This window comes from Legionella gratiana (assembly GCF_001467695.1).
Classification (GTDB): domain Bacteria; phylum Pseudomonadota; class Gammaproteobacteria; order Legionellales; family Legionellaceae; genus Legionella; species Legionella gratiana.
Map to the genome: position 1 here is coordinate 1 of NZ_LNYE01000002.1, position 57671 is coordinate 57671.

The following is a 57671-nucleotide window of genomic DNA, read 5'->3' on the forward strand; positions in this document are numbered from 1 at the left end:
GAGCCGGATGCGGTAGTTCCGCAAGTCCGGTTCTGAGGAGGGTTCGGTCGGAGTGATCTGGCCGTTCTACTCACCCACGACCCCTAATTGGATCAAGAAGAACATTTTTATCATGAAAATCGTGATAACCAATGGTTTCAGGAATCTTAAAGCTTGCTAATAATTTGCACTGTGCTGAAAATTTCGGGCTTAGGGCGTGTAGTGTTTGTAATTCTTTATCGGTGAGTCCCTCTGCTTTTAAAAAAGTAGTTTGCTTTAAGATGTGATCATAAAGAAAGGGTAATTGATTTAATCGCCAATCGGGTACACCAAGTTTGAGAAACGTAGCGATACACTCTTCAGATCTGCGTTGAATTGTGGCATATTGTTTTATTGCTTGGCATAATAGCTCTGGCTTGAAGTTGGTTTTAAGCGTTTGACGCAAAGAAATACCCGCATCCCTCATTAGAAAACAATGTAAATCCTCATTAATTTCAATTATATCGGGCACATTGGCATGGAATTGGGATGACAATACTCGAATGATTTTGGGCTCATTAGATAGAAAAAAAGATGGTGGTGTTTGTTTTAAATAAAAATTCTCTGTTGATGTTGCAAATCGGATCACATGAGACCACGGTGTTGACAATACAATTTCTGGCGAGCGCTCTATTGAGTAGCCATTAGAAACCAGGTAATCGGTTCCCCATTTGAAAAGTGGTAGTAGATTATTCATTTTTGGAAGTTAAAATGCATAAAAAATGACGAGAAAAATATAAGTCTTACTTAACATAAAAAACTTCCCTTTAAATAGTTACCCAGAGAATATTATACATAAAAAAGCGAGTCTCAATAGAATAGTAAAAGCAGGATAAAATAATGGAACAGCAAGATGATTTACCTATATCCGGGGTATAAACAAAAGGATAATGGATTAATTCTTAGTTTGCTTATTCAACCCGGCGCCAAATGCAATCAAGTAGTAGGTGCTGTTGGAGGGGAACTCAAGATAAAAATCGCGGCACCTTCTATTGAAGATAAAGCCAACATGGAATTAGTGCGATACCTGTCTGTCTTATTCAAAGTCCCTAAAAGTCAAATTTAAATAAAGAGAGGCCTTCAGTCTCGACACAAGATCATTGAAGTCATTGGTTGTGGTGTTGATGCTCTCCAGTGGTGTAAAATTTAAAGAATGATTTTAAATAATGAGCCTAAATGCTGGATACAACAATAATTGAGAGCAATTGGCGCTCTCGTGGCTTTAGTTTTGAGCTTTGGGAAGATCCCCCAGGTCAAATTTGGAAGGATTTTAACCATGGGCAATAAAACGTTAAAACCTGCTATTGGAGAAGAAGTATTGATTCCAGCAGGAGTAGATCATACGGTTCAAACCAGTTCCACCACAGGGAGCCGTTGGTATTATGGTTACAAAGTAAGAAGGTAAGGAAATGACACAAAAGAAAATATCATTAGAAAATGATGCTGTTCTGCAATTCATTGTTGATGAATTAATATCTTTACATCATTGCCATACAATTATTTTATATGGCTCGCGCGCACGAGGAGACTTCACAGTAACCAGTGATTATGATGTTGCAGGGATTAGGGAAAAAGGAGATAAGCAACGAATTGCACGCTTTGATGAAGCACATCAAGTTTATCATGATATTTTTGTTTATCCAGAGAATGCTTTTGATTCAATTTCTGATGAACATTTATGTATGTCAGATGGCATCGTTGTTGTTGAAAAAGCTTATTTTGGCACAGAGTTATTAAAAAAACTCTCTGCTTTTTTAATATTGCCTGAGTCCCTCCCTCCTGATGAAATTACAGCACGTAGAGTGTGGTATCAAAAAATGCTGGCAAGGGCGTATACTAGAGATTTAGAAGGGAAATATCGCCATATTTGGTCAATCTTCACAATTCTAGAGGATTATTTTGTATTCAAAGAATTGCGTTATCAAGGTCCAAAAAAAGCATTCAAGTATTTAGAAACACACGATCCAGAGACTTTATCATTATTTGATGAGGCCATAACGAATATCGATAATTTGAATGCCTTAAATAGGCTAATTACAAGAGTTATAAAGAGTGACAAAACGTAGGATAATTATGCCAGAATTAGATATTGAAATTATCAAAGATAATCCAGAGTATTTCTTGTGAAAAGGCATCTATTATTCTTATTTAGAGTGCATAGTAATGAAATTTAATATTTATATTAAAATTTTGACTGCGTTCTTCGTGATTTTTTTAATTCTTGTTTTGGCATTTTTTAAATATTTAAAGTCAGTTGAGACAAAGATAATTGTTAATGCAGGACAAACGATGTCACAAGGACTTTTAATTAGTTTAGAAAAAGAGTTAATTAATAATCCGAAATCAAACTGGGATGCAATAATAAAGAAAAAAACAGATAATCTTATTCATCTTATAGTAATCGACAGTCTAAAACTCACCCTGAAGCAGAATAATCAATTAAATAATGGTGAAATCATTTTTTTATCAGGTACAACCTATCAATTTCTAAACGAGGTAATTGTAGAACATACTGCGTATAAAAAAATTGGTAATACCCCGTATGCATTAGCTTACAATTTTTCAGATCCTGGCGAAATTATTTTTAATTATATGAATCCTGTTTTAATACAAATCGTTCAACATTTATTATCAAAATCAAAAAATACATGGAGTAATGAACTATTACAGTTAGAAAAAATATATGGTTTTCCTCTTCATGTTTATAAAACTAAAAGTAAACACTTACCAGGTAATATAATTAATTCTTTATCAACAAAGCGTTTAGTATTTGAAACCAATAAAAACTCGTCACAAATTGTTATTCTCTATTATAGTTTTAGTGGTGGAATACTCAAAATTGGCCCACTAAGCTATCTGCCCGTTATGGCAAGAATCAGTGATGTTATGTATTATTTTATAGGGACTTTCTTTTTTTTATCCCTTTGTCTTATTGCCTTTTTTTCATTGCTTTTTGTTAGAAATATGAAAAAGGTGTATCAGATAACTAAAAATTTCAGTCAAGGGAACTTTGATTTTCATCGGAAAATAGGTACCACCTCTATTTTGTATGGGCTGTATGTAAATATCATCCACATGGGTGAGCAATTAAAAGAACTGATTGAATCACATAAACAATTGTGCCGGTTTGTCGCGCATGAAATTAGGACCCCTTTGTCAACCATACAAATGGCGACGGATAGTATCAAAAGGAAAAATGCTGAAGATGTATTACTCAATAAACAGCTAAACAGCATACAAGAAGATATTGCAGATATGAATCGCCTCGTCAGCACTTTTTTGATTTACTCAAAAATGCATTCAAACGAATTGAAATTAAAACAGTCTGAGACCGATATAATAGTATGGTTAAGAAAGCTATTAGAGTCTTATTCTTCATCGACATTTGAAATTACATTTCATACTAATGAGTTAAATTCTTTGAAAGCATACATAGATGAAAATAATTTAAAACATGCTGTTACCAATTTGATTACAAATGCTATGAAATTTGCAGAGCACACTATTTCTTTAACCATTTCGCTGGATAATAGTCATATTTTAATTCACGTAGACGATGATGGCTCAGGCTTGCCGGATGATGGTGCGGATGACATTTTTTCTGAATATACAATTGCCGAAAACTCCGGAATTGGAGATAAACATATTGGGTTAGGATTAGCTATTGTTAAAAAAGTTGTTAATCTCCACGGAGGAAAGGTCATGGCTACACAATCACCGATATTAAAAGGTGCTCGATTCACCATAGTACTTCCAAGATATTCTTAGCGATTAAGATTTTAGTTTTGGAAGTTGGCCCCAACTTTAGCATCTTTTGAAGTATCGATCTCTTGTTTCATCTCAACCAGTGCGTCCATAACCGCTGTTAACTGGAGTTTTGCATTTTCAAAACGTTTAGGGATGAATTCATCTTCCTCGCCATCAACCACTTCTCCAGTTCCAATACCTTTTTCAAGAGCACTGATAACCATACTAAGCTCTGATTCAAACGCCGATAATAGTTCATTATTCCCCTTTGCAGATTGCAAGATTCCATGCAATTTTTCCACTACATCTCCAGGAATATAAAGAGTGCCTTCACTACATTTGCTATATTCACGTTTCGCAATAGGTAATGAAAGTAGTTCATCAGCCTTGTGTTGACTCATCTGAAATATTTGTCTAACAGATTGTTTTAGTTCTAAGGGAGTTGGTGGCGAATTGCTAGATTTCAAAGATGCGAGAAGCTTATCACTAGCAGTCACTCGTCCATCTTTGCTATGTTCTTGCGCTGTCTCGATAGGAGTCTGTCCTTTTTCATTTCGCACTTCAAGACTAGCACCACACTCTATTAACTTTTTAATGAGATGTAAGGGCTCTTTTCTATAATTATAAAAATTCTGTACCGCATAGTGCAAAGCCGTCATGCTTTTTTTATCAGTACTATTAATATCAGCGCCATGTTTTAATAATAAAGCAATGACGCCATCATTACTTGGGCCACCAATAAGGACTTTTCCACAACTTACCATTGCCAGGTTTAACAAAGCTTTATTAGCTAGAATTGACTCGAGCAAGTCTTCATGACCTTTAAATACAGAAGGTTCTTTTAAACCTAAGAGAAGTTCTAGTACATCTCTATGTGTCAGTTGTTCTATAGGATCCGCCCGACCTAAGATATCACGGACACGGTTTAAATAATTTTCTTGTTCTTTACCTAATATTTGGTTTTCCTGTTCAACAAACTTTGCAACATCTTCTCCTTCAAATCGCAATTCTGGAAAACTATCAATTTTCTTTAAATCTTGAATGCTTAGAATATCTCGATTTAAAGCGATTTTTGCTATCAGTTCATCGGCTTCGTCTTTACCTAGAATTGCACGGGCATATTCTAGGGTGTTAACTTTTAATTCTTTAGCTGTTTGTGTTGAGGCAAATAAAGATTTTCGAACGGCAACTTGATATTCACCATGATGAAAAATAACACTGTTTCCAGCCTTCCAAATATTTCCTGCCATCGATGTGATAGGGGATGCCGGCGAAAGGGATCGGAAGCCGGTCTGTACATCTTGCGCATCCCATGGTCCAGTTCCACCAAACGTGATTTCTGGATGTTTCACTGACACTCTTTCTAAAAATGTTTTTTCCTGTGAGTTTGCTGCAGCATTAAGTTGATTGTCTGTATTACAACCTTCTAAAGTCACAAAAACTTCACCATGATGTGCGGGCAATGCTCGTTTAAAACCATGTAATAAATTATCAAAATTATCATCATATAACTGCTCACTTGGGCCATGGCAATTACCCATACCATATTCGCCACCACCAGCATGGCCCATAATAAATAATTTTGGGTTTTTCTCAAATATATTGTCTAGTTCTTCCGGTAAGTCTCGTTTGAGTTCATCCAAACTACTATAGATTTTTGGGGATTTATCACACTGATCGAAAAAATAATACTTCAAATCAGGGCCTTCTAAATAGACGCCAATTGGAACAAATTGCTTGAACCGTTGTTTTAAGTGAGGATTTATCACCACACCCCTCTGATTTTCAGGCAGTGGATGATCTGGATCTGGTTTATATATTAAGATTTCTATTGCAGCGTCTTTCATGGCTCATCTCGACTATTACTTAAAATAATAGGTTGATTTTATCAAAAACACTCGGCTCATATGTATATATATTGTACAAGCGTTCTAAAATGATACTTTTGTCGAGGGTAAATGATTATAGATTTGCGATATATTGGGTGAAGCTTTCATAACTGGACGAAAAATCCCAAGGTCGAGGCAAAAGAATTTTTCACTATTTTTGATAAGTCTTACATAAGATTGGTGGCTGAGATCTATATTTATTCCCAAGCCGCTGATACAAATATATATCCTTTTTTATGAATTGTTTTTATACGATAGGGCTTTTTATTATTATCATTCAATGCCTTTCTTAAACGTGATATTTTTAAATCGATACCTCTATCAACCCCATCATATTCATGCCCAGAAAGAGCATACATAATGCTATCTCGACTCAGCAACCTATCATGGTTCTTAACCAACAAAGCAAGCATTTCAAAATCACTGGTACTTATTGAAATTTCTTCATCAAAGAGCTGAACACTCTTAGTACTAAAATTGATAGAAAAATTGCCAAAGTGAAATTGATTTTGATTATTAACTAAATTGGGTCGACGTAACAATGCCTCTATTCTTGCTTTCAAAACCTCGTCTGCAACAGGTTTAGTTAAGTAGTCATCTGCTCCTAAATTTAAAGAGGATACTTCACTTTCAATATCATTAATTGCTGTTAGCATGAGTATTTTCCCCAAATACTCATCTCTAATGGTATGGCATATTTGATCTCCATTCATGCCAGGAAGCATTATATCTAATATTACTAGGCAAGGTTGCTCACGAATGATGCGATAGACCGATCTATCACCACGTTTTTCAATAGAAACATCATAACCTGCTTCTTGTAAGCTTTCTTTGAGGTAATTTGCTAACTTAACGTTATCTTCTACAAGCAATATTGATTTATCTTTCATTCGTTCTGTCTAAGCCTCTTTAAATAAGAAAACTCTCTAAACAAATTTAGTCTGAATTGATTTTTAAGTTCAGTGTTACATAGATATCAGTAGGTAAGCAAACACACGGCGCATCCGTACATTTTATATACAATTGATCTGTTTTAACTCGATATAATGATAGCTAATGGGCGAATCTGTGGAGATAAATTATGAGCGCTTATGTTAAAAATTTTGATGAACATAAAGAAATCAAATCTTCACGTGACATTTGCAAATCATTAAAACCTGTTCCCACAGCGTATATGGACAATAAACATTGTGAGCATTGCTATCCCGAAAAACGTTCTCATTTTCGAAGAAAATTTTTTAATTTATTCCATTATTTTATATTCAATCCATTTATCTATCTTTTATCTAAACTCTTTCTCCTATCAGAGCAGGATTTTTTACGATTCAATAACCTATTAAATCAGTTGGTCATTAATATTTTCCAAAAAATAAAACTATATACCAAGACTCAGACCATTGATAGGAAACAATTCAATAACAGTGTCCTTGCATTTTGGGATGAAGCACAAAAAAGAGGGCTAGAGCTGTATAATTTTAAGGAATCTAACTTGCATACTCTGTATTTTAAGTTGGTCTACAATAGGAAAAAATATTATTTCATACAGACTCCAATCTCTCTTATTTCTCAAAAAAATACACGCTTTGATGAGGATACTAAATATGATAATAAATGGAGCCTCAAGAAAAAATTATTAGATAGCCAAATTCCCTGCCCCTTAGGGAGGGTTTTTATTTCCAGCAAAAACGCCTACAACTATGGTATCTCATTGGGATTTCCTCTTGTGGTTAAGCCACTATCTGAATCTCTAAGTATTCATACTTCATGTACTATTCAAACTCCAAATGAATTAAAAGAAGCGATAAAAATAGTAAAGCAGGTTGATTTTCGCGTGCTGGTTGAAAAACACATTCCTGGTGATGTTTATCGGTCATTAATTATTAATGATTCATTAATCGCTTGTGTGAGACGACAACCTGAGAGCATTGTTGGCGATGGTGTAACTACACTTCAAGAGTTAATTGATAAAAAAAATAAAGTTACGTGGAAAGAAGGACATGGTGAATATCCCTACAAAATTACTCGAAATAGCAACTTAATGAAAATTTTGGCAGCCCAAGGAGTTGCTCTTAATACGGTAATAAACAAAGGACAACAAATCTTTATTGCCAAAAAAGTTACTATGAGTAGTGGTGCAAAAATCAGTACTGTTATCGACCTGATACATCCTGAGAATAAACTGTTATTGGAAAAAGTACATAAAATACTCAATATACCGCTTACAGGTCTTGATTTTATTTGTCAGGACATTTCTCTTCCATGGCATAAGCAACAATTTGGAATTATTGAAAATAATAGCTTCCCTTACATTGAATTACATCTCAATCCATCTGATGGGAAAGGAATTAATGTAGCAGGTAAAATTTGGGATTATGTACTCGATGTTTTAAGTCGAAGAAACGAGCAACCCAATTAATGTACATTATATATACAATTGGGTTTTTTTAACTCGGTATAATAACAGATAAGTAAATCTTTATTCGGATGAAACCATTATGAACTTGCACTGGAGTATTCTCATGAAAAAAGACAAAGAACAACATCAGCCTGTCCTTGAATCCATAACGGCAGATGAACCCAAAACCTCCTCTATAGCATTAGCTTTACAACAATTTAGAAAGGAAGCAGAAAAAAAAGAGGCTGCTGAGGAAGGTGCAAAAGTACGCTGCGGGACTTGTTTTAAAGAAATCGCACCTAAGCGCCTTTGTTCCGGACATGGCGCAGGTGGTAGCGGAGGTGATAGTGCCACCTCTGATAAGAAGACATCTGAGGAAAAAGCGAGTCCTGGTGAAGTTAAATTCCTAACTAAACCTGGCAAAGCAGTTGGGTCTGAAGATGAATTGGTAGGCGTGTTTGGTTCAGAAGAACTTGATTTAGAGTCTGGTTTTGACCCAGAAATAATTGCGGAATTGATCGCCAAAGGATTATTGCTGGTTGATAGTGATCGCGTATCAATGACTCTTTCAATTAAATTACAATGTGAACCTAGTAAATTAACTGAAGAACAAAGAGAAGAATTAAAAAAATTCATGGAAGCGATTATAAAAGAATTCAATGAATTTAAAGAAGAAAATCATCTTTCTGATGATTGCATACAAATCCTTCAAGATGAGGAGGGAAGCATATGTTCTCTTCGCATTACCATGCCCACATTAGCTTTATACGATGCATTTATTCAACAGCTAGCAAATAATTTAGTGCCCGTACCCAGTCCGAAAGCACAAGAAAGAGATGAGGTAACGAAAGAGCAAGGCCTTACTGCAAGTCCACTTTCAAGAGAACCAAGACCGTCTAATAAAAATCAACTCTCCAAACAAGAAGCTAATGAGGAGATACATAATACATCTGAGGATGGGGAACAAGAAATTTTTAACCCATCTCCTTTTAATATGAAGCCATGGTAATAGAAGTAGGTGTTTATTGATTTTTGAAAAGAACTTTAATTTCAAGGCCCCATTTTATTTCCAATAAGACAATTACGTAATTGGGAAATACCATTTCATGCTTTCTCAAGACTGAGCCCTTAAGTTTCGATATCTACAAGATCATTGAGGTCATTGGTTGCGTGTTAAACTGATACAGTGGATAGTTGATTTATAACGGATATTTCTTTTTATGGTTTTCTTATTTATCTGATTGAATGGTGTAGCTTTTTAGGCTATGATTGAAGCTTAGTTGGCTTCAACATAAAAATCATGTTTGATACTTCAATATTGTTTTCTGAATATCGGCGGCGTGTGCTGGCACTTTTATTGCTGCATCCTGATGAGCGTTATCATGTCCGAGAGATTGCGCGGTTAACGAATACCACAGCGGGTACACTTCATCGAGAACTATCCAAACTTGCTAAATCCAAAGTACTTCTGCGCGAGCAGAGCGGTAATCAAGTTTATTACCAAGCAAATCGAAATTTTCCTATTTATACGGAGCTTTCAAGCATTTTAAAGAAAACGTCTGGTTTGGTGGATGTGTTGTTTGATTTTTTAACTCCATTAGCTGAAAAAATTGAAGTAGCTTTTGTTTTTGGCTCGGTGGCCAAAGGAACCGAAAACCTTGGAAGTGATATTGATGTGCTTATTATTGGTGAGGTTGATTTTACAGAAGCAGTTGCAGCTCTTTATGCTGCCCAAGCGAGTTTAGGGAGAGAAATTAACCCCAAAATATATTCCAGGGAACAATGGAAGTCATCTTTACAAAAACAAGATCTTTTCATTCAGGAGGTTTTAAATAATCCCAAGCTATTTATTATGGGAGCTGAACATGACCTTGGATAATTTAATTGGCATCAGCCTGGAAAAAATACCACCTCACCCAGATACCATAAATCGGCTTTTGCATGCTGCTGAACGTAATATTGTGGATTCAAAAATTGACTTGGTTAGCGCGGAGAATCGCTTTGATGCTGCCTATAAAGCAATTATGCAAATAGCAAATGCAGCACTTCAATCTCATGGATATCGAACCTTGACTTCTAAACCAGGACATCATCAAACGATGATTCAGTTATTGCCTCAGACTTTAGGTATTGATAAAAAAACAGTGATTATATTGGATGCTATGCGTAAACAACGCAATATTGCAGATTATTCTGGCGATATTATTCCTGAGAGTGCAGTAATAACTTGTATTGCTCAAGCAGAAGCATTGTTAAAGGATTTTAAAAAATGGCTGAGTGTTAATGATGGAAAACAACAGTGATGTAAAGCAACAACTCAATGAATGTCTTGAGGTACTAACAAAGATTTTAGGCGCAGAGCTTTTGGGAGTTATCTTTATGGTTCTTATCTTATAGGTGGTTTGCAAAAATACAGTGACATTGATTTATTTGTTGTAACAAATCGTACCACAACGTCAAAAGAAAAGATGGAGTTGACTAACCATCTACTCCAAATATCAGGCATTTACATGAAAAGTACGAAGCCACCTATAGAAATGACCCTTGTGGAAAGGGTCGCAATTAATCCTTGGATTTATCCACCCCTTTTTGATTTCCAATATGGCGAATGGCTTCGCTCATCATTTGAAATGGGAAATTTTGAACCATGGTCTGATCGTGCAATGCCGGATCTTGCGCTGATTATCACGCAGGTCTTATTGAAGAGTCATACATTGATGGGGGAAAGCCCTAAGCAACTATTAGACCCGGTCCCATATAGCGACTTTATAAACGCGATGCTTCATGATCTTGATAGACTTTCAGCGGAACTTGAACAGGACACTCGAAATGTATTACTAACCTATGCACGGATTTGGAGTACATTAGAAACTAATGAGATTCGATCGAAACCTATAGCAGCAGATTGGGTGATTGATCGTCTACCTAAAATGTATCAGCCCGTGATGAACAGAGCGAAACACATATGCATTGGTTTGGAAGATGAATATTGGGATGATATTAATGTGCTTGTAAAACCCTGTGCTGATTTTATATTAAGTAGAATTATCGATCAAAAGTTATCAATAAATCTAAAAGATCCTTGCGCCTTAATAAGGCTAACCTAGATAGCGGGGCAGGAGATTATATTTGCCATTAGTATTATTTCAGTAAGGTTCATTCAGTCATTTCCAGGTATTCTGCTACATTGCTACACGATCATCAAATCATTCAAACCATCCAGATGAAATTATCTATGAAATCATAGAGTAATGCATTTTTTCTGTTACAAATTCGATCAATTATTTGTAGCAAAAAATTGCTACTATATTGCTACGCCATGCTACATTTCAAATGCTGAAAAAACACATCCCGAAATATACAAAAGAGGATGTCATGAGGAGTGGTCTGAGTTATCTGGTGTTGCTTATTTTTGTACGCCGCCATTTTTTGTAAAGAGTTCCTAATTTAAAATATTCTTATATAAAAAAGGAAAATGATAAAAAATGAAATAGCACGTGCATTTTATTTTTGGTTGCAATATGTAGCAAATAGTAGTGTCTATGTAGCATGGTTATTGCTACATATTTGTGGGGTATCTTGATGCAGGGATAGTGATATAATCCTTTTACACAGGCAACTTACAAGGCAATATAGATCTTTCATCAATAAGATGTAGCAAATGTAGCGATATATGGAAACCTCTCAGAGGTGATGCGCGATCAGCTAAATATTGAGTATCCATCAAAAGGGACATTGATAAACTAAGAAAAATTATTGATATCAGGATTATGAGTGAGAAAAAACATAAATTATTTAGGTTACAATAAAAATATATTCATCTTAATAATTGTATTGAGAAAAGAAAATACTATTCATTAATAGAACATGAAAGTTATCTGATAACAGAATGTAACTTAAAATTTATATGGTCAATAGCATGTCAACTAAGATTGAAACAGCTCGAATGATTTTGCGTTTAATTAACGAAGATGATTTAAAAGAGGTTGCTGAACTTAATTCTGATCCAGAAGTAAGGAAATTTTTTCCTGATGGAGTCCAAGACACAGATCAAACTGCGAAAAGAATAAAAGAATTCGTTAGTTTTTATAAAGAAAAAGGACTTCCTTGTTTTGTTATTTTTGATAATTCTTTAAAAGAGTTCATAGGACGTTGTGGATTTGGTCCAATTGAAACCGGAGAAATAGAAGTAGGTTATCTGTTGCATAAAAAATTTTGGGGGAAAGGATATGCTTCAGAGGCCTTGGAAGCACTATTGAAATGGGCTAGTACAAATATCGACTCAGAATATATTATTGCTTTTGCACCAGAAGGTCATATTGCGTCACAACGTGTTATGGAAAAGTGTGGTATGGAATATTACAAAGATGGGTATGGCCATGGTGTTATGTGCAAATTCTATCGTATGAAAAATAAATAGCATTATGCAGTACAAGAAATTGAGATTTACCAATAAGAGTTGATAGTTTATAGAACCTTATGGAATGTAAAAATATTGGATTCCTTCCTGCTAAAAGGTGGGGAAATGAAGAATAAAAATCGCAATGTAATTAAGGTATAATTTAATGGAATTAACACAGCAAAAACGGCTTCTATCGCATGTAATTTCTCCAGAAAAAATGGAACATATAATTCAAAAAATTACTGAGAGAATCAAATGCGAAGGAGATAAACCCTCGTTTTTGTTACTGAATTAATGTTTCATAAAAGAAGTAACAAAATGTCATTACAATAATAAATATGTATTTTTAAAAAATGACAAAAATTGATGTAATTACTAGTAGTTATGGGGAGTTATTCAAAAATGGCGTTTAGAATTAGGAATTTTATTGTTGGAGATGAAGTAGAAATTTATAAACTATTTCATGATGCAGTTCATTCTATTAACTCTAAAGATTATGATGAAGTGCAGCTAAATACATGGGCTCCGAAGGAAGCTGATTTGGAAAAATGGAGAGAGTCTTTAGAAAGAAATTATACTCTTGTGGCTGTAGAAGAACAAACAAACGTGATTGTTGGCTTTGCTGATTTAGAGAAAAATGGACATATTGACCGTGGATATGTTAATAAAGATTATCAAGCAAGAGGTGTTGGTCTTGCTCTTCTCAAAGCATTAGAACAAAAAGCTATTGAGTTAGGGATGAAAGAGCTATATGCGGATGTGAGCATCACGGCAAAGAAATTCTTGGAATTCAAAGGATATGTCACTGAAAAAGAACAAACTGTCTCTATAAACGGCGTAAAGTTTATTAATTATTTAATGAGGAAAAAACTATAAGCAAGTGATGGAAAAATGCAGATTCTTACCACCGCCGATGAGAGAAAAAAATATTTTTATTAATATTAATACTGACATGGTTAATTAAACTGAGATTTGATAACTTTTTACCAGGATCGGGGCCGTACCCCAACTTTAACCGATCATGTACGTAGTAGGTGTGGCGAAGTCAGAACACTTGGTGTTTCACCTCATTATAGAGGACAGGGTATTGGAAAGATCTTACTTCCCTATAGCTTAAATTATTTTTCAGATAAAAACTACCAAAACTGTTATCGGACTGTTGCGACACAAAATAATAGCGCGCTTCGTATCTATCAAAACCTTGGTTTTTCAATTGCAAAGCATTTTCAAGTTTACTGTTGGAAATTTCTTAACAATAGTTAAACCTCAGGTTTGGGGCTAGTCTAGCGAATTGTAAAAAGACCTAAAGAGAAATAGAAGTTTTTTAGTAAGTAATCGTTCATCATTGTTTATATCATCTCAACCCGAAACGCTTGATAAGAGGGTGATTCATAGGGATGAGCTTTCTTTAAGGCTGCAACAGCAGCTTTGATTTGCTCTTCAGTACAGATAATTTCTACTTTATATTCAGGCACTCTCTCAAGTTGATTGATTGTTCCAATAAAAGCATGGCTGCCAGGTAATGGCATAAACTGCCCCTCGCCTAATGTTTGCCACGCACAATGCTGATAATGATCCACACTTCCTGCCCCTGTATCAAAAATAGCATTTTTAACAATTTCTAAATGTGTTTCTGGAACACAAAAACAAAGCATGTACATGATATCACCTATGGGGAAATTAATTCTGTTTTCCAAGAGTTGCTTATCTTCGTATAACGAATTACCTCAGAAAAAGAAATGGAGCCGACTGTGTAAAAAATCCATGTTTTTGGGATGAAGCGGAAGCCAAAATAATCCTCACTCATAGGGATAGAAAGGCTTGCAAATTGATCACTCAATTCTTTTTTCCTTGTTTCCAATTGGCCTAAATCTTTAATGACAAGACCTGAAGTAGGGGCATAAGCAGAAAATCTTAATTGGCGTTCACGAGGAAGAGTTCTCCAAAAAGCTTCATTTTCTTCTTGGGAAATGGGTATTGCTGTTCCTTCTAAAATAACTTGTCGGCTCTGCATTGCAAATAAAAAATTTAAACAGGATTTAGGGTTATTTAATAATTCAGCAACCTTGCGTGTTTTTTGTTGAGTAAAAAATAATAGACTCTCGGTTTCAATTTCGCGAATGGCCACCACTCGACTATGAGGATCACCTAAGCTGCTACAAGTGCTTAAAACAGCACAGAAAGGATCCTCAATCCCTCGTTCTTTTTCCTTGTTCAACCATTCTTTTAGCATGTCAAAGGGCACAAATTTCTCCTGTTAATTGGTGTACTATGGTTAATGTATCAAGTTGAACTTATACTTTGAATGCACGAGGGTTCACTTCCACCATCGTTTTTGAACCTGATTTTACAATGCGTATTTGATTGTGTTCCACTAATAATTCAACTGCATGGTCGCGTTTTATTTTATCTCGCAACGGACTTAATTGTTGAATGGTTCGTAACGTTGTTGAACTAATATTCTTTTCAATAAACCAGCCCATAAGTTTTAGGGCATCGGAAAACTGCAAAGAAACGGTTTCGGTAGGCATAATTCGCCGTGCTTCTTGCAAATGCCAATTAATTATTTCAATAGCATTTTCGGTATGCTCTACACTAATATCCCCATCGCGTCCTTCAAAGAGATGAAAAAGTGCTGCAAGCCGCGCTGTATTTTCAGCCGCTTTTGATGCGAAATCAACGATATCGACCCACTGGCCTTGAGGTTTTAACCCTGCTTCTACCGCATTAAAAAATAAAATCCATTGTTGTTTTGCGGCCATACTCATTTTCAACAATGGAAGTTGAATACAACCTTGATGGCTTAATTGTTCTGACTGATTTAAGCAGGCAGTGACGCGTTGGTCATAATAGGTTAGAGAATGCAAAGAAGCAGGCGGTTCTTGGTAAAATCGATTTCCCATACTATTGGCAGGATAAGCCATGAGACAACGAGCTAAAAAACCGCTTTGTCGACTGATACCCGAAGCTTGCTTGGTAAGTTGTTGTAAGATAAGCGGTTGCATCATCAAGTTAAGTGTTAAGCGCCGATTTTCAATGGTAAATCCTTGCGTTGTTTTACGATGCGCGGTGAATGTCTTACCGTCCCACAAACGATTAAGCAAAGCTACAAAACGAGTCGGATTACCTTGCATGCTATGGCTACCTAAGATGATGCCTGCCTCATCAGACCAAAGGGAAGCGGAAGGCCAACCTTGAGCCAAATGAATGGCCAGTGCCTCTTGGGTCGCATCTTCAAAATAAAGAGTGGGTTGCAAAGGAATTTCCGGCTCTTGATGAATTAATTCATCAAGCATTTCTTTGGCATAATCAGAATCTTCCCCCGTATAAGTTGCACGTTTGATTTGAGAGAATAAACTATCTTTTTCCATTTGCCATACTTGATGTTGCGTTAGTGCTGATAACACTTCAGGCTCGCGCCTTTTACGAATCAATGTCTCCCAGTGACGCGCTGCTTTCGAAAAAACATTATCTGCAGCAGTTTTTCGGGTGCCAGAGCCGCTGGCAATTAAAAAATAAAGTGATACTGGACTAATTAAATAGTTGTCTCGCGCCACATTAGCAAGTGATTGGCATGATAGTGACATATTAGCCAAGGCGCTGCATGCAATCAAAGGCAGGGGTTGCTGTCCATATTGTTGATAGTCGATTACGGCTTTTCTTACAATTGGGGGAAGTGCCTCAACTGGATAAGGACAGTCAGGGGCTAAGATTGGAGAAAGTGGAATAGGTTGTCCCCATCCGACATTTTGGTGGACATTATTTTTGATCTCTAATTCATTCTGTTCAATAGTCATTGTGTTAGAAGATGAAGTTTTGGTTTCTGATTTTACCAGTAGCGTCTGTATGATGTAAAATTAGTGGCCTGGAATACAATATAGATGTCCTTTTATTATTGAGCATGAGATTTGAAGACGCTTTGATAAGTTTCTTTCCATTTTATCCTGGACAAAGTCGATTTTTTTGAGCAACCCAAACCGTTGCTTCTCCACACTCTGGGCCCCTAACGTTATGTACAAGGATTTTAAAATGGCACTCTAGAAGGATTTGAGTATATTCTTCGGAAGAAAGGGAGGCATGATATAAATCATATCCTCCATTATCACCCCAAACTTCTCCATACTCCGGTCCGGAAGTAAATATTAATAAACCATTTTGCTCCACTAAAGAGGCAAGGGATTTTAATGTTTTTCGTTGATCGTCATGAGGTAAGTGAAAGAAACTATGCCAGGCAATGACTGCATCGAATTTCTCTTGCAAATCTAAAGCCCTCATATCAGCAAGTAGCCATTTTGCATTTGGGAATCTTTTTTTGCATTGCTCAATCATTTTTTTACTTGCATCAATGCCTGTTACTTTATACCCTTGTTTCATTAAAAATTGGGCTATGGGTTCGCCCGTGCCACAGCCAACATCTAAAATAGTTCCTTTGGATGGAATCTGATTTTGTAGTAGTTCCAAATAAAATTGCTCCATTTTGAGCTCTTTATTGCGGTGACTATCAAACCACTCAGAAATTTCATCATAAATAAGGTAGACGTTGTTTTTATTTCTTTTCTTGATTGAGGGATTAGTTCGATATTTCAATTGAACAAAGCCACCGCCAATACATTTAGTTTCAATATGCTCCAGTTCGATGTCTTGTGCCAAAGGTCCAAATAACGAACGCCCAGAGCCGAGCAACACTGGTGCAATGGTTATTGTTAATTCATGTATTAAATGCGCGGCTATAAAATTCTGGACAGTTATACCGCCATCAATATAAAGATGTTTAAACCCTTCATCAGTTAAGCGCTTCACGAGCTCAATAGGTGTTTCGGAGGAGGTTGAAACATGTTTTAAATGAACAGGAATTTTTATGGGTTTGCTGCTCATCACTACAACTGGAAGCTCACCATAAGGCCAAGGATTAAATGATAATACTTTCTCAAAAGAATGCCTACCCATAATGAGTCCATCGACCGTAGATATGAACTCTTTATAACCACCATCCTCACCAGATGGCACAAGCTCATTTGCTTTGGTTAGCCAATCAATAGAACCATCATCTCTTGCAATAAAACCATTAAGACTTGTAGCAATAAAAACAGAACACTTAGCAAGCATAATCGTTTATCCTTTGTATACAGACTTATTGATTGAGTTCAGAGTCGATTCTTTTTGAAGTCAGATGAAGACTCTAGAAGTCCTAAACTTAAAGCTCCTGGAAAAACAGTATCATGATCCATATTATTTAGAACATTAAAAGCAGTGCTTAAATTCCTGTGAGGCTTGCTCATGATGGTTTCATTCAATAACTTTAAATCATCTATCATTTGGTAATCGCCTTTATTTTCTTGGTCGCCGATAATAAAGCAAACACGAGTATTTTCTTCAAGATTAAAATTTTGCTTTTTTTGAGCTGCTTTTAGCACCAAATGATTATCATACCAGAGAGAGGGGCTAACGATAATGTAACGATTAAATATTCCAGGATGGTGGACTAATAAATATACCCCAAATAATCCACCGTAAGAATGACCGACAAAAGTAGCGGTTTTATTAACTCTATATGTCTGGTGAAGATATGGAATAAGTTCTGAATGAATAAATCGATAAAATGATTCGGCACCACCCGAGTATTTTTGATATTCAGCTCCATATCCTCCTGATCCAACATAACTTGGTGTGTAATCTCTGGTTCTATTTTTCTTATACTCATTAGGATTTGCATAAGCTATCCCAACAATAATGGAGTCGTTGATTCTATTTCGGTCAGATAAATGCTCACTAATTTGTTTGGCTAATGCAAAGCTGTAATCAGCATCTAATAAGTAAATAGTTGGATAGTCTTTTTTGTTAGAATCATATTCTTTGGGGAGACTAATATATAAGTTATATTTGATTCCATTGATCTTTGAAGGAAACTCTTTGGTTAACGTATGATGTAAGCTAAATGTATTCGTGTATTTTTCCTCTAGCGGATTACTTTGTATCTTCGTCGATATGCTGGCTGCTGCCATAAGGCTTAAGGAAGATATTAAAATGAACAAGGTGAACATTTTTTTCATAAACTAGCCTCGCAAAGACTTTAAAATAAGAGCATTCATTTGTTTCTGAATTACCTCAGGCCCACGGTCACATAAATCAATATGTTTGGCTTCAGGTAGTGGAATAATTGTTATGGCTAATTGTTTTAACGACTCTTGAGAAGGCAGTACGCCTTCATCTGCCTTAGTATCATTTCCACGCAGCGATAAAATAGGTGTTAGCCCGGTACGTGGAAAAGGCATGCGCAAGCTATCCAATGATATAATTTTTTTCACAAATTGAGGATGGTTTCTTGCAAACAACATGGCAATATCACCACCATTCGAATGACCAATTAATGTCACTTTAGACAAGTTTAAACTGGGGTTGATCCGGCTAAGCTCTTTGATTACGTAAAGTATATTGGTACTTCCTCGTTCCCATAAGGGTTTGCGTCGCTCAAATAAATTGCCAGTTTGAGCTAATGGGGGATCTGATTTTAGATCATGCTGGATGCTTACAACAAAATAACCGTTTGCAGCAAGTGCATTGGCTAAGAATGAATATTCAGTATCGCGTACAGTGTATCCATGATTAATGATGGCAACGGGTAGTTTAATAATACCAGCATTTGCTTTCCCCTGTGATTCATTACTCACATAAATTTTAACTGGAATAAGTCGTTTGCGATCTTTATCATAAAATTTAATGGTCTTAGTTGAGATAAATGGATTGTTATCAGGCTCTGGATCCTGAGACCAATCAACCACTTTCCCGCGGGTAAAATCCCATCTATAAAGCCAAGAAACCCCAAAATGGGCATAGTAAGAATCAGCGGATAGATAGGCTTTATCCTGTAGTGCATCATCTAGGCTGATAAAATGATAACCGTATTCTTGGGCTATAGTTAAGAGTGATTCAATGGCTAATGAATTAACAAGATTGGCATGAAGTAGCCAAATCTGATTAATATTTCTACCAAACATTTGTTTAGATGCGCTTTCATAAAAGGCAAATTTAGCACGTGTATGTTTCAAGTAACTTTGAATGATTTTGTCTTTATTTTGAGGAAACTCATGTAATTGTTGGTTAAATTTCCAATCGTCAGTGTCTATAGTAACTGGAGCAACTAGGTATCCTTCATGTTTTAAAAACGACTCAAATTGAGAGCGAATCTTGAATGTTTCACCTGTATCAAGGTAGGGGTGCCTAAAGTAACGGTACTCTCTACCTGCACTTTGCATTAATTGTTTGGATATTTTAGAGCCATTAGTCACTTCGGCTTTAAATTGCTTGGTTGTGATGCTACTTAAGGACAGATGCGAATAAGTATGATTTCCCAAATCAAATCCGTTATCCACCCATAATTTTAGGAGATTTATTTTTTCTTGAGTTTCATTAGTGCGGTAGAGTTTCCCTTCATTCACAAATCCAATTGCAGGTACTCTATATTTGATAAGCGCATTTACTATTTGCTGATTTATTTGAGCTTGTTCCTCTATAGATTCTTCGATTGAAGCAGGTAAATCATCAAAAGTAATTGCTATTTCACTGGCGTAACCAAAAGCTTGATAGCAAAATAGGAATAGAGCTTGTGCTATTAATAAAGAAATGTTGGATTTCATGTATTATTTTTCCAATTCATTAATTAAGTAAAATAATTGATTCAGGGTCTCATTTTTCGCTCTGAAACTGGCGAAGGTTACATGTTTTTTACTATCTGCAATGTGTTTCGTAAAGGTAATCACACGACCATCTTTCTCAATCCAGCCGATGAACCATCCGTGTTGTAGTGATAGTTTTTGGCTTTTGTCTTTTGTTAACTGTCGACCATTCCCTGTTTTTCCATACAGTTTCCAACCACCCGCTAATTCTTGAATATATAGAATGTCTTTAGTCATAGTGAAAGCTTTGGGATTCACGGATAGTTTTTTATTGACTATTTTTTGCAGAAACTGAATTTGCTCACTTGGTGAGATGGCAAGCGAGCTTGATAGCCAGGAATGGGTTAATCCATTATTCTGACCTTTGTCGCCGGAAATATCCTGATTGCCATAGTGAAATGCATCAACATAATTCTTAAATCGAGTCATACCTAATTGTTGTGTTAGAACTTGTGAATACCAAACACAGGAATCTCTTATCCAGGTACGTGGATTATGAGGATATTTCCAAACATTAAGATAAAGTTCATATTCTTTTTTGTACGGCCATTCCGGATTGAGTGTGTCTTTTAATATTCCTGAATCAAAACCCATAAGACTCAAAGCAATTTTAAAGGTTGATTCTGGCGCAAAACGCTTATTGCAATCTTTACCCTCGTGCTTTAGCACAGTTTGATTTTCCTGTACCAAAAAGCAAGTACTTTGGGCCCAAATAGTTCCGCAATAAAATAGTGTCAACCATAGAAGTACGCTTAGTTTCTTCATAACAACTCCAACATCATGTGAATTTATATCGATATGGGTACGAGCTACACTGCTGTACCCACAGGTGATTTATAGCGTGGTATTACTTAGGCTATTTAGAGCAACCTTACGAAATACTGGAGCAGCCAATTCTCCACCGGAGGTTAAAGTCTTACCATTTTTTCTTGAATGACCGTCTTCTATTACAACCACCATGGCATAACGTGGCGCATCAACCGGTACAAAACCTGCAAACAAGGCAATATGCTCGCCTTCTGCAACATTAATATTTTCTGTAACAGTTCCTGTTTTACCCGCGACATGAACACCAGGAATCGCAGCAAGTTTTCCTGTGCCATTTATAACAACGTTCTCGAGGATATGATTTATTGAATTGGTTGTTGCTGCTGAAATGATAGGAGCCTCTTCTCCTTTGAATGGACGTCCAAAGTTTGCAAGAATGGCGTAGGATTTTGTTAATGAATCAATTGTGACCGGTATATTCTCCCCAAGAGAAACCATTGCAAGTTGCAAGTCATCACTTTGATTTGCTTGCCACCAAGTATTAATATCAAAACCAAATTCAGTGAGTTTTTTACGAATTACAGGTAGTCCAGTTTCTTGGGCGACTTTAATCATGCATACATTACTTGATCTTGCAACCGCTTGGGTCAATGAAGTAGGGCCTTGACTTACATAGTAATCTGTAAATGTTTTACCTTCTACGGAGTAAGGTGAGCGACAATCATATTTTTTGGTTTCAGAACTATTCCCAGCATCAATTGCTGCCGCCGCAATAAACGGTTTTATCGTAGAGCCAGGTGAAAAAACACGTGATTTCCAGCTATTCTGATTTTCATCATTACCGGACTCAGCAAAGGCAATGAGATTACCAGTTTGTGCATTGACGATTGCAATAACCCCCGATTTTGCATGATAGTTTTTTACCGCCATTTTAATTTCTTGCGCGGCAATTTGTTGCATTTTAGGATCTAAATGAGAGGTATCGATTTCTTGTGCCTTAGAACCGGTCAATGAACCGACTGCTGAATAGGCGACACAGATTGGTGCCAAAATAGAAACCCCCATAAATCCAACTGCTAACCATAATGATTTAGATGGTTTAAGTGGATAAGCTGATAACATTGAAATTCTCCTGATGATAAAAGTACAGTCTTCATTGTCTTTGCCCAAGGCCATACCTACCGTGCATGCAATTTCTAGGTCTGATGACAGAGAACATTGAGACACTGTCTGCACTACATGAAACAGACAGCTGCCATAGTCATGTGCCGAAATTTTTGGCTGGCCAACCAATACTTCATCACATGAACATTCTTGTAATTCGCTTAAAATACGACCCCATCGAATAACACCTGGATTACCCCAGAAAAGAATGCGCAGGGCTTCAATAAAATAGGCCCATAGACAATCACCATTACGATGATGTTGGCCCTCATGAGCAATGGCAATCTTCACATTTTTGGAGGAAGAAAATAGGGATACGGGTAATACGATATAAGCTTTGTTAAATAAAACGACGGAGAAAGGAATATGACAACGTCGAGAAACTTTAATGACCAATTTACCGGAAGTTCGATATGGAATTGCTTCAGCTAATAGTGCTCTTAAACTGCCCAAACTCAACAATACTTTATAACTGCGAAATAAGACGAGCAAACAAAATACGATATAAAAAATATGAAAATAACTCGTATTGCTTATTGAAAAAGAGGTTGCTGATTCAGGAGTCTCTTGGGAGTGTTTAGACTTTAAAATAGGTTGATTCACATACTCTTGCAAAGCATCAATGGATGCATAGTGATGCCGCTCCAATTTTTGATTGGTTTTAATACAATGAACCATTAATGGAGAAATCACACAGCTAATTAATAAAAAGCGAGCCAATTTGAGTTTAAATGATGGCTGATTTGAGAGCCAACGACCGCCAATAAACCATGAACTGACTAAAAGCAAGCAATGAATGCTCAATAAAATTTCCAGGAATAACATAATCATGCCTCTATTTTTTGTTCAGAGGTTACTAATTGTTTTAGTGCTTCCTCAATTGCTTGAATGTCATCATGTTGTAGCTTTTTGGCCATCAAGAGTCTTTGCACCAGTGCTACAGGTTCACCATCAAAAACATTAGTGACCATATGCTCAATGCACGTGCTTTCGTACTCAGCCTTGGTAACAATTGGGAGAAAAACATGGGCATAAGTATTTTTTTGGCATCCCAAAAATCCTTTTTGTTCAAGTACTTTTACTACAGTTGCCACAGTGGTATAAGCTAAAGGTCTTTCTTTGGGCAAATGTGAAACAATATCTTTAATGGTTACTTTATTAAGGCTCCAAATAATATTCATTAATTCAAGCTCTACCTCTGTAAGGAGGCGATCATGAGCAAAAGTGTTTTCCCCTCTTTTTATTGACATTTTTTCTCCAGAAACTAAGTAAAACATAATCTACTATATTTTTAGTAGATACTACTATAAAAATAGTAGCCTTGAAATAGTTTTGAAAGAAAATAAATTTGTTGAAGTTTTATTTAGTTAAGACATCTTATAGGGGCTCTGGGTGCAAACCCCAGAGCTCCTACTTAATGATCGACAAATTAAACGTATGCTGAACTATTGAATTGTGGTGGTTTGTACAAAACGCTGCGGTGCTTAGAACAGCCCTAAGTCAAAATGCTTTTGCTCTACCTCTTGTTGCCCTTTAGTAGCAACGCCTGTCGTTTTAATTTGTGTCTGCTCTTGTAAACGTGGGTTCATTTCTTGGGTGGGATTTTCTTTTAAACGCATATCAAGAGGCAATTCTTCTCGTATTGATAACCATTGCCCAATAGCACTTAGATCACCAACGATAGGCTCTGCAATTTCTCGAAAAACAGCGGGTCCATTCTCGCTATTAGTGAGACAAACAACTGCTTCATCAGTAGTAAGGTTGATCGCTGCTAAATTGCGTCCAGTTCCATTATCACCCCAATGAAAAGCGATACGGGTTCCATCGGTATTTTTCTGAATCCCAATTCCTAGACCCCAAGAGATTTGATCTAAAGTATCAGTAGAGACTCCTTGCTTCATTGCTTTAGTATCTTTATCTTTCAACGATGAAACAACCGGTTTAAACATTTCCCATCTAATATAGGGATCGTTAATACAGGCTTTTAGAAATTTTGCATAGTCAGAAGTCGTTGTATACAAGGATCCTGCCGGGTGAACCATATAAAATTTTTGCTTACGATTTACTGAGCCATCTTGATCATGGCCAATTGCTATTGTTGCAGCATGTTCTGGAGGATGACCAATAATTGTAGTCACAAGGGGTAACTCCCTTGCTTCAACAGGTATTGGCTTTGACCAAAAAAATGGTGGTATTTGAGCAAAGCGAGCTTTGATTTCTTGTAGGCTTTTTTCTTCAAGTTGGTTGGAATTTTTTTCAGTCATTTGTACGCTGCCGTCTACTGCCCTTTCAGCAACAAATAATTTATCCTTTTGTAGGATAATACTTAATTGACCATGTACATCTAAAGTATCTTTTAATAATTTTTTAATGCGTTCAGGAGTTGGTTCTTCCTCTTCATCTGGCAGTTTAATAAGACTGCAACCCGTTGGTGGCATGAAACTACTATCAGTCATACCTATCTTAGCAAACTCTTCTTGAGCTAAAGCTTCCAGTGATTTTGCAGTAATGTGTTCCACAATTTCACCTAGAAATTGATAAGCTACTCCTGAATAATCAAATTGTTTTCCTACTTCAGAGACATACTTTAGAGATTCTGGTGATGAAAATTCGTTAGGTAAGCCTGCTTGATGGGATAGGATCATACGGGCAGTTAATTTTTTATAATTTTTATCAGTTCGCATCTGTGGAGGACCAAAATCGCCGTATTCATGGAGTGGTTTGTCTAAATCAATGAGATCTTTTTGCGCTAGTTTCAATACAATATAAGCAAATACAGGTTTACTCAATGAAGCGGCTTCAAAAACAGTCGAACTAGTAACTTCTTCAGGTTTGCTGACATTAGTCACACCTACCTCTTCTGTAGTAACAACTCCGCGGTCAGAAATAATTGCTGTGGCAATACTTGGGATACTAGTTCTTTTTTGCAATTCACTTAAAGAACTTGTCCGTTCTTTAGATGGATTGGGTCTTGGAAGTGGATTGATGCCCCAATTATTAGTTTTACCCCCTAGCTCATCAATAGTTCTAGCAAAACCCCATTTTGGAAAAAAATAGTTCGAAGCCAGTTCTATTTGAATTGTCGAAGGGACAATTTGTTCCGCAAGAATATGTCCATTATGTGAATTAGCGAAAAATACCATGGCACTCTTATCCTTTAAATTGATTGCAACCCACGCTCTGCAATCATTCATGTCACCCGAATGATAGGCGGTAACAACCTCTTCTTTTTCATTGGTTTGTAACCCCCAACCTAAACCCCATGCAACATGGCTTAAAATGGAATCGCGTATCTTGTCTCTAGCAATTCCAATTGCTCCCGCCAAACCTCTATCGTGCGTCATGAAGGCATGCGGAATAAAAGGATTTTCAATCGAGCTGTCATGGCTTAGATGTTTGACAAACTGTGCATAATCTGATGCCGTAGTTCTTAGTGTATTGGCGGCACATGGTTTGGGTTCTTTACATCCATATTGTGAGACTACAGCTCCAATCAGCTCCGGATTGTTTGAAAGTTTACCTTTATCAGGTAACTGTTCAAGAATGCTTGAAACTACTCTTTCCGGAAAGGAGCGATTGACTATTTTTCCATTATCTAACCAATATGCTGTTAGTTGCTCATCTTCTTTTAGTATGACAATCTGACCAGGTTTCATTTCATCAAACAAGGGTTCTTTTTCAGCATGCAAAAGCGAGTGATAGGCCTTTAATGGCTCATAAGTGCTATGAGTCATGTCACAACGATCAAATACATGGTTTTTGGCCAATGTTTCTAGATTTGCTTCAGTCAATTTTTCAATCACTTGTTGTAAGTACACGATACCAACATTTGAGTATCCATGCATTTTTTCTTTAGAATCTTTTTCTTTAGGGTTAGGAATGAACTGAAACTTCATTTCACCATGAGCAAGGCCTGTTGTATGTGATAACACCATCCTTGCAGTGAGTGCTTTAGCACAGACAACAGCAGATTTGTCAGACATATCAAATTTCATTCCATCTATCTCAAATTCTTCTAATGGTAGAATATGAAAAAGAGGAGTATCTAAATCAAATTGACTCAGGTTGAATTTATCCAAATTAAATTTACCTGTCCCGCGCTTTGCTTGATTCGCCGCATTGGACTGCATCAATTTTTGTACTAAATAGGCAAATACGGGTTTGCTTAGCGAGGCTGCTCCAAAAACGGTTTCTGGTTGCACTTTTGTAGGTGGTGCAAGGCCTGTTAGAGTAGTTATTAATTCAGATTCTTGAGAATTGGCCAATTTATAAGTATCAGTACAACTTTCTCGTAACTTTTGATATGAGGATTGATTACTTTCATTTAACTGTATTTGATGAACGCTTTGTGTTGTTTGATTCACATAATAAAGTGTGTCGTCAAATAGAACTACAGCATCTTTAGTTCCTAATCCCAACTTATGAAAGGGATATTTGAGTGGATCAACAGGTATTGCAAAAAGGCCGCAACCATCTGTAAGCCCTTTTTCTTGAGTAGATATGATTCCATCACTGCTTATAAAGGCAATAGAAATTCCTGGAATTTGTGCTTTAGACATGACATCCAGCAAAAGTAATTCCGCCATTTTTGCATAAGACATACAATTGATCATAATAAAAACAAGTAAGTTAATTATACCCTATGCCGTAAAATTTATTCTCAATCAGTATTTTTTTACAAATTTTTAACATTGTCGGATGTTTAGATTAGCCGTTTTCTAGACGGAAAGAAGAACCTAAAATGGATTCCGTTGAGATTGGATCGGTAAAAACAAGACCGATCCAAAATTTATAGCTATTTTTTTACATGTTGTAAGCATCTACGATACTTTTGAGCCAAGTCTTTGCTTCTGGACTGACCTTTTCATCCTTCAAAGCAATATCACAAACAGCATATTTTCGTGAAGTTTCTTCGCCATACATATCATCTAATGCCTTATTCCAAAGCGTTAATATGTTGGAGTCTGGCGTTTTGCCTACTTGTTCAAGAATACCATAAAGCCTATGCTTCCAATAAGCGTCTAAAGCCTTCTCTAACCATGTCATAATCTCTGGTGTTAAACCAATTTCATCAAGACCTTTTCCTTCTCCAAATCCTTTTTCCCATTTTTTGGTTCTCAGATGGGCATATTTTTTACCGTATACGCTATTAACCCATTCCATGTAGTTTTTCCCTGTTTGGATACCTATAGTGGAATCAGGATCGTGTTTCATACTTTGTTTCAATTCATCTAAAAGTTGATGCCATTGTTTTTCAAACTCAGCCTTGTTATTTGTTTTCATTTCCTTTTCAAATGCTACGTATTGTTTGAGCTCATCAGGAGTAAATATTTCCTTAACCCAATCATGTTCAAGATGCTCTGCCATTTTATATACCTCAATCAGTTGTATAATGGTTTCCCATGGAATGGATTGATTGACATCAACAGAGTCTATAATGCTTCTTAAGGTTTTAGCTCCGGAAGTACATGCCAATGCTTTTTGTTCTAACACTTGAGCTTGGGCTTCAAAATGGTTTAGCGCGTGACGTTCTTCAGAGAGCAAGGTTTTGATTTGTGATAGCTCAAAACCAAAAAACTTTAAAGCAATAATCTGTTGTAATTTCAATAAATCCTTCTCGGAGTAAATACGATACCCATTGGACTGTCGTAATGAAGGTTTAAGTAAACCAATGCGATCATAATGATGCAATGTTTGCACCGAAACACCAGTTAATTTGCTTAAGTCTTTTACGAACCATTGAGTCATAGTATTACCTCCTTAAGAACAAAGGTAAGATATATAGTAACAATAGGGTCAAGCGGTTTTTTCATAAAATTGATATTTATTTTTTTATGCCTAACGTTTCAAGAACAAATTCACAGCGCTCTGTAATCGTTTTTTTAGGCATGAGCATGATTTCAAAACCAAACTCTTTATATACATCTATGTGAATTTGCTCAAAAATAAGGGCGTCTTCATAACTGATTTTGCGAGCTGAAGTTGGTTCAATAAACCCCAAGTTCTCAAAAAAGAATACTTTGCGTTGATAAATACTAGCTTTTAGGCAGTGGTCAACTTCAGCTAATAAGATAGGTGAGGGTGTAAAATCATTTTTATGCCAATGAGCGGAATAACGCCCCAATGCATAAGCACAAAATGGCGATCGGTCATAAAATTGCAACGCACCTTGAGCATTCAATTGCCTTAATTTTTGTGTTAAAACAATCTTATCTACAAAATCAGTCTCTTCCCATGGACGCATAATTCCCTTTGCCTGTTCCTCTGCAATGACATCTGTTGCAGACTCAGGAATCACTACATACCCTAATCTTTTCAATGCCAAAATAACAGAAGTTTTTCCACTGCCTGGGGTGCCAGTAAAGATAAAACGATTTGCTTGTTCTAATTTATTCATGTAATTCAAATCTTTTTTGGAGCTCACCATTTATCTCAATGTTTTCAAGGAACATTTTGAGAGGTCGAACCCATAGTTCAAAATCGCCGTAAAGCGCTCTGTAAACCACCATATCTTCTAAGCTTTCCGAATGCCTGGCAATATCAATCACTTCATACAGATTGCCTTTATAATGACGGTATATTCCTTTTTTAATAAAACTCATAGCACCTTCTTCATATAATAACGCTGATGACCTTTTGGACAGTCATCCAGAACCCCAAACTCTTCATAACCATGTTTGAGATAAAAATCTTTTGCTTGAAAATCAAAGGTATCGAGGTGAATTAAACTGACTCCTAATTCTTTTGCTTTCTCCTCAACTTTATTGAGTAAAAGGGTACCCAAACCTTGGTTCCGATATTTTTCCTCAACAAAAAAGACACTGATGTACAGGATATTCCATGTATAAACCTCCGAACAAATACCCGCTATTACCTCATCACCGTTTTTAATCGTAACGTTTATATCAATTAATTCCGGTTGTTGTGTTGCAGAGACACACAATTTATTAAACTCAAACAACTTTTGATCGATAATTTTAAATGAATCTTTGGCATTGAACTCCAATTTATATTTTGTGTTTGGTACATATACATCGCAGCTATCAGTTGTTTTTTTAGTTACAGTATCTCTTTCTACATGCAAATGTTTGGTTACTTTTTTGGTAAACCACAAAATTAAATCATCATCCAAGGGATATGTTTCCCCAGGAATGGTTGGTTTATAATGATAAGTTACCCCTAAACCATCAGGAATATAACCTCGGTTAGCATAAAGTCGTTGAGCTTGTCCATATCCGCCATCAGGACCACCATATAATCCAACACCAATTCCTACAACATCACACTGACTGGCTGCATTTTCTTCAGCAATAGTGAGCAAAGCACTGCCTATTCCACGCTTGCGGAAAGCAGGCAATACATTTAAGTCCATAATTTCTGGGATTCCTTTATGAGAAAAAGGTTTATAGTGTGAGGTCCATTTTAGAGTAACATAGCCCGCGATTTGGTCTTGAACATAGGCCACCCAAACGACTCGCTCAGACTGTTCTTGTTCTTGATAGTACCCTTCAAACAAAACGTAAGGTTTTTGCCAATTTGCTTTTTGAAACGCATCGACCAAAACGGGGATATCGCATAATTCTAGTGGCTTAATGGCAATTGACGATTGGTTTTCTGCTAAAGCTTCAAGCTGTTTCATCATGTACACCATATTCCACTCATATCCTGCTGGTTTTAAATCCAAAAGAGGGTTAAAACCAACGGACTGATAGAATCGGTAGGTTTTAAGGTAATTCTCTTCCAATTCAGAGGGGCTTAGGGTTTCAACGGTTATAGTTTTAGCACCTTGTGTTGCAGCAAAATGGCAAGCCGTTTTGATTAATTGCTTTCCTACACCTTGACGATGATAATCACGTTTTACAGCCATCCAGTAAATATTAGCATTATCAGGATAGGGAAAATCAATTGAAACAAGGCCAAACGTATTATCCCCATCTTTTGCCGCAAAATTAGTGCGTGTGGTCACACCTATTGCGTAGTGCTCGTTCGCTTCTGGCAAACCAAAGTATTCTGGCAAATCCTTTGTAATGGTTCGACATAAGGATTGAGCTAAATCTCCCGTTATTTTTTCGATTTGAATCATAGTATTTTCCCTACTGCAGTATCTCTCGCATCACCTTCATAGCCATCTGGATCATCAAATGGCATGTCGATGTAATCATTATTTCTATAAAATCTTAGCGCATCCGGTGAAGACTCCACGTGCAAGCTTTGATAGCCTTGTGTTTTTAGCCACTTTTCACATAACGCCAAGAATTGGCCACCATATTGGTGGTTTCTTTTTTCCTCATCAATCACAATGATGCGCAAAGCTGCTCTTTTGTGAGGCCATAATTGCAGATGGGCATAACCAATGATGTCGCTTCCTTGAGATAAAACAAAATGAACATGAGCTTCATGCTCAAAAGTCCAAGTATATGGATCAGAAAGCCCTGCCTTATCAAAAAAATAGAATTGTCTAAAATGGCGTACTTTATCCCATTCACGAGGTGTTAATGCCTTAACCACTCTTAATCCATTAAATCCTGCTTTTCTATCAATAGCTGCGATAAAATCCTCTTTACCCACGCAATAGGCAGTAATGTCATAGGGATGTTGATGTGCTAACTCTTGTTTTAAACGAGCATAGGCTACTCTATCTTCTGGATTTGCTCTCATCCAGTCCCTAAATTTTAAATGGCGCTCGATTTCTGGGTTTCCAAACTCAAAAATATGAGCATGATGAGTTCTTTGGTTATCTCCCTTTTGAAAATAGCGGCGAAATGGAATTCCGTATTCTCCTTTTGCTTCATAGCCCAGGGCTTTCATGGCAGCATTGGCACTATCTACTTTGCTTAGTTCCAAAACAACTGGAATCATATCGATGATTGGTTTTGCAGCCAAACCAGGTACTGAAGTGGAACCGATATGATGAATTTCAATGCAATTACTACCTAATGCTTTTTTAATTCGCTCTGCTTCCTGTTCAAATTGCATAGGCCAATTAGCATCATAAGAAACTACTTCGATAAGCCGTTGTTGTTGGTTGACTTCCATCATCTATTCTCTCTCTTGAATATGCTGAACCATTTCATCCACAAATGCGGTGACTTCTTGATAGGTTTCTTCGGTCAAGATATCGCTTGCATGATCTAGTTCCGCTTTAGTTAATGCTCGTTGAATTAAAGCTCGCCATTTTGGGAATTGATTTTTAGCCCACACTCCAGCTTTTAACTTAGAGCCTTGTTCCTGATGGTGGAGCACGTACAAAGCCCTGCACAGTGTTAATACAGCATAATATTGGTACCCTAAAGAATTTCTGGTATGAATAACCCAATCTTGCCATTCAATGCTCTGCTTTTTGACATGCTCTATAAACTCACTGCTTGATACAGGAGCAACAATCGACTTTGCTGATGGACCATATAGAATGAGGCTATTTGTTTGCAATAAATAATAATTAATAAGCCAGTCAGTTCCCGCCTGTTTGAGGTGAAACGGTTCTCCTGGGCTAATGACAGCAATTTGACCTTGCTCTGTCTTAAAATGTTGTAACATTCTATACGATGCATAAGCTACTTCAATTCGGTCATACCAATCTGGAAAATGCTGAACCAGATTGGTATGCAAATAATCTAAAGCCGCGAATTCTTCTGATGTCATTTCTTGGTTTAATGCCACAAGAACATCAATGTCGCTGGTTGTTTCATCAAAATCACCCCAGACGAATGAACCATACACGTAAACGCCCAGCAAATGTTCCTTTAAAATTGATTGCAAGCCGGACAGTAAGTCATTAAGCAAATGATTCACTTCCGAAAATTCTGTATGTAATTTACTCATCTAATACCCCGTTATTAACTGACTCTTCAGATTCTTCTTTTCGCTCATCAGGCAAGAATCCACCTACTTGCGCGTCCCACAGGGTTTTATACAAACCACCAAGATTCAACAGTTCAGTATGTGTGCCATCTTCAACAATATGGCCTTTATCAAATACTAAAATTCGGTCCATATGCAGCAGAGTCGATAAGCGATGCGCAACGACCAGGGTTGTTTTTCCCTGCATCAACTCCCAAAGACTGTCTTGAATGTTGGATTCTGTAATGGAGTCCAGCTGGGACGTGGCTTCGTCCAACATTAAAATGGGTGCATTTTTTAAAATCGCACGAGCAATGGCAATACGCTGGCGTTGCCCGCCTGAAAGCTTCACACCACGCTCACCGACCAATGTCTCATAGCCTTCTGGCAAAAGACTGATAAACTCATGCGCATGAGCCTTCTTGGAGGCTAAAATGACTTCCTCATCCGAGGCTTTTGTCCTACCATAACGAATATTATCCATTAAGCTTCGATGAAAAAGTGTAGGGTCTTGAGGAATCATAGCAATGGCTTGTCTTAAACTCTCTTGAGTCACTTCAGATAGGTTTTGATCATCGATTAGAATTTGTCCATCCACTACCTCATAAAGTCGCAAAATCAAATTAACAAAAGTGGACTTGCCGCTGCCTGAATAGCCCACTAACCCCACTTTTTGACCTGCTTCAATGGTTACCGACTTATTCTGGAACAAGGAGTAACCACCTTGGTAATGAAATTTTACCTTTGAAAATTCAATTTGCCCTTGCGTAACAATTAATTGGGATGCATTTTTTTTATCCTGTATCTCATGGGGGATGACCAATGCATTTAAACTTTGTCTTGCCTTGCCTAAGGCTTGGTTAAATTGGTCCACTTGGTACATGGTGTACCACATCATATGCCCCAATTCCATGGAAAGCCCAAGAATCAAAGCAAAATCACCAATGCTCACCAGTCCCTTGCCATACAAGTGAATTAAGGTAATCGATGCCAAACCCATCATTACCGCAATCATTCCACCTTGGGCGCAGCATAACAAAACAATAAACAGCTCTTTTCTTTGGAAAGCCCGTTGTACCGAGCGAAAAAAAGTATTCATACGCTCTACTTCAAAGCCTTTACGTGAAAAAATACGAATATTGGATTGATTCGCCAGGCTATCTACTAATTGCCCAGAAAGCTGCGATTCAGAATTTGCATGGTCATCCGATAACTGAACCAATCGCGCCGACATCCAAATACTAAATGAGGCAAAGGCAATGAACCATAAGAATAAAATATAAAAGAACAGGACATTAACAAAATAGGCTGTAATAAAGGAAACCAGCAACAATGAAGCACCACGTAGAAAATCGACAGATACGCGATGCAAAATAATCTCAAGATTATCAGCAAGAGTCGTAATTTGTGTGGCAATTCGCCCTGATAGGTTATCCTGAAAAAATTGCGTACTACTTCCCAACACATACTCAAACATTTGGCTAATAATTTGGTTTTTAATCACCGCTTCGTATTTATAGTTCAAGTACCCGATTGTTCGCCAGGTGATATTGTCAAAGATAATAAAGTTCAATACCAATAATCCAGCGATCCAATACAAAGCGGAGAGGTCTGTATTTGTCTTTGCCACTAAGGTATTAATGAAGGACTTAATCAATAAACTATTAAACGGTCCCCAAAATCCAGCCATTAAAGCAAGCAGGATAAATAAAAAAACCATGCGACGATACGGTTTTAAAAAATGCCACATAAAAGAGCTTATGTGGTTAGGCAAACGACTAGTCATGATGAACACCCTCTGCTTGTTCCCCATTGAAATGATGTATCTTCCCTTGATGAATGTGATACCTGGTTTCAATGTGAATGGATTCTAAAAAATCATGATCGTGAGAAATAACCAGTATCGCACCTGGAAATTCACGTAATACTCCGATGATATGATCGCGTGTTTCCAGATCTACATTGTTGGTTACCTCATCTAAAACAAGTAGTTTAGGCGGATTGGCAGCAATCAAGGCTAAAGAAAGCCTTGCCTTTTCACCACCAGAAAGATCTTTGACCTTTATTTCTACCTCTTCATTTTTGCGAAATAAAAAGTCATTTAAATGGGCACGAAGTTCAGCATGAGAAGCATGGGGCATCTGACTTTTCATCAAATCCAGAACTGTTTCGTCACAATCCAGATGTTGATAATGCTGATCGAGATACCCAACTGTATTGTACTGAGGAAGAGTCCACTCACCTGTTCTCTTAATGTGACTATCCTCCAAAATCGCTTTGGCAAAGGTGGACTTCCCTGATGCGTTGTCCCCATACAATGCCACTCGTTCGCAGCCATTTAAGTGAAAATGAATGTCTTCCAGAATCACAGCTCCTGATTCATAGGCAATAGAAGTGTCTTGAATCCTGATTAAGGGCTTATGGTGGTCAAGACCGTTTAATTTAAATTTGGGCTTAATCGTTTGCGGAAGGTTTAGAGAAGAAAGCTCTTCAAGCAAGTGTTCTTTTTTATGATTAATCTGACTTAATCGTTTATTTCCTGTTGTCATTGCATTGGCGAGCTTTGTATGAGACCGAATCGTTGGCCATTTGCGTTGGGCTATCTTTTTTTCACCTGAAACACGAGAACGTTTATTACGTTCTTGTTCTCTCATTAGAGCAAGATGTGATTCTTTCTTCTCACGTGCAATCCGTGATAATTCCTGTTCAATCGATGCTTTCTTGTTTTCAAGCATCTGCTGATACTCAAAATAAGCCCCTCTAAATAGAGTGAGCCTACCCAAATCAATATGCCATAGAGTATCTGCGACGGTATTGATGAGCTCCGTATCATGAGAAGCAATGACCAACGTCCCCGGATAATGCTCGAGCATCCGCATTAAAGAACGACGATTGCGTCTGTCCAGATGATTTGTGGGTTCATCTAACAACAAAACATTCGGATCTTCAGACAATATTTTGGTTAACGCCTGGTTTAATCGTTGACCACCACTTAAATCAGGACATTCTTCAATCAATTGGGGTAAGTAACCAAAACGAACATCCTGTGGCATTTGAATTTCGCCAGCAGAGGCTGAACAAAAACCAGCAAGCATTTTAAGTAAGGTAGATTTTCCCGAGCCATTTCTGCCAATCAGTGCAATACGCTCACCAAAATGGATTTCACCACTGAAGTTTTGAAAACAGATTTTATGCGAATAGATAAGACCTAGGTCTTTAAATTGAATCGGTTTATGGTGCATGATTTACTCTTAAGCATGTCTTTTAGGACAATAAAAAATAGAAAATCAACAATGATTTCCTCTATTCGCCCTATTAGATGGGCGTACTTAAGATGTAATTTTCATGGCGTTATAAACCTACGTTTTACGGTTTTTCATATTATTTCAAATTTTAATGCAAAATAGTTGCTGATGTCAATCTTTGTTTCGCTCTTTGGCCGCAAACCGAGTATTTAGAGTCTTTAAATCTTAAGCTAGAGAAAAAAGTTCATGAGCGAACACGAGCGCTTCATCGGGTTAATGAAACTTTTGAAGAAAGCGAAAAACGATTTCGTGCGGCTTTTGATTATGCAGACATCGGTATGGCTTTAGTTTCATTGGAAGGACGCTGGCTTAAGGTGAATAAATCGCTGTGCCAAATAACAGGTTACACAGAAGAAGAACTATTACAAATCGATTTTCAGCGGATAACCTATCCTGATGATTTGCAAACCGATTTAAATTATGTGCGCCAATTATTGAACGGCACAATAAGCTCCTACCAAATGGAAAAACGTTATATTTGTAAAAATGGCGCCATCGTTTGGATTTTATTGAGTGGTTCGTTAATTAGGGATGCACATAGTGCCCCGCTGTATTTTATTGCTCAAATTCAAAATATTGATGCTCAAAAAAAGGCTGAACATGAGTTGGTTAGGATGGCCTACCATGATGCATTGACAGGATTGGCAAACCGCAAGCAATTGGAGCAATCGTTTCTATTATTTATGGCGTATGCAAAGCGCCATCAATGCAGTATCGCCGTGCTGTTTATGGACTTGGATTACTTTAAGAAGATTAACGGTACGTTTGGCCATGATGCCGGTGATTTGTTATTAATAGAGGTTGCATCACGTCTAACAGCATCGGTGCGCTCTTCAGATATTGTGGGACGACAAGGTGGGGACGAATTCTTAATTATTCTTTCAGATATTGTTCATGAGGAAGAGGTACATACCGTGATTAATCATTTGTTTCATGCTATCCAACAGCCTATTCTTATAAAAGAACAGACCATTTCGATTTCGTTGAGTATCGGTGTGAGCCTTTATCCTCAAGATGGTTCTGATTTGGATACGTTGATTCAACATGCGGATGCCGCTTTATATCAAGTGAAATCCACAGGAAGAAATAATTTTAAGTTTTATACGCCTTTCCATTGAGTTGGGCTGTGATGGGTGAAATACTCTTATTTCACCTGAGTATTAGTGACAAGGAAACAAGGGATAGGTCATGGCAGCATTTACTAGTGTTACTCAAAACGAACTGCAGCAAATTATTTCACAACTAGAGCAAGCAATTTATAATCATCAACAATGGCACAATTCATTGATTAGAACCTTGATTTGCCGACTGCCTGGAGATAACAACGATTTGCAGCCTGACGCTCATACGCGTTGCCGATTTGGGCAATGGTATTACAGTGGCATCCCAAAAGAAATTCAAGAACATCCTGGAATCATTAATATAGGCGTGTCACACCAACGCATGCATCAATTAACCGCGCAGTTATTACAAAAGGCAAGTATGCCAGAAGGGATAGCCCCTATTGACTACAATCATTTTGCCAATGCCTTGGAGCAGATGCGACTTGAGCTCTCCGCTCTTAAAATGAGTTGGAATATCTGATTCACAGCCGAGATGCGTTGACTGGGGCACTGTCTCGCGTGACGATGCTGTCGACTTTGCGAGAGCAACAAGAAATTATTAAGCGCCAAGGGCAAAGTTGTTGCTTGGTTATGGTGGATTTAGATTACTTTAAAGAGATTAATGATCGGCACGGCCATCAGATGGGAGATCGTGTTTTGGCAACAGCTGTTCGTCTGTTTATTGAGAATCTAAGGGCCTATGATAAAGTTTTTCGTTATGGTGGTGAAGAATTTTTACTGTGTTTGCCATTTACCGATTTGGATATGGGGTTCGCAATGAGTGAACGTCTTCGGAAAGTGCTTGAGGCCATTACCATCGATGATGGCAAGGAGCACTTGATTCAAGTAACTGCCTCTTTTGGTCTGGCGCTGCTTGAGCCTAATAAACCGATAGAGGAGTCTATTGAACATGCAGACAAGGCATTGTATTTGGCTAAGTCCGAAGGACGAAACCGGGTGCGCGTTTGGAAATAGGTAATCCACTGGTTTTATTGAATTACTTAATGGAGAGCGTTAGGTTTAAAAGTTCCTTCCGGGTCACTTAAATCAACTCCATTTGGCATGGTTGCGCGTGGATTTTCAAGATGCAGGGCTTCTTTAATGACCATCGGATACCGTGGGGACATTAATGTATCAATTTATCTTTGGGGTTTTCAATTTAGCTTAATGTGCTTTCCAGATAATGGATAATTATTATCGCTTTTTCTTCACTGAATGGTTTTCTAAAACTACACAAGTGAGGGCTTCCCATTTCATTTTTTATCGGTGGATGTTCGCAGATTAGTGCAATCACTGGAGCTGTAGTAAATGGGTGGTGTTTTTTTATCAATGCAGTCCAATCATAGTCACCTTGTGAATAGTACAAGTAGCTATCAATTAAAAGCATATCATAGCTTTTAGATGTAATTTGCATCAGAGTGTCTTCAATTGAGGGAACGATATCCACGTGTTGTCCAAGCTGCATTAATTGATTTCGGATAATAATGCGAGCAGGAAAAGATGCTTCTGCAACAAGAAAACGAAAAGAATAATTCATTAGTCCTCTGTTCTTTGTTCAAATCCTATTAAAAAGTATAGTGTGTCCAAGGGGATGTTGCGATAATACAAGAAAAACAAGCCGCGTAGCGTCTTTACAAAGCGATTCAATACTTTTTTAGTGGGTCTTCACGCTCAATCTGCTGATTGGTCGATGCAAGACTTGCTAATAAACCTTCAATAAGAAAAGGGAGACATGCCGGCGGATAGTGCAATGAACCCGCCTTCTCCATAACCTGGTTTGCTCTCTTCTGCTGTTATGATGGTATCAATAGGAGCAAATAGTGTTTGATTAATTGCCTCTTCTGTAAAATGAATTTCATGAAGCAATTCAAGAATCTCGGATACTGAATAAAAGTGAGCATATTGAGAAAATGGGTTGTCTTGTTTTGTGGCTTCGTACTGCTGTCCAAGCATCGAATGTTTATCAATCATGCCTATGATAATCTTCCCATTAGGTTTTAAGACTCGTTTTGCTTCGAGAAGTGCTACTAACGGCAAGTCAACATAACATAACGCCGTATTGAATAAGACAAAATCAAATTGCTGTTCCTGGAAAGGCAATGATTCAGCAACCCCTTCGAATACATCAATACCTCTTAATTTAGCGAAATGACTTAATTGAACAGAAGGATCGATGCCTGTTTTTATACCCAATGCGGCAGCAAATCGTCCAGAACCAACGCCCACCTCAAGTCCTTCTCCTGATTGAGGGGTGACTTTCTTTAAGGCTTCAAGTTCCGATTGAAAAACACCTGGATGACTATCAAACCAACCATCATAATCTTCAGCCAATTGGTTAAACATTTTAACTGATTCAATTCCCATATTGACCCAATATTTTATGTTCACTCACGGTGTTGTTGCCCATCAAAAAACGTAAATCGTATGATTTACCTTATGAGCATAGCATTGACAAATAAATACGCAACACCAATATAAAATTTTTTTATTTGGACAGGAGGCAATCGATTGGTTGCTATGAAAAACACAGAACTCTATTTATAAAAAATCATGAAAATTCCGGAGGATATGAATGACCATGCATCACCAGAATCCTGATTAAAGAAAATGTTCTGCAGAATTGTATCGAACGACAACACCAAGTACACTTGGTTTTTAGTCACTTATACAATCAATTGATGAATAAATCGGATTCCTTTTATAACCTGGAAACTCTTGGTGGTATCCTATTATTTATTGCTGCAGTGCTTGCGATAATCGTTGCCAATTCCCCTTATCGTATTGGTTATGAGCATTTTTTGCATATTAATGGCAGTGTTTCTGTTGGGAATCTTTCCATAAAAAAACCGCTAATTCTATGGATCAATGATGGATTAATGGCTGTATATTTCTTATTGATTGGCCTTGAAATTAAACGGGAAATCAATCGGGGAATTTTGAGTAATAAAACCAATCTACTGGCTCCAGCCCTTACGGCATTAAGTGGCTTGCTCTTTCCCGCTTTAATCTTTGCTTTCTTTAATGCTCATAATCCAGTCTATCTAAAAGGATGGGCAATCCCTACCGCTACCGATATTGCATTTACTCTAGGAATCGTCTCTCTTTTAGGCTCACGTGTACCTTTTTCACTCAAAATTTTACTCACTGCCATCGCCATTTTTGATGATATGGCAGCCATTGTTATTATTGCGCTGTTTTATACTGCAAAGTTATCGCTTTTTTCTTTTTCACTGGCATTATTGTTTACCCTGATTTTGATTGGCTTAAATTATTTTAAATGTCGCCGCATTTCAGTATTCATGCTTTTTGGGGTAGCTCTGTGGATCGCCGTATTAAAATCTGGCGTTCATGCAACCCTTGCCGGGATTGTGATTGCCATGACCATCCCTGATGTAGGCAAGGAATCGATGCTGACGCGCCTAGAAGACGGTTTGCATCATTGGGTTGTCTTTTTCATTCTTCCCTTGTTTGCCTTTGCTAATGCAGGGATCACTTTTATAGGGCTTGATTTCTCAATATTTACCCACCCAGTGGTTTTAGGCGTTGGGCTAGGATTGTTTCTTGGAAAACAATTGGGTATTTTCTTATCTTTGGGCTATTTTGTTAAGTTCAAAAAACTTCTTAAGACAGATAAGGTGAATCTTGCTCAAGTTTATGGCATTGCACTTATTTGCGGCGTTGGCTTTACCATGAGTTTGTTTATTGGTTCTTTGGCTTACCAAAACAATGATTCAAGCTTAATGCCCATGGTTAAAATGGGCGTAGTGCTTGGTTCGTTTATATCAGGACTCACTGGATTTTTAATGTTAAAAATGGCCTCAATCAAACGATAACAAAGTATTTTTCTATAGGGACAAACCAATTTAATTAAGGAGAATAATCATGGAGAAAAAGATAGCAATTGTTACTGGTGGTACAGGAGGTATTGGTAGCGCTATTTGTCAACGATTAGCAACAGACTATTCTGTGATTGCCTGCTACTTCAAAAACGGCAATCATGAAGAAGCAATTCAATGGCAAAAAGAGCAACAACAAGCAGGATTTGAAATTGATATACTGTATGCGGATATTGCGCGGTTTAATGATTGTGAACAGCTGGTATCACTGGTTATGGAACGCTACGGTCGTATTGACGTATTGGTTAACAATGCAGGTGTGACTCAGGATTCCAGTTTAAAAAAGATGTCGCCAGAGCAATGGAAAAGTGTAGTGAATGCGAACCTCACCAGTGTATTTAACATGACGCGAAATACACTACCTGCCATGCTTGAGAAAGGGTATGGACGTATTATCTCTATTTCCTCAATTAATGGACGTAAGGGTCAGTTTGGGCAATGCAATTACGCAGCAACCAAGGCCGCATTGTTTGGCTTTACCAAAAGCCTGGCGCTTGAAGTAGCCAGCAAAGGCATTACGGTGAATACTATTTCGCCAGGCTATATTGAAACGCCCATGATTCGCAAAATGCGAGAAGACGTTTTAAATACTATAATTTCAGTCATACCGGTAGGGCGCTTGGGACTTCCGCAAGATGTTGCAGAGGCCGTTGCTTTTTTGGCATCCCCTGCATCGAGTTTTATCACTGGAGCTAATCTGGATGTCAATGGCGGCCAATACATGTAAAAAGCAAGGAGCAATTGCGGTTCAAATACGATTTTGAAACATTGCTCCAGCCCTTTCAAGGAGGAATAAGTAATGCACCGATTTCATAACATTTTATTCGTTAGCCATGGAATTAAGAACGAAACAGAAGCCTTACAGCTGGCGTTAAAATTAGCTTCTAAAAACGAGGCACAGCTTCATATTTTAATTACCTGCCCTCCTTTTCCTGATACGCTTAGTGAGTACAAAACTTCTTATGAAGCATCATTGATTGACAAAATGAACAAAGCCATTCAATTGGCCAAATCAGGGCTTGGGGTATCTAAAAAGAAAATTCCCATCGATATTGAAGTGGATTGTGGCACAACGGGTTTGGGGAGCAATGGAACAGCCAACCGACTTAAGGACTATATTGGTCTTTTAATATCTATAATTCGGTATGTTTCATTTTATAGGATTGTAAACTGTGAAGTTGTTCAAGTATTTTCATTGAATACAGATAGATAACCAATTTTTTTCATCATTAGTAATTAAGTTTTCAAATTACCTATAATAGAACAAATAGTTTTATTGTTTTATTCAATATCTATGATGAATTCTTTAAAAACCTTTATTTTTAGGTAACAATGACGCTTTAACATTACGGCTCTGAAGAAAACTATGAATAAGGGGTATAAATAAATGGGCTGCTCCACTTGTCCTTCTCACAAAGAACCAATGCCCAAACTGTGGCATAATCCTAAAGTCATTACGGCAGCAATAGCCGGTATATTATTAACTATTGGTTTTGTAGGCTCATATTTGACACTACCAAGGATAATTGCTAACGGGTTTTACATAGGCGCGGTGTTAATTGGTGGATATTATTTCGCACGGGAAGCTATAGAAGAATTTTTCAAAGAACATGAAATCGGTATTGAGTTTTTGATGTCTACCGCTGCTATTGTTGCTGGTGTGATGGGACAATGGGCAGAATCGGCAACACTGGTTTTTTTATATTCTATTTCTGAAGCAGCAGAGGGTTATGCTGGTGAAAGGGCGCGACATGCTATCAGAGTATTGATGGAACTTGCCCCAAAATCCGCATTAGTCCGACGTAATAATAGCGAGTTCCTAATACCTTTAGAAGACATTCAAATTGGAGATGAGTTTATTGTTCGTCCTGGTGAAAGCATCGCTACAGATGGAGAGGTCATATCTGGACATTCTAGTGTAAACCAAGCGCCTATCACGGGTGAATCAATTCCTGTTGAGAAATTTGTGGGAAATAAAGTATTTTCTGCAACTATTAACGGCGAGGGGACTCTTACTATTCGCGCTACCAAAAAATTTGCTGAGAACACGTTATCTCGTATTATTTTTCTTGTTGAAAAAGCACAGGATAAAAAAGGTCGCAGTCAACGATTTATAGAGCGTTTTGGCAATCTCTACAGTCCATTCGTTCTTTTAGCAGGGGTACTAATAGCTACCCTACCTCCTCTATTTGGGCTGCATTGGCAAGAATGGGTGCTACGTGCAACGGTGTTTATTGTTGCAGCTGCACCATGTGCTTTAGTAATTTCTATCCCAATTACCCTTGTAGCTGCTCTTGGTACAGCCAGTCGAAACGGAATATTACTTAAGGGTGGGATATATTTAGAAAAATTGGTTCAAATAAAGGTTATTGCGCTTGATAAAACAGGAACCTTAACACAAGGACAACCCAAGGTCACCGATATCATTTCGTTAAATAATTATACTCAGAACCAAATATTAAATGTAGCTGCCACCCTTGAATCGCGTTCCCAGCATCCACTGGCACATGCCATTTTACAACAAGCAAAGGCAGAAAGTGTTGCATATAAACCTGTTGAACATTTTAAGTCATTGACTGGTTCAGGGGTTCAGGGTTTTATAAATGGAGAACAATTTTATATTGGCAATCCAAAATTATTTATTGATATGGGTCTATTGGTAGAAACTGTAATTCAAGAAATAAATAAATTACAGACCGTTGGAAAGACTGTCGTATTAGTAGGAACAGATAAGGAAATTCTCGGTTTAATTGCAATTACTGATCCTCTAAGATCTACAGCAAGGCAGATGGTATCGTCCCTAAAATTGATGGGTATTGAGCGTGTTGTTATGCTCACTGGAGATAACTCGATAACTGCCGCGTCAATTGGAGTTCAAGCAGGTGTAGATGAAGTATTCTCTGATTTATCACCAGAAGATAAGACACGAAAAATTGAGGAACTGGAAAGACGTTACGGTAAGGTAATGATGGTTGGCGATGGAGTAAATGATGCTCCAGCACTTGCAGCAGCACATGTAGGAGTTGCAATGGGCGCCGCTGGAACCGATGTTGCATTAGAAACTGCGGATGTAGCATTAATGGGTGATAATTTATTAAAATTACCTTATCTCATCGAGTTTAGTCATCGAACCTGGAATATAATTTTACAAAATTTAGGACTATCTATAATTGTTATTAGCTCTCTTATTGTCGGGGCGGTAACTGGCTATTTTACGTTGCCAATAGCAGTTTTAGCCCATGAAATAAGTGAGCTTATTGTTATTGCAAGTGGTCTTCGCATGTTAAAATCTTAACTGTAGATGAGCGCATTACAATGCGCTTAATACTCTCTCCAGTTTTTGTCTTACTTCTCCAGCGACCAGATTGATCTCAGGATTGCCGACCAATTCTAATACTGATTTTGGATCCATAAATTCAATATGCACTTTGCCTATATCATCCTGGCGTACAACCACATTACATGGTAGAAGCAAACCTATAGATGGCTCCTTTTCTAAAGCATGATGGGCAAATTGCGGATTGCATGCACCAAGAATTTGATAGGGAGGCATATCTTTATTTAATTTTTTTTTCAAAGTTGCTGACACATCTATATTTGTAAGAACTCCAAATCCCTCTTTTTGCAGTTCTTCAGTAACTTTTTTAATTGCATCATCAAATGAATACAATACTTCTTTTCCAAATCCATATTTTATATTGATCATTCTTTATCCATAAAAATTAACTCAAACCATACCAGATGTTATCATTAATAAATAATTCTTAATATTAAGAATACCATAGGATTGGGGATCTGTAGTGAATTATTCTTGTTGTAAACGATAAATTGTTGCTTTATGGACATTAAACGTTTTTGCAATCTCACTTACCGATTTATCTTCTTGCAAAAGCCGCTTGGCCAATGACTTTTGTTCTTTATTCATTTTTTCAGGTCGTCCAAAACGAACTCCACGTTGCTTTGCAGCTGCGCGACCCGCACCAGTACGTTCACGAATTAAGTCACGCTCAAATTCTGCAATACCTGCGAATACGGTCATGATCATTTTACCGGCATGAGAAGTGGTATCTGCCCAAGGCTCGGAAAGCGAACAAAAGGAAGCCTCTGTTGTTCTTATGCAGTCTATTAATTCTAATAAATGCTGGGTTGAACGCGCCAATCTATCCAATTTCCAAACAACGACTACATCTTCAGGTCGAAGCTGATCAAGTAATCGTTGTAATTCTGGACGATCTCTTTTTGCACCAGAAATTTTTTCCTGATAGATACGTTTACAACCAGCTTCTTTTAGTGCAACTAATTGCAACTCTAAATTTTGATCCGTGGTTGAAACGCGAGCATACCCAATTTTCATAACTAATCCCTAATATTTTATTTGCAAATCATATCGCAAAACAATAGACTTTTGCATCTGATTTTTGCAACGAATTTAAACCTTTAAATAAAGGCATTCAAATTCCGTTGCAAAACTTCTAAGTTTAGCAACAACACCTATTGATTTTGGATAAACATGCCTGTTAGTTTTCTCTCCCCAGTACAATGTGACAATTACGCTAAATATCCTACTGACCTACCACCAGATATCGTAGATAGCCTTTTTTTCCTCGATGATCAGGATATGGAGTGGATTGCAAACAAGCGTGGTGACTTCAGCAGGTTAGGTTATGCATTACAGCTGACAACAGTTCGATTTATTGGAGCTTTTATTTCCGACTTGAATCAGATTCCTCGTGTGGTAATTGAGCGAGTTGCTATTCAAATCAAGGTTAATGATCCTGAAAGTTGCATATCAATGTACATGAAAAGTGAGCAGCGTTGGCGTCATGCTGTTGAAATTCGAGCGCGTTATGGCTATATAGAATTTGCTGAAAAAGGTAGTCGTTATCGTCTTGGTCGCATATTATGTGCACTATGCTGGACTGGTACTGACAGACCTGGAGTGCTTTTTGATCATGCAGTGGGTTGGCTATCGACCAACAAAATATTGTTACCAGGTATTACAGTTCTTGAGCGTTTTGTTGCAGAAATTCGCTCCAGGATGGAGTCTCGCTTATGGCGAATGTTGATTAAAAATTTAAGCGCATCACAACAGGAAAAACTGAATGACCTCTTGGTGGTAGAGGATGACGAACATCTGTCATTGCTTGATAAACTGCGTAAAGGTCCGGTTAGCATCAGTAGCACAGCTCTTGTGCAAGCATTAAAACGGGTTGAGTCTGCCCGCAACATTAGTGTTGAATTACCACTGTACCGCATCCCCGCCTGTAAAATAGCAACACTTGCACGCTTTGCTAATACGGCAAAAATTACAGCCATCAACCGCTTGCCGTTTGAGCGTAAAATGGCGACGCTCGTTGCTTTTGCGAATCATTTTGAGTCAGACTCCCAAGATGATTCTCTGGACGTGCTCAGTATGGTATTGCGTGATTTATTCTCAAAGGCCAAGCAAGAAAATAAAAATACACGACTGCGAACTCTTAAAGATCTCGATCAAGCTACAGCCACATTGGTCGATGCATGTAAATTACTACTGAATACAGAATTATGTGATCATGAAATTCGGGACACAATTTATACAACAGTAGGTCATGAAGCGCTTGTATCTGCAGTTGAAAATGCCACTGCCTTAATCAGGCCGCCAAGTAATGTGTTTTATCATGAGCTTGAACAAAAGGAAAAAACAGTTCAGAAATTTTTACCTTCGCTCCTTCGAGTAATAAATTTTGATAGTAATCAAGCGGGAAAACCTCTTCTTGCCAGTCTTGAATGGTTAAAGGGAAAACAAACGGATGAACCGCCAATGGAGATTATTGGAACATCATGGAAACGTAATATTGTTATTAAAAATGAATGTAGCGTTATCAATTGGCCACAAGACGAACCACGACCCACTTATCGCGTCATAAAGAAACTTGTAAAAACCCAAGATGGTATCATTTTGCATAACGATAAACTTTTATATGCTGACCTTATCAATAAAAAAATTAAGGAAATCGTTGTACCAGAGAAAAAACAATCTCAAGTTGAGAAATTGAAAAAATCCATTTTAAACATGAAGGAAGTTCAAAAAAACGCAAATAATAAAGAGCTTGCATTAATAACATCAATAACTGGCCGGGATAGCAATAGAACTACAATTGACCGAACAGCATATATATTTTGTGTTCTTGATAAATTGCAATCGGCACTGAAACATAGGGATGTGTTCATAAGTCCGAGTTGGCGGTATGCTGATCCAAGAGCCAATCTTTATTCTGGCTCAGAGTGGGAGGCAATACGTCCTATGATTTGCCGCTCATTAAATTTAACAATTGACCCAATGTTAGCCATAACAAGCCTTACAGATGAACTACATCAAGTGTATCGGTTAGTTGCTGCAAATATTGATAATAACCCTGCTGTTCGATTTGAAACAGTTAAGGGTAATGAGGAGCTGATTCTAACTCAGCTTGATGCACTTGATGAGCCTCCATCATTAAAAGCATTGAGAGCTGCTGTAAAAGCCAAATTACCACGTGTCGATTTACCCGAGATGGTACTTGAGATAGCCACACGTACTGGATTTGCGGATGGATTTACCCACATCAATGAAGGAAGTGCGCGTGCTGAGGATCTATTAATCAGTTTATGTGCTGAATTGCTAGCAGACGCTTGCAATACTGGACGAGAACCGTTTGTTCGTGAGGACATACCTGCTTTAAAAAGAGATAGATTGGTATGGGTTGATCAAAATTATATTCGAAATGAAACGATAATGGCGGTCAATGCCATTTTAGTTTCTGCTCAAAATCAAATTCCATTAGCTAAGAAATGGGGCGGAGGCGATATTGCATCGGCTGATGGCATGCGCTTCGTTGTACCGGTTAGAACAGTGCACGCTGCTCCAAATCCAAAATATTTTAAATCAGGTCGTGGTGTCACTTGGTACAATCTAATCTCTAATCAACGAACTGGCTTAAATGCTGTAACAGTACCTGGCACTTTACGTGATAGCCTAATATTGTTAGGCGTTGTTCTTGAGCAACAGACGGAATTACAGCCAACGCGGATCATGACAGATGCAGGCGCATACAGTGATATTGTATTTGGACTGTTTCGTTTGTTGGGACTTCGTTTCAGTCCGCGATTGGCTGATATGGGTGGTGCTAGATTCTGGCGGATTGATCCGTTGGCTGATTATGGAAAGCTCAATGTACTTGCAAAAAGTCGTATAAATATAAATCTTGTTCCTCCTGAGTGGGATGATATTTTACGTTTATTGGCTTCATTAAAACTCGGGAGAGTTCCCGCAGAAGGCATTATGCGCACTCTTCAAGTTGCTGATAAACCAACTCGTTTAGCCAAAGCAATTGCCGAAATTGGGCGAATTGACAAAACTATCCACATGCTCAATTATCTTCATGATGAGTCATTCCGTCGTCAGACTTTGGTACAACTAAATTTGGGCGAAGGCAGACACAGTTTAGGTCGTTCTGTTTTTCATGGTAAGCGAGGAGAACTTCATCAGCGGTATCGTGCAGGGCAAGAAGATCAGTTAGGTGCCCTTGGACTGGTTTTAAATATCATTACACTTTGGAACACTATTTACATGGATGCTGCCATTAATCAATTACGACAAGAAGGCTTCCCCGTATACGATGAAGATGTAGCCAGACTGTCCGCATATGGATATGGTCATATTAATATGCTCGGACGATATTCCTTTGCCATGCCAGATGAGGTAAAACGTGGTGAGTTAAGGCCATTAAGAACAACAGAAAAGCCTTAAGTCGGTTGGCTGTTCCATTGCTCCCCAAGCCCGCACAACACCTGACATCCGAATCATTCGCCATGTCCTTAAAAATTCACATGATCTTCTCATCAAAGAAGCGGAAACACGAGAAGGTATGAAAGGCTTTAAAGCACTGGACATGGAACTATTGCGCAAATGCCCCTGTGCCTTGTTTCTTTATCGTCCGCTTAAGCACACGCAACAGGATATTCGCATTGCAGTGGCTATTGATCCCAAAGATGAAGAAGCAGAAGCCCTGGACCTTTCGCTTCGCTTATTAGAAGTTGCTCATTCATTAAACGTCCGTTATCAGGGTAAATTAAGTATTATTTCCTGTTGGGAATTTGCGCTGGAAAGTTACTTACGGGATAGTGTGTGGTTAAAAATATCTAAAGAAGAATTAGATAGAATAGTCGCTGAAGAAAAACATGTTCATGGATTGCTCTTGCAAGAGCTCATTAAACGGTCTCAAATTTCTGGAGCATACCAAATTGACCATCTGAAAGGACAACCAGAAGAGGTTATCCCCGCCATCATAACCCATAAAAGAATCGATATTTTGGTGATGGGCACCGTCGCACGCACCGGGATATCTGGATTTATGATTGGCAATACTGCGGAAAACATCTTGCAAGACATTGATTGCTCGTTACTGGCATTAAAACCACAAGGTTTTGTATCCCCAGTAAAAGCCTATTAATCAGGGAAAAGAGGACCATGGTGGAATCAAAAAACAACATCCCAGAGCTCTGCTGGCATGAGCAGTCAGCAGAAGCAATTCTCGCGACATTAAATACTACATCAGAATTCGGTTTAAGCGAGGACGAATCGAAAAACAGATTAAAACGTTATGACCTCAATTGTTTACCGGAACCTCAAAGAAAAAATGTTTATTTTCGCTTCTTGCTCCAGTTTCATAACATCCTCATCTATGTGTTACTAGGGGCTGCTCTGGTGACTTTACTCTTGCAACATTGGATAGATACTGGCGTTATTTTAGCAGTCGTCATCATCAATGCCCTAATCGGTTTTATCCAGGAAGGAAAAGCAGAAAAAGCACTGGACGCGATTCGGAAAATGCTGTCCCCTACGGCTACCGTATTACGGGATGGCGAACGACGGCGTATTGCTGGTGAGGAGCTTGTGCCAGGCGATATTGTTTTGCTGGAAGCAGGAGATAAAGTTCCTGCCGATGTACGCTTAATAAAATCTCATGGACTCACCATCCAGGAGGCCATCTTAACTGGTGAATCCATTCCGGTTGAAAAACACATTCATTCAGTCCCAAGAAATGCCGTATTAGGTGACAGGACTTGTATGGCATTTAGTGGGACCCTGGTAACCAATGGTCAGGGCAAAGGCATTGTGGTGGCCACAGGCTCATCCACTCAAATTGGACATATTAGTGGGCTATTGTCAAAAGTAGAGTCTTTAACCACACCCTTAGTCCTACAAATGGGGCTGTTTGCAAAATGGCTGACTTTGTTCATTTTATTGATTGCGGCACTCCTTCTTGCGTATGGGTATTTTGTTCAACATCACCCGTTTGTTGAATTGTTTATGGTCGTGGTTGGTTTATCGGTTGCGGCTATCCCGGAAGGTCTTCCTGCCGTTCTTTCAATTACCTTAGCTATTGGTGTGCAGGCTATGGCGCGACGACATACCATTGTACGTCGACTACCTGCCATTGAAACCTTAGGCGCGGTATCGGTTATCTGTACGGATAAAACAGGTACCCTCACTCTAAATGAGATGACCGTGTCTTCGGTTATAACCAGCAGCCACCTATTTACTCTCGACAGCACCGGTTACGAGCCGGTCGGTGCCCTGATGTTGAATGAACAAATCATTGATCATAACGAGCACCCTGTACTGAAAAAACTGGCCCATGCAGCAATTCTTTGCAATGACGCCATGCTTCGTGAACATGAAGGATGTTGGTCTGTGGATGGGGACCCTATGGAGGGCGCTTTGTTAACCTTTGCAGGTAAGACGGGACTTGTCCTTAAAGAGGAAAACGAATCCTGGAGGCGTACCGATATCATTCCTTTTGATGCCAAGCATCGCTTCATGGCAACTCTTCACCACGACCATTTCAATCATGCGATGGTCATGGTGAAGGGAGCTCCTGAGCAGATTTTGGGTATGTGTCAAGTTCAACAAACAGACTGGGGTGGAACAGAGCCATTAAATGAGTCTTACTGGAAAGAGCAGATGGAAATGATTGCAGCAAGTGGACAGCGCATCCTCGCTTTTGCTGTCAGAAAAATAAAGCCAGAACATATCGTTTTGGAGTTCGCTGATGTTGAAGGGAATCTCACGTTACTTGGGATGGTTGGACTGATTGATCCGCCCAGACCTGAAGCCATTGCAGCAGTGGCAGAATGCCATACAGCGGGCATTCAAGTAAAAATGATCACAGGCGATCATGCCAGTACAGCGGTTGCTATTGGCCGGCAAATAGGACTTAAAAATTTGGATAAGGTATTAACAGACATTGATTTGGATAACATGGATGACGCCGTACTCAGAAATGCTGTATTGCTAACCGATATTTTTGCCCGAACAAGTCCTGAACATAAACTAAGGCTGGTGATGGCATTGCAATCACATGGAATGACTGTGGCCATGACCGGCGATGGGGTCAATGATGCGCCTGCGTTAAAACGAGCAGATGCAGGAATTGCTATGGGGAGAAAAGGCAGTGAAGTCGCCAAAGAGGCGGCTGAATTTGTACTGGTGGATGATAATTTTGCTTCCATTGTAGCCGCTGTACGTGAAGGCCGTACTGTTTATGATAATCTTAAAAAAGTGATTAGCTGGACTTTACCCACCAATGCGGGTGAGTCAATGACGATTATCCTGGCTCTGCTGTTAGGTCTAAGCTTGCCGGTAACGCCGATTCAAATTTTATGGATCAACCTGATTACCGCAGTGACTCTTGGCATTGCCCTGGCCTTTGAGCCGACCGAAGAAGGGACCATGCAAAGACCACCACGCCCTCGAAACGAGCCTTTACTGACCGGCAGCTTGGTATGGCATATGCTTCTGGTTTCTATTCTCTTTATTTGTGGCGTCTTTGGACTCTATTTTTATGCGCTCGATCGCGGTTACTCGCTTGAGTTGGCACGCACAATCGCATTAAACACACTGGTTGTTCTTGAGATTTTTCATTTGTTTTATATTCGCAATATTTATGGAACATCACTCACATGGAACGCAGTACAAGGGACCAAAGTGGTTTGGATGGCGGTCATTGTGATTACTGTGGCACAGTTTGCAATCACCTATTTCGCTCCTTTACAAACCATATTTGTTACTGAAAGTATCCCCTTTGGGGATGGCGTACTCGTCGTTCTAACCGGCGCACTGTTTTTTGCTGTGCTTGAAATTGAAAAGCAACTGCGGTTAAAGCTGATTGCTGTTCGCAAGAGTTAGACTTAAAGAAAATCCATATGACTCATTTGCTTTTCTACAATATTTAATACATTAATAGTTGCTTTGATGTATTGACCATCGAGAAATGTTTTGTGTGCTTTATTAAAATCTGCAACAAACTCTCTTCCAAGACTTTTACATTCATCAAAGTTTGTTCGATTCATTGTCGCAGTTATTGTGCTATTAAAATCTTCTACATTATGACTAATGTATTTTTTGGTTAATTCTGCACATGCCGTGGAAATGTGAATAAAAATGAGTAAAGAAATAGTTAATATTCTGTCCATAGTGATCGTTATATACCCGAGTCATAACAGGGCGTGAATTATATACGAAGATGAACTGAATTCAGAGTATATTAAAGATTAAATATCCTTTACAGCGCATTCAACGGACTTTAGTAAAGCATGTTTCAATTCATTGGCGCAGATTGGGTTAATTTGTAGATGGCGGTAATAAATCATAGGTGACGTGGTCAAATCTATGAAACTACGTCATTTTTTATACATAATTTGCTTTAAAAAAGAGGATATTGAATGTCTACGGTGCCTATTTCGTTAATTAAATTATAATAGTTTTCATTTGTAGAGTATGTTAGCGTCAAGAAAGATGTATCTTGTTTGTGGTCTAAGCTAATTGTGGTATGTTCAAATCCTCCTGGAAATACAATTGAAGGTGTGTCTTTTTTTGTAAGTTTAGTATCGATTTCAAATCCAAGAAAAAGATAATAATTTTCATTTCCTTTTATAAAGGCATTTTCTATCATGACTCCCTTCAAGTCGGTGTCATTGTTTCTTTTAAAAAACATAACTGGTTCGCCTTTGGAATTGTATTCTCTTAAGTGTTGTTTTAAATAAGTATCATTGTACCAATATGCCGTAAACTTTAAATTTAAAAATTCAGGTATTTGGATGTCATAGAAAGTTTTTTTATCATTTGCATTGTGTGTGTCGATTGGTTTTTCTTAACTACGTGGGTATCAAGTACAGACTTATTATTTTAATCTAACAGAAGAATTAATTTTGGGAAAAATAGATGGTTTGGATTACATCTTAAGCAAATCAGCAACCCGCAATTCCTGCAAGTGGGGTTCGCCTATTGCCTCATAAGTGAATGTTACCGAAGGGTCTTTCGAATATCTAATTTTGAATATCTCATTTTATTAATATATTTTAAAATGGGCTATAATTGATTATTCGAAAGTTAAATTGAAATGACATTAGTATAATGAAAATTCAATCTTTTCAATACATCCAAAATCTGGGATGGAGCATTCAGAAATTTCCTGAACTGGACTCCGAAAGTACATTCGTTTTAGTTTTTGCCAGTCCAAACTTTAGAAATAATGCAAAACCAATTGAACAATTAGCCCAAGCTTATAAAAAATCAAAAATCATAGGTTGTTCCACCGCAGGGGAAATTTTGGGGCCTAATATTTTTGATAACAGTATTTCCGTTGCTGTGGTTCAATTTGAATCCACAAAACTACAGCTCGCAAAGGCTGAAGTAAAAAGAACTGAAGATTCTTACGAGGCCGGTGCCCAATTGGCAAAATTATTGCATCAACATCAGAAACCCAAGGGTATTTTTATTTTGTCTGACGGCTTACATGTTAATGGTTCCGAATTAATCAAGGGCTTAAACAAACACTCAGCTAAAGAAGTCATTATTACTGGAGGACTTGCTGGTGACGGTGCTGATTTTAAAAATACCTGGCTTATCTATGAAGGACAAATCGTTGACCACTGCATTGCAGCCATAGGGTTTTATGGCGAGCAAATCCACATAGGATATGGGTCGCAAGGCGGTTGGGATATTTTTGGTCCAGAAAGATTCATTACCCACTCTAAAGGAAATATTCTTTATGAATTAGACCATCAACCGGCATTAAAACTCTATAAAGCTTATCTTGGTGAGAGGGCTTCTGAATTACCGGCTTCTGGTTTGCTTTACCCACTTGCTATCCGTAATTATTTTGATCCAGATTCTCAGTATATTGTACGCACTATTTTGGGTATTGATGAAAACAGCCAATCCTTAGTTTTTGCTGGAGACGTACCTCAAGGATACCATGCTCGATTAATGCGTGCCAATTTTGATAGACTCATTGAAAGTGCGAATGATGCAAGTGAAAGCGCTAATAATCTTCTTTTTGAAAATAGGGACTTAAAAGAAGAGCCCGTTTTGGCAATTGATATTAGTTGTGTTGGCAGAAGACTACTATTAGGTGAGCGCACTGAGGAAGAAACAGAAACTACATTGCAATCAATGCCCAAGGGATCAACTCAAATTGGCTTTTACTCTTATGGTGAATTGTCACCATTGACCGTTGGCAATTGTGAATTACATAACCAAACAATGACCATTACTCTTTTATTAGAGAACCATAGGTAATGGACTATAAAAATATGTATCCAATTCCGCTTTTCAAAGCCATTTTGTTTGCTCACAATCAACGAAAGAGAAATGAGCCGCCTCACTCGCTGACAATAGAGGTAGCTGGCGAATTATTTTGTTTCAACAATAATACAAAAGGTAACATAATCAGAAAACTCCACATGATAAACGCGAATGTATTGATATAAGAGAGCATTAGCGATTGTTTACCTAGCTCATTCAATAATAAGGCAGCGGCTTGTGGATCCGTGGCTTTAAGATGCCAGGGGCGTAGGTATTCCATTAATGCTGGATTGTAGGGTTGAATTGAGCCTGCGATTTGATTCCAGGCCATTTGAGTGTGGCGACTTAAGAAGGTGATAGTAATGGAAATCCCTACAGAAGAGCCTATGGTACGTAATAGGCTGTACAGTCCAGCCGCTTCGGCACGAGAAGAAACCGGTAAGGTTGAAAATGCTACAGAGGATAATGGAACGAAAATCAAGCCCAATCCAAATCCTTGGAGTATTAATGGCCAAATGAGCCAGGCTAGACTAACCTCTTGGGAGTAATGAGTCGTGATATAAATCCCGGAAGCACTGAGTAACACTCCTATCGAAATTAACCAGCGAGGTTGAACTTGATTAATTAATTTACCAACAATCATCATGCTGAACATACTGGCAATCCCGCGGGGCGCCATGATTAATCCTGCGATTAAAACGGGATAATTCAGTAAACCTTGTAGCATTTGGGGTTGGATAACCATTGTTCCATACATACCCAATCCCAAGATGGCCAGTAATAGACTGGAAAGAACAAAATTACGATCTTGAAAAATAGAAAGGTCAAAGAGGGCATTGGATTTGTTTTTGATGCTGTACGCTATGAATCCACATAAACTGATGAGACCTAAAAATGTGGCAGTGCGAATATCCAAGGCGGCAAACCAATCCATTTGATTGCCGCGATCAAGAACATATTGAATGGAGCCTACTGCCAACGCAATGAGTATCATGCCAATCCAATCCATCTTGCGTTCCTTTTTAAGAGTATCCGGAACAAAATGGAATACCATCAGTGTTGCCGCAATCCCAAATGGAATATTGACATAAAATGTCCATCGCCAACTGGCAATGTCAGTAAGATACCCACCCAGCGACGGACCTAAGATAGGGCCTACCATGACGCCCATACCCCAAATGGCCATGGCTTTACCGCGTTCATTATCTGGAAAAATGTCAGTCAAAATGGCTTGGGATAAAGGAACCAACCCAGCACCAAAAATGCCTTGAAGCAATCTAAATACCACCATTTGTACGATAGAGGTTGCTGCACCACACAAAGCGGAGGTAAGGGTAAACCCTATAATTGATAAAAGAAGGTAGGCTTTTCGGCCAAACCTATCTGTAAAATAACCGGTTAAAGGCATGAAAATGGCAGAAGCTACTAAATAACTGGTTAAGGTCCAGGTTATTTCATCGGGGCTTGCGCCTAATGAACCCTGCATATGAGGCAGTGCGACATTAACTATGGTCGTGTCCAATACTTGCATCAGGGTAGCTGCCATGATGGCTACGGTAATTATCCAGCGTTGTGAGGCGGATAAAGAGTCCGAAGGATTATTCATGAGGTTTTACTCACTTGCTTGGACTGTAAATCGATGGATACCTTGGCTGAAGTGCCCAGGCGCAAAGGATATTGGGAGTCCGGTTTGATGATTTGCACGCGGACAGGGACGCGTTGTGTTACTTTGACCCAGTTTCCAGTGGCATTTTGTGGTGGCATTAATGAAAACGCCGTGCCGCTTCCACCGCTAATGCTGTTGACCACCCCAATGAATTGTTTATGGGGATACATGTCGATTTTAATGGTTGCTCGTTGATTTGGTTGGATGTGTTCCAGTTCTGTTTCTTTAAAATTAGCATCCACCCAAAAGGTGGTGTCATCAATCATCGCAAACAGGGGCTGGTTTTCTGAAACGACATTGCCCACCCTGAGAGACAGGTTGCTCACCCAACCACTTGTTGGAGCGAGCACACGGGCATAGGATAGTCTCAATTTGGCTTCTTTGAGTTTGGCTTCTGAAAGTCTCAAAGCTGCTTTGGCGCTTTTAAGTTTTGCTTTAACATCATCTCCGGCTTGACGAGACATCACTTCGCTTTTGACTAACTCTCGGGTTCGAATGGAAGTGGCTTCGGCATGTTGCAGATTGGTCTTATCAATGAGATATTGGGCCTCAGCTTGTTCCACTGCGACTTCAAAAGGCGTGCGGTCTAACTCAAACAGCAGTTGCCCTTTTTCAACAAATTGATTGTTCTCCACATAGAGGTGTTTTACCGGGCCGGTTACTCGGGATGCAATTTGGACTACATTTCCATTAATATAGGCATCTTCTGTACTGACATACCGTTGAGCAAGAGTCCAGAAATAAATGCTGGCTAAGGTGATTAATGTGAGACTTAAGACGATTAGAAAACGTTTCCATGAATGCGTTTTATTGCGCCACTTGTGCAGGATTGATTTCTTCAGAAGGGTTGGGTTATTCATAAGATTCCTCGGCGGTTTTCTTAATTTTTTGTAGTGTGGCAATACATGCTTCTAATTCTGCTTCAGATAAAGGAGCAAGTAATTCCTTAGAAAGTTCCTCTGCGGTATTTTGTATCTGGTCAAGAGTCAATGTGGCTTTTTCAGTAAGGCAGATGACTTTGACGCGGCGATCGTAGTCTGCATCTTGTCGAATCACCCATCCTTCTTTAGTGAGGCGATCGATTAAACCGACAATAGTCGGCGCCTCAATGCCTAGCTTTTTAGCAAGTTGGATTTGTGTCAATGGGTATTTCGTCATGGAGAGAAGGAGCAATGCCCGCCATTTTGCCTGGCTAAGGCCTAATGGTTTTAAGCGTTTATCAAGTAAATTTCGCCAAGTGGCTGCGGTTTCATATAATACCATAGGGAACGCGTTCATATTGTATAGCCCGTTGTTAACTAATGATTTGTAACTCATTTCATTTAATTCTAAAATTTTCTCTGACTTAGTTAAAAAAGGAAAAAGTATTTCAATTCATTCACAGAGCGAATGACCCCCATTTTTTGCACATTCCTTATTTTTGCTAGTTCATTAATCCACCTCATTGATTCCTAATAAACAAGGTGCACGAGGTTTAAGGATAGAGCCCTCCACCTAAAGCAAGATACAGTTGAATGGTGTCTTGATACCTTTGTGCTTGAGCATTGACATAGCCCAAACGCGATTGAGCATACAATCGTTCCGCATCAAGCACTTCTAAAACGCCAACCACGCCTGCAGTAAAGCTCAATCTGGCCACACGTAGAGACTCTTTGGCGGTCAGCACCGCTTTTTTCTGTAATGCAAGTTCCTCTGCATCGTGTTTTAAGGCATACAACAGGTCGCTCACTTGATAAAATGCTTTAAGTACTATGTGTTGGTATTGAGCCAAAACCGATTGGTAGGCATGGATGGAGGCTCGGCGTTGTGCACGCAATGTCCCTCCAGAAAAAACAGGAGTTGTTAAATTACTCAAAAGACTCCATGCATTAGGAGAAATACTTGATAGAGCGCTGGGAATTACTCCCTCCTGTAAGAGTGTGGCAGAAAGGGTGATGTTGGGATAAAGACGTGCCGTAGCGATTCCAACATCCGCACTGGCTGCATGCAAACTCGCTTCCGCAGCGAGGATATCCGGCCTTTTATGAGCAAGCGTTGATGGCAGTTCTAATGGCAGTTTTTTAGGCAAAGTAAAGTCTTTTAACTGAAAAACTAAATCCTTCTGTGAACGCGGTGGCAGTGTACCTAAAAGAACATTGAGTGTGTTTTGTGCAACACGAAGTTGTTGATAGAGAGAGGGCAATAAAGTTTCATCAT

At 38.2% G+C, this 57671-nt stretch carries 54 protein-coding genes and 1 pseudogene (1 of these 55 running past the window's edge); 23 read left to right on the forward strand and 32 right to left on the reverse strand.

From position 1 onward, the window contains the following. Nucleotides 1-70: 70 nt before the first annotated feature. Complete coding sequence (locus Lgra_RS17915; RefSeq protein ID WP_238584315.1) at nucleotides 71-715, reverse strand: phosphatidylinositol phosphate kinase family protein; 645 nt, start codon at nucleotides 713-715, stop codon at nucleotides 71-73. A gap of 156 nt (nucleotides 716-871) precedes the next feature. Here Lgra_RS17915 and Lgra_RS00525 point away from each other — a divergent pair, with 156 nt between their 5' ends. The 4 genes from Lgra_RS00525 to Lgra_RS00535 all read left to right on the forward strand — a co-directional run bounded on the left by Lgra_RS00525 (nucleotide 872) and on the right by Lgra_RS00535 (nucleotide 3786). Further along, nucleotides 872-1084: a DUF167 domain-containing protein gene (locus Lgra_RS00525; RefSeq protein WP_014845057.1), complete on the forward strand. Its 213-nt coding sequence runs from the start codon at nucleotides 872-874 to the stop codon at nucleotides 1082-1084. Between the two features lie 210 nt (nucleotides 1085-1294). After that, nucleotides 1295-1423, forward strand: coding sequence for a hypothetical protein (locus Lgra_RS18420; RefSeq protein WP_255464427.1), 129 nt, complete (start codon nucleotides 1295-1297; stop codon nucleotides 1421-1423). Between the two features lie 4 nt (nucleotides 1424-1427). Then, nucleotides 1428-2084 (forward strand): nucleotidyltransferase domain-containing protein, encoded by a 657-nt coding sequence (locus tag Lgra_RS00530; protein WP_014845058.1) that lies wholly within the window; start codon nucleotides 1428-1430, stop codon nucleotides 2082-2084. Between the two features lie 97 nt (nucleotides 2085-2181). Further along, on the forward strand, nucleotides 2182-3786 hold the full coding sequence (locus Lgra_RS00535) for a sensor histidine kinase (protein WP_014845059.1): 1605 nt from the start codon (nucleotides 2182-2184) through the stop codon (nucleotides 3784-3786). Between the two features lie 11 nt (nucleotides 3787-3797). Here the strand turns inward: Lgra_RS00535 and Lgra_RS00540 are convergent, their stop codons facing one another. Next, entirely contained in the window at nucleotides 3798-5612 is a 1815-nt protein-coding gene (locus Lgra_RS00540) for an ankyrin repeat domain-containing protein (protein ID WP_014845060.1), read from the reverse strand. Nucleotides 5613-5851: 239 nt separating this feature from the next. Continuing rightward, on the reverse strand, nucleotides 5852-6544 hold the full coding sequence (locus Lgra_RS00545) for a response regulator (protein ID WP_014845061.1): 693 nt from the start codon (nucleotides 6542-6544) through the stop codon (nucleotides 5852-5854). 191 nt (nucleotides 6545-6735) lie between these two features. Here Lgra_RS00545 and Lgra_RS00550 point away from each other — a divergent pair, with 191 nt between their 5' ends. The 8 genes from Lgra_RS00550 to Lgra_RS18555 all read left to right on the forward strand — a co-directional run bounded on the left by Lgra_RS00550 (nucleotide 6736) and on the right by Lgra_RS18555 (nucleotide 13714). Beyond that, the gene (locus tag Lgra_RS00550; protein ID WP_014845062.1) at nucleotides 6736-8070 is read left to right on the forward strand and encodes a hypothetical protein; all 1335 of its coding nucleotides are present in this window, start codon (nucleotides 6736-6738) and stop codon (nucleotides 8068-8070) included. A 103-nt stretch (nucleotides 8071-8173) separates the two neighbouring features. Continuing rightward, entirely contained in the window at nucleotides 8174-9058 is an 885-nt protein-coding gene (locus tag Lgra_RS00555) for a hypothetical protein (protein ID WP_014845063.1), read from the forward strand. A gap of 291 nt (nucleotides 9059-9349) precedes the next feature. Continuing rightward, nucleotides 9350-9928 carry a nucleotidyltransferase domain-containing protein gene (locus Lgra_RS00560; RefSeq protein ID WP_014845064.1) on the forward strand — a complete coding sequence of 193 codons (579 nt, stop codon included), beginning with the start codon at nucleotides 9350-9352 and terminating at the stop codon, nucleotides 9926-9928. After that, nucleotides 9915-10352 carry a DNA-binding protein gene (locus tag Lgra_RS00565; RefSeq protein WP_019350461.1) on the forward strand — a complete coding sequence of 146 codons (438 nt, stop codon included), beginning with the start codon at nucleotides 9915-9917 and terminating at the stop codon, nucleotides 10350-10352. Before Lgra_RS00560 ends, Lgra_RS00565 begins: the two co-directional genes overlap by 14 nt. A gap of 207 nt (nucleotides 10353-10559) precedes the next feature. Further along, a complete protein-coding gene (locus Lgra_RS00570) occupies nucleotides 10560-11156 on the forward strand; it encodes an aminoglycoside adenylyltransferase domain-containing protein (protein WP_019350459.1) in 597 nt (198 codons plus the stop codon). Between the two features lie 812 nt (nucleotides 11157-11968). Next, nucleotides 11969-12469 carry a GNAT family N-acetyltransferase gene (locus Lgra_RS00575; RefSeq protein ID WP_014845068.1) on the forward strand — a complete coding sequence of 167 codons (501 nt, stop codon included), beginning with the start codon at nucleotides 11969-11971 and terminating at the stop codon, nucleotides 12467-12469. Between the two features lie 384 nt (nucleotides 12470-12853). Next, the gene (locus tag Lgra_RS00580; RefSeq protein WP_014845069.1) at nucleotides 12854-13327 is read left to right on the forward strand and encodes a GNAT family N-acetyltransferase; all 474 of its coding nucleotides are present in this window, start codon (nucleotides 12854-12856) and stop codon (nucleotides 13325-13327) included. Between the two features lie 96 nt (nucleotides 13328-13423). Continuing rightward, nucleotides 13424-13714: a GNAT family N-acetyltransferase gene (locus tag Lgra_RS18555; protein ID WP_076547508.1), complete on the forward strand. Its 291-nt coding sequence runs from the start codon at nucleotides 13424-13426 to the stop codon at nucleotides 13712-13714. Between the two features lie 86 nt (nucleotides 13715-13800). On the opposite strand, the gene Lgra_RS00585 is transcribed toward Lgra_RS18555, so the two are convergent. From Lgra_RS00585 to Lgra_RS00675, 18 genes are all read right to left on the reverse strand, one after another. Further along, entirely contained in the window at nucleotides 13801-14112 is a 312-nt protein-coding gene (locus Lgra_RS00585) for a YqfO family protein (RefSeq protein ID WP_019350456.1), read from the reverse strand. Between the two features lie 8 nt (nucleotides 14113-14120). After that, on the reverse strand, nucleotides 14121-14696 hold the full coding sequence (locus Lgra_RS00590) for a pyridoxamine 5'-phosphate oxidase family protein (protein WP_014845071.1): 576 nt from the start codon (nucleotides 14694-14696) through the stop codon (nucleotides 14121-14123). 49 nt (nucleotides 14697-14745) lie between these two features. Then, complete coding sequence (locus Lgra_RS00595; RefSeq protein WP_014845072.1) at nucleotides 14746-16248, reverse strand: YfjI family protein; 1503 nt, start codon at nucleotides 16246-16248, stop codon at nucleotides 14746-14748. 142 nt (nucleotides 16249-16390) lie between these two features. Next, entirely contained in the window at nucleotides 16391-17557 is a 1167-nt protein-coding gene (locus Lgra_RS17310) for a methyltransferase domain-containing protein (protein ID WP_014845073.1), read from the reverse strand. Nucleotides 17558-17595: 38 nt separating this feature from the next. Next, nucleotides 17596-18501 (reverse strand): alpha/beta hydrolase, encoded by a 906-nt coding sequence (locus Lgra_RS00610; protein ID WP_014845074.1) that lies wholly within the window; start codon nucleotides 18499-18501, stop codon nucleotides 17596-17598. 3 nt (nucleotides 18502-18504) lie between these two features. Next, entirely contained in the window at nucleotides 18505-20085 is a 1581-nt protein-coding gene (locus Lgra_RS00615; protein WP_014845075.1) for an alpha/beta fold hydrolase, read from the reverse strand. A 3-nt stretch (nucleotides 20086-20088) separates the two neighbouring features. Beyond that, nucleotides 20089-20889: an oxacillin-hydrolyzing class D beta-lactamase OXA-29 gene (locus Lgra_RS00620; protein WP_014845076.1), complete on the reverse strand. Its 801-nt coding sequence runs from the start codon at nucleotides 20887-20889 to the stop codon at nucleotides 20089-20091. A 69-nt stretch (nucleotides 20890-20958) separates the two neighbouring features. After that, nucleotides 20959-22881: a M56 family metallopeptidase gene (locus tag Lgra_RS00625; RefSeq protein WP_019350454.1), complete on the reverse strand. Its 1923-nt coding sequence runs from the start codon at nucleotides 22879-22881 to the stop codon at nucleotides 20959-20961. A 2-nt stretch (nucleotides 22882-22883) separates the two neighbouring features. Beyond that, nucleotides 22884-23306 (reverse strand): BlaI/MecI/CopY family transcriptional regulator, encoded by a 423-nt coding sequence (locus Lgra_RS00630; protein WP_014845078.1) that lies wholly within the window; start codon nucleotides 23304-23306, stop codon nucleotides 22884-22886. A gap of 234 nt (nucleotides 23307-23540) precedes the next feature. Further along, entirely contained in the window at nucleotides 23541-26657 is a 3117-nt protein-coding gene (locus tag Lgra_RS00635) for a serine hydrolase domain-containing protein (protein ID WP_014845079.1), read from the reverse strand. A 202-nt stretch (nucleotides 26658-26859) separates the two neighbouring features. Next, the gene (locus tag Lgra_RS00640; RefSeq protein ID WP_014845080.1) at nucleotides 26860-27804 is read right to left on the reverse strand and encodes a MerR family transcriptional regulator; all 945 of its coding nucleotides are present in this window, start codon (nucleotides 27802-27804) and stop codon (nucleotides 26860-26862) included. 76 nt (nucleotides 27805-27880) lie between these two features. After that, the gene (locus tag Lgra_RS00645) at nucleotides 27881-28453 is read right to left on the reverse strand and encodes an AAA family ATPase (RefSeq protein ID WP_014845081.1); all 573 of its coding nucleotides are present in this window, start codon (nucleotides 28451-28453) and stop codon (nucleotides 27881-27883) included. Continuing rightward, complete coding sequence (locus Lgra_RS00650; protein ID WP_014845082.1) at nucleotides 28446-28658, reverse strand: DUF1653 domain-containing protein; 213 nt, start codon at nucleotides 28656-28658, stop codon at nucleotides 28446-28448. The genes Lgra_RS00645 and Lgra_RS00650 overlap by 8 nt, the downstream gene beginning before the upstream one ends. Continuing rightward, complete coding sequence (locus Lgra_RS00655) at nucleotides 28655-30139, reverse strand: GNAT family N-acetyltransferase (RefSeq protein ID WP_014845083.1); 1485 nt, start codon at nucleotides 30137-30139, stop codon at nucleotides 28655-28657. Before Lgra_RS00655 ends, Lgra_RS00650 begins: the two co-directional genes overlap by 4 nt. Further along, nucleotides 30136-31092, reverse strand: a complete 957-nt coding sequence (locus Lgra_RS00660; protein WP_029489092.1) for a bifunctional GrpB family protein/GNAT family N-acetyltransferase — start codon at nucleotides 31090-31092, stop codon at nucleotides 30136-30138. The genes Lgra_RS00655 and Lgra_RS00660 overlap by 4 nt, the downstream gene beginning before the upstream one ends. 3 nt (nucleotides 31093-31095) lie before the next feature. Beyond that, nucleotides 31096-31878, reverse strand: a complete 783-nt coding sequence (locus tag Lgra_RS00665) for a nucleotidyltransferase domain-containing protein (protein WP_014845085.1) — start codon at nucleotides 31876-31878, stop codon at nucleotides 31096-31098. Beyond that, nucleotides 31871-33682: an ABC transporter ATP-binding protein gene (locus Lgra_RS00670; RefSeq protein WP_014845086.1), complete on the reverse strand. Its 1812-nt coding sequence runs from the start codon at nucleotides 33680-33682 to the stop codon at nucleotides 31871-31873. The genes Lgra_RS00665 and Lgra_RS00670 overlap by 8 nt, the downstream gene beginning before the upstream one ends. Then, nucleotides 33675-35138: an ABC-F family ATP-binding cassette domain-containing protein gene (locus Lgra_RS00675; protein WP_014845087.1), complete on the reverse strand. Its 1464-nt coding sequence runs from the start codon at nucleotides 35136-35138 to the stop codon at nucleotides 33675-33677. The genes Lgra_RS00670 and Lgra_RS00675 overlap by 8 nt, the downstream gene beginning before the upstream one ends. 341 nt (nucleotides 35139-35479) lie before the next feature. Between Lgra_RS00675 and Lgra_RS00680 the strand changes: the two genes are divergently transcribed. The 3 genes from Lgra_RS00680 (at nucleotide 35480) to Lgra_RS00690 (ending at nucleotide 37279) form a co-directional block, all read left to right on the forward strand. Continuing rightward, entirely contained in the window at nucleotides 35480-36319 is an 840-nt protein-coding gene (locus Lgra_RS00680; RefSeq protein WP_014845088.1) for a GGDEF domain-containing protein, read from the forward strand. Between the two features lie 70 nt (nucleotides 36320-36389). Continuing rightward, on the forward strand, nucleotides 36390-36785 hold the full coding sequence (locus Lgra_RS00685; protein WP_014845089.1) for a CZB domain-containing protein: 396 nt from the start codon (nucleotides 36390-36392) through the stop codon (nucleotides 36783-36785). A 44-nt stretch (nucleotides 36786-36829) separates the two neighbouring features. Further along, complete coding sequence (locus Lgra_RS00690) at nucleotides 36830-37279, forward strand: GGDEF domain-containing protein (protein WP_019350453.1); 450 nt, start codon at nucleotides 36830-36832, stop codon at nucleotides 37277-37279. A 26-nt stretch (nucleotides 37280-37305) separates the two neighbouring features. Here Lgra_RS00690 and Lgra_RS18425 read toward each other — a convergent pair whose 3' ends face one another. The 3 genes from Lgra_RS18425 to Lgra_RS00700 all read right to left on the reverse strand — a co-directional run bounded on the left by Lgra_RS18425 (nucleotide 37306) and on the right by Lgra_RS00700 (nucleotide 38668). Next, a complete protein-coding gene (locus tag Lgra_RS18425) occupies nucleotides 37306-37431 on the reverse strand; it encodes a hypothetical protein (protein WP_019350452.1) in 126 nt (41 codons plus the stop codon). Between the two features lie 32 nt (nucleotides 37432-37463). After that, entirely contained in the window at nucleotides 37464-37841 is a 378-nt protein-coding gene (locus tag Lgra_RS00695; protein ID WP_014845091.1) for a response regulator, read from the reverse strand. A 176-nt stretch (nucleotides 37842-38017) separates the two neighbouring features. Beyond that, on the reverse strand, nucleotides 38018-38668 hold the full coding sequence (locus Lgra_RS00700; RefSeq protein WP_014845092.1) for a class I SAM-dependent methyltransferase: 651 nt from the start codon (nucleotides 38666-38668) through the stop codon (nucleotides 38018-38020). Nucleotides 38669-38982: 314 nt separating this feature from the next. Here Lgra_RS00700 and nhaA point away from each other — a divergent pair, with 314 nt between their 5' ends. The 4 genes from nhaA to Lgra_RS00720 all read left to right on the forward strand — a co-directional run bounded on the left by nhaA (nucleotide 38983) and on the right by Lgra_RS00720 (nucleotide 43495). Beyond that, a complete protein-coding gene (nhaA, locus tag Lgra_RS00705) occupies nucleotides 38983-40137 on the forward strand; it encodes a Na+/H+ antiporter NhaA (protein WP_014845093.1) in 1155 nt (384 codons plus the stop codon). A gap of 49 nt (nucleotides 40138-40186) precedes the next feature. Continuing rightward, nucleotides 40187-40927 carry an acetoacetyl-CoA reductase gene (gene phbB, locus Lgra_RS00710; RefSeq protein WP_014845094.1) on the forward strand — a complete coding sequence of 247 codons (741 nt, stop codon included), beginning with the start codon at nucleotides 40187-40189 and terminating at the stop codon, nucleotides 40925-40927. 72 nt (nucleotides 40928-40999) lie between these two features. Further along, nucleotides 41000-41413, forward strand: a complete 414-nt coding sequence (locus tag Lgra_RS00715; protein WP_014845095.1) for a hypothetical protein — start codon at nucleotides 41000-41002, stop codon at nucleotides 41411-41413. Between the two features lie 174 nt (nucleotides 41414-41587). Next, nucleotides 41588-43495, forward strand: a complete 1908-nt coding sequence (locus Lgra_RS00720; RefSeq protein WP_012187540.1) for a heavy metal translocating P-type ATPase — start codon at nucleotides 41588-41590, stop codon at nucleotides 43493-43495. Between the two features lie 15 nt (nucleotides 43496-43510). On the opposite strand, the gene Lgra_RS00725 is transcribed toward Lgra_RS00720, so the two are convergent. Then, nucleotides 43511-43906 (reverse strand): DUF302 domain-containing protein, encoded by a 396-nt coding sequence (locus Lgra_RS00725; protein WP_012187539.1) that lies wholly within the window; start codon nucleotides 43904-43906, stop codon nucleotides 43511-43513. A gap of 99 nt (nucleotides 43907-44005) precedes the next feature. After that, complete coding sequence (locus Lgra_RS00730; protein ID WP_012187538.1) at nucleotides 44006-44554, reverse strand: recombinase family protein; 549 nt, start codon at nucleotides 44552-44554, stop codon at nucleotides 44006-44008. Nucleotides 44555-44710: 156 nt separating this feature from the next. Here Lgra_RS00730 and Lgra_RS00735 point away from each other — a divergent pair, with 156 nt between their 5' ends. The 3 genes and pseudogenes from Lgra_RS00735 (at nucleotide 44711) to Lgra_RS00745 (ending at nucleotide 51409) form a co-directional block, all read left to right on the forward strand. Next, on the forward strand, nucleotides 44711-47968 hold the full coding sequence (locus Lgra_RS00735) for a Tn3 family transposase (protein ID WP_012187537.1): 3258 nt from the start codon (nucleotides 44711-44713) through the stop codon (nucleotides 47966-47968). 40 nt (nucleotides 47969-48008) lie between these two features. Continuing rightward, nucleotides 48009-48671 (forward strand): annotated as a pseudogene (locus tag Lgra_RS00740) (universal stress protein); the annotation flags it as partial. A gap of 17 nt (nucleotides 48672-48688) precedes the next feature. Beyond that, a complete protein-coding gene (locus Lgra_RS00745) occupies nucleotides 48689-51409 on the forward strand; it encodes a cation-transporting P-type ATPase (protein ID WP_014845097.1) in 2721 nt (906 codons plus the stop codon). A 2-nt stretch (nucleotides 51410-51411) separates the two neighbouring features. Here the strand turns inward: Lgra_RS00745 and Lgra_RS00750 are convergent, their stop codons facing one another. Next, on the reverse strand, nucleotides 51412-51696 hold the full coding sequence (locus Lgra_RS00750; protein ID WP_014845098.1) for a hypothetical protein: 285 nt from the start codon (nucleotides 51694-51696) through the stop codon (nucleotides 51412-51414). 230 nt (nucleotides 51697-51926) lie between these two features. Next, nucleotides 51927-52217: a hypothetical protein gene (locus tag Lgra_RS00755; RefSeq protein ID WP_014845099.1), complete on the reverse strand. Its 291-nt coding sequence runs from the start codon at nucleotides 52215-52217 to the stop codon at nucleotides 51927-51929. Nucleotides 52218-52636: 419 nt separating this feature from the next. Here Lgra_RS00755 and Lgra_RS00760 point away from each other — a divergent pair, with 419 nt between their 5' ends. Continuing rightward, the gene (locus tag Lgra_RS00760) at nucleotides 52637-53803 is read left to right on the forward strand and encodes an FIST signal transduction protein (RefSeq protein ID WP_014845100.1); all 1167 of its coding nucleotides are present in this window, start codon (nucleotides 52637-52639) and stop codon (nucleotides 53801-53803) included. 82 nt (nucleotides 53804-53885) lie between these two features. Here the strand turns inward: Lgra_RS00760 and Lgra_RS00765 are convergent, their stop codons facing one another. The 4 genes from Lgra_RS00765 to Lgra_RS00780 all read right to left on the reverse strand — a co-directional run. After that, nucleotides 53886-55415: a DHA2 family efflux MFS transporter permease subunit gene (locus Lgra_RS00765; RefSeq protein ID WP_014845101.1), complete on the reverse strand. Its 1530-nt coding sequence runs from the start codon at nucleotides 55413-55415 to the stop codon at nucleotides 53886-53888. After that, the gene (locus Lgra_RS00770) at nucleotides 55412-56335 is read right to left on the reverse strand and encodes an HlyD family secretion protein (protein ID WP_014845102.1); all 924 of its coding nucleotides are present in this window, start codon (nucleotides 56333-56335) and stop codon (nucleotides 55412-55414) included. Before Lgra_RS00770 ends, Lgra_RS00765 begins: the two co-directional genes overlap by 4 nt. Beyond that, nucleotides 56328-56738, reverse strand: coding sequence for a MarR family winged helix-turn-helix transcriptional regulator (locus Lgra_RS00775; RefSeq protein ID WP_231294697.1), 411 nt, complete (start codon nucleotides 56736-56738; stop codon nucleotides 56328-56330). Before Lgra_RS00775 ends, Lgra_RS00770 begins: the two co-directional genes overlap by 8 nt. Before the next feature lie 211 nt (nucleotides 56739-56949). After that, on the reverse strand, nucleotides 56950-57671 hold the 3' portion of the coding sequence (locus Lgra_RS00780) for an efflux transporter outer membrane subunit (protein WP_014845104.1). Its footprint extends 706 nt past the window's final position; the window shows 722 of its 1428 coding nt (coding positions 707-1428); its start codon lies off the right edge, out of view — the gene reads right to left on this strand; it ends in the stop codon at nucleotides 56950-56952.

Excerpts from the sequence above, each read along its gene's own strand:
- Lgra_RS00630 (WP_014845078.1), bottom strand. The coding sequence starts at position 23,306 with ATGTCAATAAAAAGAGGGGAAAACACTTTTGCTCATGATCGCCTCCTT.
- Lgra_RS00620 (WP_014845076.1), bottom strand. The coding sequence starts at position 20,889 with ATGAAGAAACTAAGCGTACTTCTATGGTTGACACTATTTTATTGCGGA.
- Lgra_RS00720 (WP_012187540.1), top strand. The coding sequence starts at position 41,588 with ATGGGCTGCTCCACTTGTCCTTCTCACAAAGAACCAATGCCCAAACTG.
- Lgra_RS00565 (WP_019350461.1), top strand. The coding sequence starts at position 9,915 with ATGACCTTGGATAATTTAATTGGCATCAGCCTGGAAAAAATACCACCT.
- Lgra_RS00655 (WP_014845083.1), bottom strand. The coding sequence starts at position 30,139 with ATGATTCAAATCGAAAAAATAACGGGAGATTTAGCTCAATCCTTATGT.
- Lgra_RS00680 (WP_014845088.1), top strand. The coding sequence starts at position 35,480 with ATGGCTTTAGTTTCATTGGAAGGACGCTGGCTTAAGGTGAATAAATCG.
- nhaA (WP_014845093.1), top strand. The coding sequence starts at position 38,983 with ATGAATAAATCGGATTCCTTTTATAACCTGGAAACTCTTGGTGGTATC.
- Lgra_RS00635 (WP_014845079.1), bottom strand. The coding sequence starts at position 26,657 with ATGTCTTATGCAAAAATGGCGGAATTACTTTTGCTGGATGTCATGTCT.
- Lgra_RS00610 (WP_014845074.1), bottom strand. The coding sequence starts at position 18,501 with ATGAAAAAAATGTTCACCTTGTTCATTTTAATATCTTCCTTAAGCCTT.
- Lgra_RS00585 (WP_019350456.1), bottom strand. The coding sequence starts at position 14,112 with ATGTACATGCTTTGTTTTTGTGTTCCAGAAACACATTTAGAAATTGTT.
- Lgra_RS00645 (WP_014845081.1), bottom strand. The coding sequence starts at position 28,453 with ATGAATAAATTAGAACAAGCAAATCGTTTTATCTTTACTGGCACCCCA.
- Lgra_RS00695 (WP_014845091.1), bottom strand. The coding sequence starts at position 37,841 with ATGAATTATTCTTTTCGTTTTCTTGTTGCAGAAGCATCTTTTCCTGCT.
- Lgra_RS00760 (WP_014845100.1), top strand. The coding sequence starts at position 52,637 with ATGAAAATTCAATCTTTTCAATACATCCAAAATCTGGGATGGAGCATT.
- Lgra_RS00525 (WP_014845057.1), top strand. The coding sequence starts at position 872 with ATGATTTACCTATATCCGGGGTATAAACAAAAGGATAATGGATTAATT.
- Lgra_RS00755 (WP_014845099.1), bottom strand. The coding sequence starts at position 52,217 with ATGTTTTTTAAAAGAAACAATGACACCGACTTGAAGGGAGTCATGATA.
- Lgra_RS00555 (WP_014845063.1), top strand. The coding sequence starts at position 8,174 with ATGAAAAAAGACAAAGAACAACATCAGCCTGTCCTTGAATCCATAACG.
- Lgra_RS00745 (WP_014845097.1), top strand. The coding sequence starts at position 48,689 with ATGGTGGAATCAAAAAACAACATCCCAGAGCTCTGCTGGCATGAGCAG.
- Lgra_RS00545 (WP_014845061.1), bottom strand. The coding sequence starts at position 6,544 with ATGAAAGATAAATCAATATTGCTTGTAGAAGATAACGTTAAGTTAGCA.
- Lgra_RS00615 (WP_014845075.1), bottom strand. The coding sequence starts at position 20,085 with ATGAAATCCAACATTTCTTTATTAATAGCACAAGCTCTATTCCTATTT.
- Lgra_RS00700 (WP_014845092.1), bottom strand. The coding sequence starts at position 38,668 with ATGGGAATTGAATCAGTTAAAATGTTTAACCAATTGGCTGAAGATTAT.
- Lgra_RS00660 (WP_029489092.1), bottom strand. The coding sequence starts at position 31,092 with ATGGAAGTCAACCAACAACAACGGCTTATCGAAGTAGTTTCTTATGAT.
- Lgra_RS18425 (WP_019350452.1), bottom strand. The coding sequence starts at position 37,431 with ATGTCCCCACGGTATCCGATGGTCATTAAAGAAGCCCTGCATCTTGAA.
- Lgra_RS18420 (WP_255464427.1), top strand. The coding sequence starts at position 1,295 with ATGGGCAATAAAACGTTAAAACCTGCTATTGGAGAAGAAGTATTGATT.
- Lgra_RS00540 (WP_014845060.1), bottom strand. The coding sequence starts at position 5,612 with ATGAAAGACGCTGCAATAGAAATCTTAATATATAAACCAGATCCAGAT.
- Lgra_RS00650 (WP_014845082.1), bottom strand. The coding sequence starts at position 28,658 with ATGAGTTTTATTAAAAAAGGAATATACCGTCATTATAAAGGCAATCTG.
- Lgra_RS00775 (WP_231294697.1), bottom strand. The coding sequence starts at position 56,738 with ATGGTATTATATGAAACCGCAGCCACTTGGCGAAATTTACTTGATAAA.
- Lgra_RS17915 (WP_238584315.1), bottom strand. The coding sequence starts at position 715 with ATGAATAATCTACTACCACTTTTCAAATGGGGAACCGATTACCTGGTT.
- Lgra_RS00535 (WP_014845059.1), top strand. The coding sequence starts at position 2,182 with ATGAAATTTAATATTTATATTAAAATTTTGACTGCGTTCTTCGTGATT.
- Lgra_RS00550 (WP_014845062.1), top strand. The coding sequence starts at position 6,736 with ATGAGCGCTTATGTTAAAAATTTTGATGAACATAAAGAAATCAAATCT.
- Lgra_RS00715 (WP_014845095.1), top strand. The coding sequence starts at position 41,000 with ATGCACCGATTTCATAACATTTTATTCGTTAGCCATGGAATTAAGAAC.
- Lgra_RS00685 (WP_014845089.1), top strand. The coding sequence starts at position 36,390 with ATGGCAGCATTTACTAGTGTTACTCAAAACGAACTGCAGCAAATTATT.
- Lgra_RS00580 (WP_014845069.1), top strand. The coding sequence starts at position 12,854 with ATGGCGTTTAGAATTAGGAATTTTATTGTTGGAGATGAAGTAGAAATT.
- Lgra_RS00595 (WP_014845072.1), bottom strand. The coding sequence starts at position 16,248 with ATGACTATTGAACAGAATGAATTAGAGATCAAAAATAATGTCCACCAA.
- Lgra_RS00625 (WP_019350454.1), bottom strand. The coding sequence starts at position 22,881 with ATGTTATTCCTGGAAATTTTATTGAGCATTCATTGCTTGCTTTTAGTC.
- Lgra_RS17310 (WP_014845073.1), bottom strand. The coding sequence starts at position 17,557 with ATGCTTGCTAAGTGTTCTGTTTTTATTGCTACAAGTCTTAATGGTTTT.
- Lgra_RS00770 (WP_014845102.1), bottom strand. The coding sequence starts at position 56,335 with ATGAATAACCCAACCCTTCTGAAGAAATCAATCCTGCACAAGTGGCGC.
- Lgra_RS00560 (WP_014845064.1), top strand. The coding sequence starts at position 9,350 with ATGTTTGATACTTCAATATTGTTTTCTGAATATCGGCGGCGTGTGCTG.
- phbB (WP_014845094.1), top strand. The coding sequence starts at position 40,187 with ATGGAGAAAAAGATAGCAATTGTTACTGGTGGTACAGGAGGTATTGGT.
- Lgra_RS00665 (WP_014845085.1), bottom strand. The coding sequence starts at position 31,878 with ATGAGTAAATTACATACAGAATTTTCGGAAGTGAATCATTTGCTTAAT.
- Lgra_RS00725 (WP_012187539.1), bottom strand. The coding sequence starts at position 43,906 with ATGATCAATATAAAATATGGATTTGGAAAAGAAGTATTGTATTCATTT.
- Lgra_RS00530 (WP_014845058.1), top strand. The coding sequence starts at position 1,428 with ATGACACAAAAGAAAATATCATTAGAAAATGATGCTGTTCTGCAATTC.
- Lgra_RS00750 (WP_014845098.1), bottom strand. The coding sequence starts at position 51,696 with ATGGACAGAATATTAACTATTTCTTTACTCATTTTTATTCACATTTCC.
- Lgra_RS00730 (WP_012187538.1), bottom strand. The coding sequence starts at position 44,554 with ATGAAAATTGGGTATGCTCGCGTTTCAACCACGGATCAAAATTTAGAG.
- Lgra_RS00675 (WP_014845087.1), bottom strand. The coding sequence starts at position 35,138 with ATGCACCATAAACCGATTCAATTTAAAGACCTAGGTCTTATCTATTCG.
- Lgra_RS00570 (WP_019350459.1), top strand. The coding sequence starts at position 10,560 with ATGAAAAGTACGAAGCCACCTATAGAAATGACCCTTGTGGAAAGGGTC.
- Lgra_RS00690 (WP_019350453.1), top strand. The coding sequence starts at position 36,830 with ATGCTGTCGACTTTGCGAGAGCAACAAGAAATTATTAAGCGCCAAGGG.
- Lgra_RS00765 (WP_014845101.1), bottom strand. The coding sequence starts at position 55,415 with ATGAATAATCCTTCGGACTCTTTATCCGCCTCACAACGCTGGATAATT.
- Lgra_RS00640 (WP_014845080.1), bottom strand. The coding sequence starts at position 27,804 with ATGACTCAATGGTTCGTAAAAGACTTAAGCAAATTAACTGGTGTTTCG.
- Lgra_RS00735 (WP_012187537.1), top strand. The coding sequence starts at position 44,711 with ATGCCTGTTAGTTTTCTCTCCCCAGTACAATGTGACAATTACGCTAAA.
- Lgra_RS00670 (WP_014845086.1), bottom strand. The coding sequence starts at position 33,682 with ATGACTAGTCGTTTGCCTAACCACATAAGCTCTTTTATGTGGCATTTT.
- Lgra_RS00575 (WP_014845068.1), top strand. The coding sequence starts at position 11,969 with ATGTCAACTAAGATTGAAACAGCTCGAATGATTTTGCGTTTAATTAAC.